Origin of the sequence: Vagococcus coleopterorum, assembly GCF_011303955.1 — a bacterium.
Lineage (GTDB): Bacteria > Bacillota > Bacilli > Lactobacillales > Vagococcaceae > Vagococcus_D > Vagococcus_D coleopterorum.
Genome location: NZ_CP049886.1, coordinates 57,672 through 115,342, shown reverse-complemented (window position 1 = coordinate 115,342; position 57,671 = coordinate 57,672). Strand labels below are relative to the sequence as shown.

General features: G+C 36.5%; 56 protein-coding genes and 1 tRNA gene (2 of these 57 cut by a window edge). 45 read left to right on the top strand and 12 right to left on the bottom strand.

Going from position 1 to position 57,671, the window contains the following annotated elements:
* The 4 genes from mprF to G7081_RS00570 form a co-directional block, all read left to right on the top strand.
* A protein-coding gene (gene mprF / locus G7081_RS00585) for a bifunctional lysylphosphatidylglycerol flippase/synthetase MprF (RefSeq protein WP_166006428.1) crosses the window boundary here: on the top strand, positions 1–1,106 show its 3' portion. Its footprint begins 1,486 nt before the window's first position; only the last 1,106 of its 2,592 coding nucleotides appear in the window; its start codon lies beyond the left edge, outside the window; it ends in the stop codon at positions 1,104–1,106.
* Between the two features lie 83 nt (positions 1,107–1,189).
* Positions 1,190–2,137, top strand: coding sequence for an ABC transporter substrate-binding protein (locus G7081_RS00580; protein ID WP_166006426.1), 948 nt, complete (start codon positions 1,190–1,192; stop codon positions 2,135–2,137).
* The gene (locus G7081_RS00575; RefSeq protein ID WP_166006424.1) at positions 2,121–2,885 is read left to right on the top strand and encodes an ABC transporter ATP-binding protein; all 765 of its coding nucleotides are present in this window, start codon (positions 2,121–2,123) and stop codon (positions 2,883–2,885) included. The genes G7081_RS00580 and G7081_RS00575 overlap by 17 nt, the downstream gene beginning before the upstream one ends.
* Position 2,886: 1 nt before the next feature.
* Complete coding sequence (locus G7081_RS00570) at positions 2,887–3,636, top strand: ABC transporter permease (RefSeq protein ID WP_166006422.1); 750 nt, start codon at positions 2,887–2,889, stop codon at positions 3,634–3,636.
* A 19-nt stretch (positions 3,637–3,655) separates the two neighbouring features.
* Here G7081_RS00570 and G7081_RS00565 read toward each other — a convergent pair whose 3' ends face one another.
* Positions 3,656–6,286 carry a YfhO family protein gene (locus G7081_RS00565; protein WP_166006420.1) on the bottom strand — a complete coding sequence of 877 codons (2,631 nt, stop codon included), beginning with the start codon at positions 6,284–6,286 and terminating at the stop codon, positions 3,656–3,658.
* A gap of 390 nt (positions 6,287–6,676) precedes the next feature.
* Here G7081_RS00565 and G7081_RS00560 point away from each other — a divergent pair, with 390 nt between their 5' ends.
* Positions 6,677–8,749, top strand: coding sequence for a KUP/HAK/KT family potassium transporter (locus G7081_RS00560; RefSeq protein WP_166006419.1), 2,073 nt, complete (start codon positions 6,677–6,679; stop codon positions 8,747–8,749).
* 37 nt (positions 8,750–8,786) lie between these two features.
* Here G7081_RS00560 and manA read toward each other — a convergent pair whose 3' ends face one another.
* Both manA and G7081_RS00550 read right to left on the bottom strand, forming a co-directional pair.
* Entirely contained in the window at positions 8,787–9,761 is a 975-nt protein-coding gene (gene manA / locus G7081_RS00555; protein ID WP_166006417.1) for a mannose-6-phosphate isomerase, class I, read from the bottom strand.
* Between the two features lie 45 nt (positions 9,762–9,806).
* A complete protein-coding gene (locus tag G7081_RS00550) occupies positions 9,807–10,829 on the bottom strand; it encodes a serine hydrolase domain-containing protein (RefSeq protein WP_166006415.1) in 1,023 nt (340 codons plus the stop codon).
* Between the two features lie 202 nt (positions 10,830–11,031).
* On the opposite strand from G7081_RS00550, the gene G7081_RS00545 reads away from it, so the two are divergent.
* On the top strand, positions 11,032–12,210 hold the full coding sequence (locus tag G7081_RS00545; protein ID WP_166006413.1) for an MFS transporter: 1,179 nt from the start codon (positions 11,032–11,034) through the stop codon (positions 12,208–12,210).
* Positions 12,211–12,237: 27 nt separating this feature from the next.
* On the opposite strand, the gene G7081_RS00540 is transcribed toward G7081_RS00545, so the two are convergent.
* Positions 12,238–12,600, bottom strand: a complete 363-nt coding sequence (locus tag G7081_RS00540) for a DUF4828 domain-containing protein (RefSeq protein WP_166006411.1) — start codon at positions 12,598–12,600, stop codon at positions 12,238–12,240.
* Between the two features lie 174 nt (positions 12,601–12,774).
* Here G7081_RS00540 and sfsA point away from each other — a divergent pair, with 174 nt between their 5' ends.
* The 13 genes from sfsA (at position 12,775) to G7081_RS00475 (ending at position 24,676) form a co-directional block, all read left to right on the top strand.
* The gene (gene sfsA / locus G7081_RS00535) at positions 12,775–13,503 is read left to right on the top strand and encodes a DNA/RNA nuclease SfsA (protein ID WP_166008352.1); all 729 of its coding nucleotides are present in this window, start codon (positions 12,775–12,777) and stop codon (positions 13,501–13,503) included.
* 12 nt (positions 13,504–13,515) lie between these two features.
* Positions 13,516–14,517, top strand: coding sequence for a Gfo/Idh/MocA family protein (locus G7081_RS00530; protein ID WP_166008351.1), 1,002 nt, complete (start codon positions 13,516–13,518; stop codon positions 14,515–14,517).
* 53 nt (positions 14,518–14,570) lie between these two features.
* A complete protein-coding gene (locus G7081_RS00525; RefSeq protein ID WP_166006409.1) occupies positions 14,571–15,860 on the top strand; it encodes a DEAD/DEAH box helicase in 1,290 nt (429 codons plus the stop codon).
* A 55-nt stretch (positions 15,861–15,915) separates the two neighbouring features.
* Positions 15,916–15,989 (top strand) — tRNA-Arg (locus G7081_RS00520).
* Between the two features lie 198 nt (positions 15,990–16,187).
* A complete protein-coding gene (locus G7081_RS00515; RefSeq protein WP_166006407.1) occupies positions 16,188–16,760 on the top strand; it encodes a TetR/AcrR family transcriptional regulator in 573 nt (190 codons plus the stop codon).
* A 151-nt stretch (positions 16,761–16,911) separates the two neighbouring features.
* Positions 16,912–17,814, top strand: coding sequence for an N-acetylglucosamine kinase (locus G7081_RS00510; protein ID WP_166006405.1), 903 nt, complete (start codon positions 16,912–16,914; stop codon positions 17,812–17,814).
* Positions 17,815–17,919: 105 nt separating this feature from the next.
* Entirely contained in the window at positions 17,920–18,504 is a 585-nt protein-coding gene (locus G7081_RS00505) for an MptD family putative ECF transporter S component (protein WP_166006403.1), read from the top strand.
* Positions 18,501–19,181, top strand: a complete 681-nt coding sequence (locus G7081_RS00500) for an energy-coupling factor transporter transmembrane component T (RefSeq protein ID WP_166006401.1) — start codon at positions 18,501–18,503, stop codon at positions 19,179–19,181. The genes G7081_RS00505 and G7081_RS00500 overlap by 4 nt, the downstream gene beginning before the upstream one ends.
* 9 nt (positions 19,182–19,190) lie before the next feature.
* Positions 19,191–20,585 carry an ABC transporter ATP-binding protein gene (locus G7081_RS00495; protein ID WP_166006399.1) on the top strand — a complete coding sequence of 465 codons (1,395 nt, stop codon included), beginning with the start codon at positions 19,191–19,193 and terminating at the stop codon, positions 20,583–20,585.
* Positions 20,586–20,845: 260 nt separating this feature from the next.
* Positions 20,846–21,229 carry a PASTA domain-containing protein gene (locus G7081_RS00490; protein ID WP_166006397.1) on the top strand — a complete coding sequence of 128 codons (384 nt, stop codon included), beginning with the start codon at positions 20,846–20,848 and terminating at the stop codon, positions 21,227–21,229.
* Positions 21,230–21,374: 145 nt separating this feature from the next.
* Complete coding sequence (locus G7081_RS00485; RefSeq protein ID WP_166006395.1) at positions 21,375–22,427, top strand: linear amide C-N hydrolase; 1,053 nt, start codon at positions 21,375–21,377, stop codon at positions 22,425–22,427.
* Positions 22,428–22,509: 82 nt separating this feature from the next.
* Positions 22,510–22,698, top strand: a complete 189-nt coding sequence (locus tag G7081_RS00480; protein ID WP_166006393.1) for a hypothetical protein — start codon at positions 22,510–22,512, stop codon at positions 22,696–22,698.
* A gap of 172 nt (positions 22,699–22,870) precedes the next feature.
* Positions 22,871–24,676, top strand: a complete 1,806-nt coding sequence (locus G7081_RS00475; RefSeq protein WP_166006391.1) for an ATP-binding protein — start codon at positions 22,871–22,873, stop codon at positions 24,674–24,676.
* A gap of 47 nt (positions 24,677–24,723) precedes the next feature.
* Here G7081_RS00475 and dcm read toward each other — a convergent pair whose 3' ends face one another.
* Positions 24,724–25,935: a DNA (cytosine-5-)-methyltransferase gene (gene dcm, locus G7081_RS00470; RefSeq protein WP_166006389.1), complete on the bottom strand. Its 1,212-nt coding sequence runs from the start codon at positions 25,933–25,935 to the stop codon at positions 24,724–24,726.
* A gap of 137 nt (positions 25,936–26,072) precedes the next feature.
* Here dcm and G7081_RS00465 point away from each other — a divergent pair, with 137 nt between their 5' ends.
* Positions 26,073–27,539, top strand: a complete 1,467-nt coding sequence (locus G7081_RS00465; protein WP_166006387.1) for a MutH/Sau3AI family endonuclease — start codon at positions 26,073–26,075, stop codon at positions 27,537–27,539.
* Between the two features lie 16 nt (positions 27,540–27,555).
* Here G7081_RS00465 and G7081_RS00460 read toward each other — a convergent pair whose 3' ends face one another.
* Positions 27,556–28,638 carry a DNA adenine methylase gene (locus G7081_RS00460; RefSeq protein ID WP_166006386.1) on the bottom strand — a complete coding sequence of 361 codons (1,083 nt, stop codon included), beginning with the start codon at positions 28,636–28,638 and terminating at the stop codon, positions 27,556–27,558.
* Positions 28,639–28,765: 127 nt separating this feature from the next.
* Between G7081_RS00460 and G7081_RS00455 the strand changes: the two genes are divergently transcribed.
* The 8 genes from G7081_RS00455 to G7081_RS00415 all read left to right on the top strand — a co-directional run bounded on the left by G7081_RS00455 (position 28,766) and on the right by G7081_RS00415 (position 37,516).
* Positions 28,766–30,529: an AlwI family type II restriction endonuclease gene (locus tag G7081_RS00455; RefSeq protein ID WP_166006384.1), complete on the top strand. Its 1,764-nt coding sequence runs from the start codon at positions 28,766–28,768 to the stop codon at positions 30,527–30,529.
* Positions 30,530–31,016: 487 nt separating this feature from the next.
* Complete coding sequence (locus G7081_RS00450; RefSeq protein ID WP_166006382.1) at positions 31,017–32,048, top strand: extracellular solute-binding protein; 1,032 nt, start codon at positions 31,017–31,019, stop codon at positions 32,046–32,048.
* Between the two features lie 12 nt (positions 32,049–32,060).
* Complete coding sequence (locus G7081_RS00445) at positions 32,061–33,140, top strand: ABC transporter ATP-binding protein (RefSeq protein WP_166006380.1); 1,080 nt, start codon at positions 32,061–32,063, stop codon at positions 33,138–33,140.
* A complete protein-coding gene (locus tag G7081_RS00440; protein WP_166006378.1) occupies positions 33,141–34,802 on the top strand; it encodes an ABC transporter permease in 1,662 nt (553 codons plus the stop codon). It begins immediately after the preceding gene.
* A 394-nt stretch (positions 34,803–35,196) separates the two neighbouring features.
* Entirely contained in the window at positions 35,197–35,553 is a 357-nt protein-coding gene (locus G7081_RS00430) for a DUF2200 domain-containing protein (RefSeq protein ID WP_166006374.1), read from the top strand.
* Positions 35,554–35,569: 16 nt separating this feature from the next.
* Positions 35,570–36,268: a DNA alkylation repair protein gene (locus G7081_RS00425; RefSeq protein WP_166006372.1), complete on the top strand. Its 699-nt coding sequence runs from the start codon at positions 35,570–35,572 to the stop codon at positions 36,266–36,268.
* Between the two features lie 2 nt (positions 36,269–36,270).
* Entirely contained in the window at positions 36,271–36,945 is a 675-nt protein-coding gene (locus tag G7081_RS00420; protein WP_166006371.1) for a YdeI/OmpD-associated family protein, read from the top strand.
* A gap of 115 nt (positions 36,946–37,060) precedes the next feature.
* Positions 37,061–37,516 carry a DUF3955 domain-containing protein gene (locus G7081_RS00415; RefSeq protein ID WP_166006369.1) on the top strand — a complete coding sequence of 152 codons (456 nt, stop codon included), beginning with the start codon at positions 37,061–37,063 and terminating at the stop codon, positions 37,514–37,516.
* A gap of 17 nt (positions 37,517–37,533) precedes the next feature.
* Here G7081_RS00415 and G7081_RS00410 read toward each other — a convergent pair whose 3' ends face one another.
* Positions 37,534–37,806 (bottom strand): hypothetical protein, encoded by a 273-nt coding sequence (locus G7081_RS00410; protein WP_166006367.1) that lies wholly within the window; start codon positions 37,804–37,806, stop codon positions 37,534–37,536.
* Between the two features lie 229 nt (positions 37,807–38,035).
* Between G7081_RS00410 and G7081_RS00405 the strand changes: the two genes are divergently transcribed.
* Both G7081_RS00405 and G7081_RS00400 read left to right on the top strand, forming a co-directional pair.
* Positions 38,036–38,650, top strand: coding sequence for a DUF4352 domain-containing protein (locus G7081_RS00405; RefSeq protein WP_166006365.1), 615 nt, complete (start codon positions 38,036–38,038; stop codon positions 38,648–38,650).
* Positions 38,651–38,710: 60 nt separating this feature from the next.
* Entirely contained in the window at positions 38,711–39,148 is a 438-nt protein-coding gene (locus G7081_RS00400; RefSeq protein ID WP_166006363.1) for a hypothetical protein, read from the top strand.
* A 55-nt stretch (positions 39,149–39,203) separates the two neighbouring features.
* Here the strand turns inward: G7081_RS00400 and G7081_RS00395 are convergent, their stop codons facing one another.
* The gene (locus G7081_RS00395) at positions 39,204–39,647 is read right to left on the bottom strand and encodes a flavodoxin (protein WP_166006361.1); all 444 of its coding nucleotides are present in this window, start codon (positions 39,645–39,647) and stop codon (positions 39,204–39,206) included.
* A 163-nt stretch (positions 39,648–39,810) separates the two neighbouring features.
* Here G7081_RS00395 and map point away from each other — a divergent pair, with 163 nt between their 5' ends.
* Complete coding sequence (map, locus tag G7081_RS00390) at positions 39,811–40,566, top strand: type I methionyl aminopeptidase (protein WP_166006359.1); 756 nt, start codon at positions 39,811–39,813, stop codon at positions 40,564–40,566.
* A gap of 27 nt (positions 40,567–40,593) precedes the next feature.
* Complete coding sequence (locus G7081_RS00385) at positions 40,594–41,520, top strand: YihY/virulence factor BrkB family protein (RefSeq protein ID WP_166006357.1); 927 nt, start codon at positions 40,594–40,596, stop codon at positions 41,518–41,520.
* A gap of 9 nt (positions 41,521–41,529) precedes the next feature.
* Here the strand turns inward: G7081_RS00385 and G7081_RS00380 are convergent, their stop codons facing one another.
* A complete protein-coding gene (locus G7081_RS00380) occupies positions 41,530–42,684 on the bottom strand; it encodes a glycosyltransferase family 4 protein (RefSeq protein WP_166006355.1) in 1,155 nt (384 codons plus the stop codon).
* Between the two features lie 176 nt (positions 42,685–42,860).
* Between G7081_RS00380 and G7081_RS00375 the strand changes: the two genes are divergently transcribed.
* The 8 genes from G7081_RS00375 to G7081_RS00340 all read left to right on the top strand — a co-directional run bounded on the left by G7081_RS00375 (position 42,861) and on the right by G7081_RS00340 (position 50,949).
* Complete coding sequence (locus G7081_RS00375; RefSeq protein ID WP_166006353.1) at positions 42,861–44,384, top strand: LCP family protein; 1,524 nt, start codon at positions 42,861–42,863, stop codon at positions 44,382–44,384.
* Between the two features lie 102 nt (positions 44,385–44,486).
* Positions 44,487–45,518, top strand: a complete 1,032-nt coding sequence (locus G7081_RS00370) for an ABC transporter ATP-binding protein (RefSeq protein WP_420824504.1) — start codon at positions 44,487–44,489, stop codon at positions 45,516–45,518.
* Between the two features lie 25 nt (positions 45,519–45,543).
* Positions 45,544–46,680 carry a CDP-glycerol glycerophosphotransferase family protein gene (locus G7081_RS00365; RefSeq protein WP_166006351.1) on the top strand — a complete coding sequence of 379 codons (1,137 nt, stop codon included), beginning with the start codon at positions 45,544–45,546 and terminating at the stop codon, positions 46,678–46,680.
* Positions 46,681–46,702: 22 nt separating this feature from the next.
* Positions 46,703–47,437 carry a WecB/TagA/CpsF family glycosyltransferase gene (locus G7081_RS00360; protein WP_166008349.1) on the top strand — a complete coding sequence of 245 codons (735 nt, stop codon included), beginning with the start codon at positions 46,703–46,705 and terminating at the stop codon, positions 47,435–47,437.
* 26 nt (positions 47,438–47,463) lie between these two features.
* Positions 47,464–48,282: an ABC transporter permease gene (locus G7081_RS00355; RefSeq protein WP_166006349.1), complete on the top strand. Its 819-nt coding sequence runs from the start codon at positions 47,464–47,466 to the stop codon at positions 48,280–48,282.
* 33 nt (positions 48,283–48,315) lie between these two features.
* Positions 48,316–48,711 (top strand): glycerol-3-phosphate cytidylyltransferase, encoded by a 396-nt coding sequence (gene tagD / locus G7081_RS00350; protein ID WP_166006347.1) that lies wholly within the window; start codon positions 48,316–48,318, stop codon positions 48,709–48,711.
* A 105-nt stretch (positions 48,712–48,816) separates the two neighbouring features.
* Positions 48,817–49,935: a non-hydrolyzing UDP-N-acetylglucosamine 2-epimerase gene (gene wecB / locus G7081_RS00345; protein WP_166006345.1), complete on the top strand. Its 1,119-nt coding sequence runs from the start codon at positions 48,817–48,819 to the stop codon at positions 49,933–49,935.
* A gap of 111 nt (positions 49,936–50,046) precedes the next feature.
* The gene (locus G7081_RS00340) at positions 50,047–50,949 is read left to right on the top strand and encodes an LCP family glycopolymer transferase (RefSeq protein ID WP_166008348.1); all 903 of its coding nucleotides are present in this window, start codon (positions 50,047–50,049) and stop codon (positions 50,947–50,949) included.
* A 32-nt stretch (positions 50,950–50,981) separates the two neighbouring features.
* Here the strand turns inward: G7081_RS00340 and G7081_RS00335 are convergent, their stop codons facing one another.
* Both G7081_RS00335 and G7081_RS00330 read right to left on the bottom strand, forming a co-directional pair.
* Positions 50,982–51,197: a DUF2922 domain-containing protein gene (locus tag G7081_RS00335; protein ID WP_166006343.1), complete on the bottom strand. Its 216-nt coding sequence runs from the start codon at positions 51,195–51,197 to the stop codon at positions 50,982–50,984.
* The gene (locus G7081_RS00330; protein WP_166006341.1) at positions 51,190–51,423 is read right to left on the bottom strand and encodes a hypothetical protein; all 234 of its coding nucleotides are present in this window, start codon (positions 51,421–51,423) and stop codon (positions 51,190–51,192) included. The genes G7081_RS00335 and G7081_RS00330 overlap by 8 nt, the downstream gene beginning before the upstream one ends.
* A 163-nt stretch (positions 51,424–51,586) precedes the next feature.
* On the opposite strand from G7081_RS00330, the gene G7081_RS00325 reads away from it, so the two are divergent.
* Positions 51,587–52,321, top strand: a complete 735-nt coding sequence (locus G7081_RS00325; RefSeq protein WP_166006339.1) for a hypothetical protein — start codon at positions 51,587–51,589, stop codon at positions 52,319–52,321.
* A gap of 18 nt (positions 52,322–52,339) precedes the next feature.
* On the opposite strand, the gene rlmD is transcribed toward G7081_RS00325, so the two are convergent.
* Positions 52,340–53,728, bottom strand: coding sequence for a 23S rRNA (uracil(1939)-C(5))-methyltransferase RlmD (rlmD, locus tag G7081_RS00320; RefSeq protein WP_166006337.1), 1,389 nt, complete (start codon positions 53,726–53,728; stop codon positions 52,340–52,342).
* 148 nt (positions 53,729–53,876) lie between these two features.
* On the opposite strand from rlmD, the gene recX reads away from it, so the two are divergent.
* The 4 genes from recX to G7081_RS00300 all read left to right on the top strand — a co-directional run.
* Positions 53,877–54,674 carry a recombination regulator RecX gene (recX, locus tag G7081_RS00315; RefSeq protein WP_420824503.1) on the top strand — a complete coding sequence of 266 codons (798 nt, stop codon included), beginning with the start codon at positions 53,877–53,879 and terminating at the stop codon, positions 54,672–54,674.
* Entirely contained in the window at positions 54,667–55,839 is a 1,173-nt protein-coding gene (mutY, locus tag G7081_RS00310; RefSeq protein WP_166006333.1) for an A/G-specific adenine glycosylase, read from the top strand. Before recX ends, mutY begins: the two co-directional genes overlap by 8 nt.
* Positions 55,840–55,983: 144 nt before the next feature.
* Positions 55,984–56,520 (top strand): nucleoside tri-diphosphate phosphatase, encoded by a 537-nt coding sequence (ntdP, locus tag G7081_RS00305; protein ID WP_166006330.1) that lies wholly within the window; start codon positions 55,984–55,986, stop codon positions 56,518–56,520.
* A 145-nt stretch (positions 56,521–56,665) separates the two neighbouring features.
* Positions 56,666–57,671 carry the 5' portion of an AI-2E family transporter gene (locus G7081_RS00300; RefSeq protein WP_166006328.1) on the top strand. It continues 116 nt past the right edge of the window, so only the first 1,006 of its 1,122 coding nucleotides appear in the window; it begins with the start codon at positions 56,666–56,668; the stop codon falls past the right edge of the window.

The window sequence follows — 57,671 nt, the reverse complement described above, 5'->3', positions numbered from 1 at the left end:
TCCAAGGGTTTGCCGGTCTGTTATTAGCAGCCGCGACAATTGCCATTTTATATGATTATTTAGGTGGTGACGAAGAGCTTGGTGAAGCATATCAAGCTGATAAAGTGTCTCAATTTATTACGCAATATGGCAGCAATGATTACAGTCATTTGTTTAGCTTAGGTGATAAACAACAATTTTACTATCAACCAATTGCAGAAGCAGGTGTGATGTTCAACTTTGAGCGAAAAGGTAGTTATTATTTTGTTTTAGGTGATCCGATTGGAGCGGAAGCATTGATTGTTGAAGCCAGTCAAAAGATGATGGAAAAAGCTGATTACTTAGGTTTCCGTTTGGTCTTCTACGGCATTACCGATCGTTATGCCTTAATTCTTCACGACTTGGGCTATGACTTTATGAAAGTGGGAGAAAAAGGTTTCGTTAAGTTATCGGATCTACCGGAAACAACGATCAATGATTGGCAAGAAGCCGATCAAATGGTGGGTATGCTAGAGTCGGGTTATCGCTTTGAAACAGTTAAAAAACCATTATCTGATGATTTGATGGGACAACTAGAAGAAATCTCAGCTGAATGGTTAGCAGGTCATGAAGAGCGCTATTTTTCTTTCGGACGTTTTAATCGGGAGATGGTTTCTCAAAGCAATGTCGGTCTAGTCTTCGATGGTGAAAATAAATTAGTTGGTTTTATTAGTGAAACCTTACCTCAAAACAAGACAGAGGTTGGTTATAGTTTGATGCGTTATCGTGATGATGTGCCAGATGGCATTGATCACTTCTTAATGACACACTTAATCCAACAAGCAAAGTCTGATCAATTATCAGGAGTATCGCTGGGGCTATCGCCACTGGTAAAAGTGGGCGAAGCAAAATCGTCGTTCTTTAAAGAACGGTTAATCAACATGTTGTATACCTACAGTAATCCTCAAGCAAGCTTCAAAGATACCCATCAATTTAAAGAAAACTATGCATCGGAATGGCAACCACGTTACTTGTCGTTCCAGAAATCAACAAACAGCTTGTTTTTAATTGCACAAACGTATCGTTTAGTTGTTAGAAATAGTGGGCGAAAAAACAGTCCTATCAAGGAGTTTTATACAAATGAATAAGTGAGCAAATAAATTGTTTTCTCAGTTCGTTGGTGTAAAATGAAAAATGTAAAAATATGTGGATCATGAAAGAGGGATAAGTAATGAAAAAAACATTATTAAGCTTACTAACAGTTGGCTTAGCTGCAACAGTTTTAGTCGCTTGTGCACCTGGAGAAAAGAAAGAAGACGTTGCTAAAGAAATTAAAACAGTTCGTTTAGGCGTGATGCCATCAACTGATAACATTCCATTTTTAATGGCTCATAAAGCTGAGATGGATAAAAAAGCAGGAATCAATATTGAACTTGAAGTATTTAAAAGTGGACCAGATCGTGATGCTGCTTTCCAAGCTGGCGAAGTCGATGGCGTGATTTCTGATTTAGTTGGGTTAGCTTTATACAAACAAGGGGATATGGACGTTAAAACAGTAGCTGCACCGTATGATGAATTTGATTTAGTTAGTGCTGATGAATCTGTAAAAACAGTTTCTGATTTAAAAGGTAAAAGCGTTGATTTCGCAGAATTAACAGGAACAGCTTACGCTATGGATATGATGTTAAAAGATGTTAATATGACAATGGCTGACATCAAAGTTGAAAATATTCCACCAGTACCAGCTCGTTTAGAACGTTTAGGGGCAGGTCAAACAGCTGGAGCGATTTTACCTGAACCATTCGTTACAATTGGTAAAGCTAAAGGCATGCACGTTGTGCAAACAACAAAAGACTTAGGTTTTAATCCTTTCGCGATTATCTTTGATACTAAATTTATCGAAAAAAATGATGATGCGATTAAAGGTATGATGACAGCTTACAATGAAGCTTCAGCATATATTAAAGAAAATGATCGTTCAGAATTTATGGATCTTTTCATTAAAGATGTTGGTTTCCCAGAAGATATGAAAGATTTAATCGAAGTACCTGACTTTGGTGAAATCGAAGCAGTTAAAGAAGCAGATGTGACGTCTGCCCTTGAGTGGACAATCGAAAAGGGATTGTTAACAAAAGAAATCACTGCTAAAGATGTTATGAACAATGACTTTGTTAAATAAAAATTTAGACTTACAAAAAATCTCAGTTGAAATTGGCGGCAAACCAATTTTGGCTGAGATTAATGCGTCTTTTGAGGAAGGGACAATCTATACGATTGTCGGGCAGTCAGGTACCGGAAAAACAACTCTTCTAAAATTGATTAGCGGCTTGCTACCGTTATCAGCAGGCACAATGATGATTGGTGACATTACTTTTCAACCAGAGCAACACATGATAGGGATTGTTCCTCAAAACTATGGTTTATTGCCGTGGCAAACAGCTGGTCAAGCGGTGCGAGCTGCTAGAAAGATTAGCCAAAAGAAAAAAGCTTGGTCAGAAACTGATGATACAATTGTTAGTCAGCTGTTTGAAGATATGGCGATTACTGCCATTCAAGATAAGTTCCCTAATCAAATGAGTGGTGGGCAACAACAGCGTGTGTCGATTGCTCGTGGTTTGGCAACAGATAGTGACTTCTTATTATTAGATGAGCCATTCTCAGCATTAGATGCTTTCAGTCGCGAACAAGCGCAACAGTTATTTTTAAGAACATGGCAGAAAAAAGTTAGAACGACATTATTTATCACTCACGATGTGGATGAAGCCATTCTGATGGGTCAAAAAATTATTGTGATGGCAGGACAACCGGGAACAATTACCAAAGTCATTGACAATCCCTTGTTTGATGCCAATCAAGATTTAACTACTTTACGTGAGAAACCAGATTTCTATCAAATGGTTCACTCTTTGAGAAAGGAGTTAAACTAAGATGGCAGAAAAGAAAATGAAAGAACGCTTAGTTGGCGTATTACTAGGTATTATTATTTTACATCTACTTTGGTGGTTAATTAGTTTAGCGTTAAATATGCCAAGTTTACCAAGTCCTGTAGTAGTCTATCAAAACTTACCTAACTTGTTCAAAGATCAATTAGGTTGGCACATCTTAGTGAGCTTGCGTCGCATCTTTATTGGATTAGCAGTTGCTCTAATTTTGGGTGGGGGACTAGGAATTTTAATGGGACGCTCGAAAAAAGCCAATCAAATTTTAGATCCCATTATTTATTTAACTTATCCTATCCCTAAACTAGCGCTGTTACCAATGATCATGTTGCTATTTGGTTTAGGTGAAACTTCGAAAATCATTTTAGTCATTTTGATTTTATTCCCACAAATTGTCTTATCCGTTCGTGATGCTATCTTGGAAATTCCGGAACATCTATATGATGTTTATGAAGGGTTACAAATTACACCGTGGAAAAAGTTTACGATGATTACCTTCCCAGCTAGTTTAAGTGCGATGTTAAGTACAAGCCGAATTTCTTTAGGGACAGCGATTAGTGTCTTATTCTTCGCTGAAAACTATGGAACGAAATTTGGGATGGGACATTTGATTATGGATTATTGGTTAAGAATGGATTATCCAGCAATGTACGGAGCGATTTTGGTCTTGAGTACAATTGGTTTTATTTTATTCTTATTGATTGATTTAATTGCTTACCGATTCTTGAAATGGAAATAAGCCACATGAGCAACTGCTCCTATGGCTTATTTTTTTGTTTTCTTAAAATGTAGAGATACAGACTGAACAAAATAAAACAGATAATGAATAAACTAAACCCAATTAAGAAACCTTGGGGTAAAAAGACAAGTTTGATTTGATGGCTACCAGCTTTCAGCGGTAATGTTAGTAAAGCATCATCTAAATCAGTTGTTTTAGTTTTTTTACCATCGACATAGGCTGTCCAACCTTTATCATAGGGAATCGTTGTCATTAAAAGTTGATCTTTTTCCAGGTTGACCTCAGCAGTCGCTTTCCGACCAGTCACTGTAAAGTCAACACGTTTTTCAGCAAGTTGCTTCATGGCTGAGTGGTAATTGTCTAAGTTTAAGAAAATTACCGTTGGTTCAAATAGACTAACAGCAGGTGTTCCGTACAATTCTAATGTAAAGGTGATTTCCGTAGCGACTAAGTAATTTCCTAGGTTGTAAAATTCACCATTATTTTTTAACTGGGTCTTATGTCGTAAGCCGTTAATACTAACTTCAGCTGTTGAGGACTTAATTTGATTAAAGTCAGTTGGCTGCAGCCTTAAGTAAGCTTGACGACCAGCAGGAACAGTAACAGAGAAAGTAATTTTCTTGCCAATATTACCTTCTTTTTCTTGGTAAGTAATAATATTCCCTTTGTCATTTTTTTGCTGTTCCACATTATTCGACTCAACCACTTTTGGTGTAGATTGCGTATAGAATAAATCTGTTTTACCAGTTAAGCTGTTGATAAAGTCTGTTTGATTACCAAGAACATTGTTATCTTTTAGTGTTAAATCGGCTAATGAGTTTGGAGCTAAAACGCCTAGACCAAGGGCGTGTTCATTTTTGTTAACTTTGTAAGTGTCATTGCGATAACTTTCAGTAAAGCCATCTTTTTGAGGGGGATTTTTTGATAAGTTATATTTAATACCAAAGAGAGAATCCATCATCAAGGTGTTATTTTCATAGCGAGTATTAGCATTGGCACCGCGAGAACGGAAACCAAGTTTATTTAACAATTGGGCACTATTTGTATTGCGGATAGATGAAAACTGACTTAGACCATGATAGCCATAGTTAATGCTGTCGTTGGCTGAAACAGAGTCTAGCGATTCCATGCGGTAGAAGAAGTCGTTATCTTCTTTTTTAGAATGATCCACTGCCTCTTTATAGTCTTTGTAAGGTCCGCTATATAAACTACGTGATGGATAGTTCCAATCTTTTTTCACGCCATTTAAAATAAAGTGCGTATTGACACTAGCTTCTAAAGACATTAATAGTAACAAGACAAAGGCAAACCGTCTCATATAGACAGGTGCCACTTTTCCAAAGACGTTACGAATACGTAAGTAATAAAGTAGTCCAGCTAGGTAAAGGACTAAAAAGATTAAGGTGAAAGCTAAGTTTTGCCATTTTAAATACTCGTATTGGCCAGTATGATTAAAGGCGAAGACAATCGCGAAAATCCCCATCAAGCTAAGGCTCAGCGCAATTAATTTTGGGGCTTCTTTTTTAGTGAATGCTTCCATGCCATAGCCGGCTAAAACAATCACTAAGAATGAAAAAGCAAAACTATATCTGAATAAAAACATATTAGGGAAGTGGAAACCATGCCAGAATAAGTTTAGCGGCTCAAAGTAGAAACTAGCGGTAATAAAAGCAAAGATACCGCCGTATAAAAGTTTTTGTTTCAGTGGGAAACGATTCGATAAGAAATAGAAAAGACAGAAAACAAGTGGGATTAAACCAATATAAATAAATGGAATTGAGCCATATTTAGTTGTGTCGTAGACCCCAATCATATTTTTAATAAAGAAATCGAAGAGACCAGTTGCTTCGGTTTTTTTCATTAGGAGAGGGTTTAACCCTTCTCCATTAGCTTGTAAATCAAAAACTGTTGGTAAAATCATGACCATTGAAGCCCCACCTGCTAATAATGAGGTAATCAAATAATGAGGAATCGTTTTTTTGTAACGCTCCCATTGTCCAATTGTTTTAGCGAAGTAATAAAGGAAGGACAGAACGCCGATCATGAATCCAAAATAGAAGTTAGATACAAATAGCAAAAAGTAACTAATAAATAGAAGTAAAGGTTTTTTTTCTTCCATTAAACGCTGTAAGCCTAAAAAGACAAGTGGTAAGTATATAAAGGCGTCCAACCACATGATTAATTCAGCATGAACCGTCACATAAGACATTAAAGCATAGCTAACGGCTAAGGCTACATGAGTAAATGATTGCAGTTTGTAGGTACGCTTCGAAAAGACCCAAAAGCTTAAGCCGGCTAAACCAATTTTTAATAAGGTTAATAAGTAAATCACATCTGGAATTTGATTGTTTTTAAAGAAGAAAACCAACGGCGTGAAAATCCCCCCTAAATAGTAGGCAATCAAAGCCCAATAGTTGAGACCGAGGGAAGAGTTCCAAGTGTAAAAAATACTTTGGTCCCCTTTTAAGACGTTATTAAAACTAGCGTGGAAATTTGAAAATTGTGAAAAAGCATCGCTGGCTAATAAGGTCCGATCACTGCCCCAATAAATACCAAGGGTGGCATATTTGATTGCCATGATAATAACGGGAATAAAAAATGCTAAGTATGGATAAGGTGTTTTTAAAACACGCTTTAATTTTTCTTTCATAAAAGGTAGCTCCTAATCATCGTGTATGTAGGCTTTATTTTAACACAGACTAGGGTGAAAAGATAAAAAATAGAGGTTAAAAATGACCGCTTTTAAATAAGTTTTTATGATGACAAATTTAGTAAAAAAAGACCAGAAGTTTTTTTCAGAAAAAAGTTGAAAATCTTGATTGACTTTTAGTTTTAAAGGCATATAATATGCTTCATCGGTTCAAAAATGACATAAAATAGAAAAGTGTCAATCCCTTTAGTGCCAAAAGATACAGCGATTATTTTAAAGGGAGATATCAAAAAAAGTTGAGCGTGATAAAAAGTTTTTCAAATTATGGAAGAGGGACGCCTCATTCGTTACACATACAGGAGATTTTGGAGAGTGTTAGGAGGAAAGAAGATGAGTTTAGAAAAGAAAGATCGTCGTTTAGATAAGTTTAAACTAGGTGGCGCTTTAGTAGCCATGGGAGTTGTTTATGGAGATATTGGTACAAGTCCATTATATGTAATGAAAGCTATTATTGAAGGTAATGGCGGACTAGCCCAAGTGTCAGAAAACTTTATTGTCGGAGCGGTCTCATTGATTGTTTGGACATTGACACTGTTAACAACGGTTAAGTATGTCTTGATTGCCTTGCGTGCGGACAACCATGGTGAGGGTGGGATTTTCTCACTTTATACCTTAGTTAGAAAATATAGTCGTTATTTAATCATCCCAGCGATGATTGGTGGTGCGGCTTTGCTAGCTGATGGGATTTTAACACCAGCCGTGACAATCACCACAGCTATTGAAGGGTTGCGTGGGATTCCAGCCTTCTACGATGTTTTTGGCAATAATCAAAACATTATTATTGGCATTACAATAACCATTATTATCGTTTTATTTATGATCCAACGTTTCGGAACAGAAAAAGTTGGGAAAGCCTTTGGTCCAGCAATGTTAGGTTGGTTTACTTTCTTAGGTGCCATTGGTTTCTATAACTTTATGGATAACCCAGGCGTGTTAAGAGCCTTAAACCCTTATTATGCGATTCAATTATTATTCAGTCCTGAAAACAAAGCCGGCTTATTTATTTTAGGAAGTGTTTTCCTTGCGACGACAGGTGCAGAAGCATTGTATTCTGACATGGGACATGTTGGTCGTAAAAATATTTTAGGTAGTTGGCCATATATTAAAATTTGTTTGATTTTAAATTACTTCGGTCAAGCAGCCTGGATTCTATCAGTAAAAGATGATGCGTATTACCAAAGTGTGGAAATGTTAAACCCATTCTTCCGCATGATGCCACCGAGTTTATCAGTCTTTGGGGTAGTATTTGCGACAATTGCCGCAGTGATTGCCTCACAAGCATTAATTTCAGGCTCATACACATTAGTATCAGAAGCAGTTAAGTTAAGATTATTACCTAGATTTAGAATTATTTACCCAACGGATCACAAAGGACAACTTTATATTCCTGCGGTGAACTCAATGTTACTAGTCACTTGTATCATGGTTGTTTTAGGTTTTAGAACATCAGCGAAGATGGAAGCAGCTTATGGTTTAGCGATTACTGTGACAATGTTGATGACAACAGTTTTATTATTGTTCTACTTATTGCAACGTCGTGTTCCGCGAATTATTGCTTATAGCATTTTCTTATTCTTTGGAACGATTGAAACCATCTTCTTTATTTCTAGTGCGACTAAATTCTTCCACGGTGGTTTTGTGGCAGTCTTAATTGCTTTAGCGATCCTAGCGATTATGTTCATTTGGGAAAAAGGCTCAATTATCCAAGAGCGTTTATCAGAACGCGTGTCTTTATATGATTACACAGATCAATTAAGCGCCTTAAGTCATGATGAAAGCATTCCGTTATATCAAACAAATGCTGTCTTCTTAACAGATAATTTGAAAGGTCATAAAATTGGTCGCGAGATTATGTACTCAATTTTAGATAAAAAACCCAAACGTGCCAAAGTTTATTGGTTCGTTAACGTTGTAGTGACGGATGAACCTTACACGAAAGAGTATCATGTTGATATGATGGATACTGACCACATTGTCAATGTGCAATTACGTTTAGGTTTCCGTGTCAACCAAGATGTTAACTTATACTTACGCCGGATTGTCTACGATTTAATGGAAGAAGGTAAATTAGCGAAACAACCTCAGAAATATACCATTTATCCAGGCCGTGAAGTCGGCGATTTCTGCTTCGTCTTAATTCGCAGTGAACTATCACGCAAATCAGACTTATCAGGCTTCGACCGGATGATCATGCAAGCGAAGTTAGCCATTAAATCAGTGGCAACATCGCCAGCTCGTTGGTTTGGTTTACAATTTAGTGATGTGGTAACTGAAAAAGTACCGATGAGCATTGCTGGTCACAAAATGCATTTGAAATGTGATCAATTAAATCAAATTCAAGTTCATGACTTCTTATCTGATTCAGATGATGATGAGGATCAAGGAGAACTAACTGAAGTTTAAAATAAAAAAAGCAGCTGACAAAAGTCAGTTGCTTTTTTTATAGTTCAGAGCCTGGTTCAGAAGCGAGAATTTGTAATTCGCCTTCTAAGTGCCATGCTTTAATTTGATTCGGTAGGATAAAGTGTGTGCCTTTTGCAATTTCGAAAGTGTTAGTTTCGCCAGTTTCTTCATCAGTAATAACTAAATTCCCAGCACCATCAATCACGCTAACCAATGTATAAGGAGCAGCTTGTTTGAAATCTATCATGCCATTTACTTGCCATTCATAAACGTTGAAGAAAGGTGTCCGAACATACTCAATGATTTTTGATTTACCAATTAATGTTTCTTTAATCGCAGAAGTTGGATCAACGTGTGGCACCATTGAAACATCAACAGATTGTTGAATGTGCAACTCACGCGGTTGACCATCATCACCTAAACGATCGTAATCATAAACACGGTAAGTCGTGTCACTACTTTGTTGGGTTTCTAAAATCATGATACCAGCACCGATTGCGTGAATTGTACCACTTGGCACGAAGTAGAATTCGCCTTTTTTAACTTTAATGCGGCGTAACAAGTCATCCCAGTTACCATCTTTAATCATGCTTTCTAACTCTTCACGAGTTTTAGCGTGGTGACCATAAATGATTTCAGCGCCTTCATCTGCATCGATAATGTACCAACATTCAGTTTTTCCTAATTCGCCCTCATGCTCCATACCGTAAGCGTCATCAGGGTGAACTTGGACTGATAAGTCATCATCTGCATCTAAAATTTTTGTTAGTAAAGGGAAAACAGGTCCTTCGGGATTGCCGAATAATTCAGGTTGGTTCGTCCATAATTGGTCTAACGTTTGGCCTTTGAAGGGACCATTTTCAATGGTACATGTGCCGTTTGGATGAGCACTGATGGCCCAACATTCGCCAGTTTTGTCACTTGGTAATTGGTAGTCAAAGTTTGTTGCTAATTTTTTACCGCCCCAGATTTTTTCTTGGAAGACGGGAGTTAAGAATAGTGGTTGTGTCATAGTTATTACCTCCAATGGATTAATCTTGTTTATTATAGCAGAAACTTAGGAATTCTTCTTTTCTGACAAGTAGATTTCTAGTAATTTATTTCGTTCGTCAATGTAGGCTTGACGATGGTCCACGGGGTGGACGCGATTGGATAAAAAGACAAAGGCTTCTTGCTGAGACACATCGATGATCATAAAGGTGCCAGTATAGCCAGTATGGAACAATAACGGTGAATTAGCAGTGCGGCCGGGTAATAAATCCCATCCTAAAGAACGTGGGTGAGAGGTGTTAGTTGTCCAATCGCTGATTAAACGCTCGACGGTGTCAGGTTTTAATAGTTGATGGCCATCAGGAGCTGTCCCATTGTTTAAAAGCGTTTCAGCAAATAGTAAACAGTCATCTATCGTGCTAAATAAACCAGCACTACCACAGTTTTCTTTTAACTTGAAAGCTTTCGGGTCGTGGACTTGTCCTTTAATCACGCCACGAGTCGGGTGGTTTTCTGTCGGCGCGATAGCATGTTCAGAGTTAGGCTTAAAGGTACTGTGACTCATTGCCAGTGGTTTTAAAACTCTTTCAGTTATCAATGTTTGAATCGGTTTTTGATAAACTTCTTCCAAATAGAAACCTAAAAGTAGCGAGCCTGTATCAGTGTAGGCGACTTTATGTCCTTGTTCTGAACCTGGTTTTAAACGCAATAAAGCCGCCTTTAATTCTTCAGCCGACAATTGGTCACGATTTTCAATATAAGCTTGAACATCTGAGGTGTGAGTCAGTAATTCTAATATCGTGATATCTTGATTTTCAAAAGCTGGATAATAATCATGTAGGGGTTTTGAAATATCCAGTTTGCCATCTTCCCATAATTGTAAGATTAGGGTGGTGGTGCCAATCACTTTTGTTAGAGAAGCCACATCATAGAGATGGGATGGTGTCAGTGGTTCGCAAGTAGGGATGATTTGAGCGTGACCAAGGGTCGTGATGACACGTTCGCCATCTTTGATAAAACCAACATTAGCCCCTGGCATGACTTGTTCTGCCATCATTTTTACGATATGTTTTTGCGTTTGCGGATACATAAAAACTCCTTTCTAGATTGTTTTCTTTAGTATAGCAGAATATAATGCGATTAATATAAGAAACAAACTTTCAGTTTGTTTAAAAAAAGATAGATTTTTTGCTAGTCAAAAAAAGCACAATAAGCTAAGATAAAGAGAAGTGGAAATAACTAGTTTTTTGTTAGTAGAGATCAGTTATTTGAATTCGTAAAGGAGTGATAAGATGCAAGATAAAGAAACTAAACGCATGTTACTAATTGTAGTAGCCAATTTATTTATAGTATTTCTAGGGATTGGGTTAGTCGTCCCTGTTACGCCAGCCATCCAACAAGAGATGGGGCTGACAATGACAACGATGGGTTATTTAACTGCGGCCTATGCTGCGGCGCAGTTAGTCTGTTCGCCAATCGCTGGTCGTTTTTCAGATTTATACGGTCGTAAACGCATGATTGTTGTAGGGATGTTTGTTTTTGCTGTGTCAGAACTTTTATTTGGTTTGGGACAAACGGTGAGTCTATTATATATTTCACGTTTGCTAGGTGGACTAGGTGCCGCCTTGATTTTCCCATCAGTGATGGCCTTTGTGGCGGACATGACTTCTTTAGAGGAACGTCCCAAAGCAATGGGTTGGGTGTCAGGAGCTATTAGTGGTGGTTTCATCATTGGCCCTGGTATCGGTGGTTTCTTCGGACACTACTCATCACGTTTGCCATTCTTTGCGGCTTTCGTTTTAGGATTAGTCGGCTGTTTATTTGCCTTCTTCTTATTGAAAGAACCAGAAAGAACAGCAGAACAAGCAGAACAAGCAAAAGAGAAAGTCAGCATTCGCTCAATTATTTTCTCAAAGAACTTAATGTTTCCGTTCTTAATCATTTTAATTAATGCTTTTGGTTTAGCTGCCTTTGAAAGTTTATACAGTGTCTATGTCGTTCGTGTGTATGGTTTTAATGAATTAGACATCGCTGTTATTATGGTTGGTAGTGGGGTCTTAGCCTTGATTGCTCAGCTAGTTTTCTTCGATGGTATGGTCAAGAAACTAGGCGAAATCGGTGTCATTCGTATTTGTCTATTCTTCAGTGCAGCTTTCGTCTTCATTATGTTAGCGGCTAAAGGTTTCTGGAGTGTAGCGGTTTGTACCTTTGTTATTTTCTTAGCCTTTGACTTGTTGCGTCCAGCGGTTACAACCTTCTTAACGAAACAAGCAGGTAACAACCAAGGGACAGTCAACGGTGTTAACTCAGCCCTAACAAGTGTTGGTAACATTGCTGGTCCAATCTTAGCCGGTACCTTGATGGATATTAAAACAAGTTACCCATCAATCGTGGTAACGATTATCTTATTAATCAGTTTTTCATTAACATTAATCTGGAAAGCACCGAAACCAGAAAATATTTCAGTCTAAAAAAAGCCTTCCCATTTGGGAGGCTTTTTATTTTTCTAAATCATAGGTTTTATTCTCAGCCTCATCAAATAGTGAAACGGGCTGCTGGTCTTTACAAGTAATCGTAATAAAGTAGCCAAGGCGATCACGCAAGACTAATTTTTCTTCAGTTAAGGTAATGAGAGTAAACTGATAGTGGCCGTTATCTAAGAGCATTGAAAAGTCTGGTTTAATTTCTAATGAATGCTGAATTGATTTGGTACGGTCAAAGACGTACCAACGTCCTACGTATTGTTTTTTAATTATTTTTTCAGAAGGCCCTTGCTTTGTTTGTTTCTTTTTAAGAAAAGGTAATTTGGTTAAAACTAAATCAGTCAAGGACATATTTTTAGAATCTTGTTTTCTTACCATTACTAAGCCAACCTTTCTCTCATTTTATGTACCTTAAGTGTAAAACTCTCGCGTCTTTTTTGCAACTTTAAGCCTTCTTTTTCGGAGTTTTTTAGACAAGTTCAAATAAAAGCTTCGGTCTTGGAAATAGTGTATAATAAAGTGGACTAGAGAAGAAGGGTTTGATTGCCAATGGTGGAGTATCCAAAAGTTGAAACAGTACCACTTTTACAACGAGATAATCGTTTTATTGCCCAAGTCACATTACCGAATCAAGAGGAACCAGAACGGGTCCATGTCAAGAATACTGGTCGTTGTAAAGAGTTGCTTTTCCCTGGTGCAGAGGTAGCTATTTCTTATCAAGGATCTGCCACTCGTAAAACAGACTATGATTTAATTGCTGCTAATAAAAATGGCACATGGGTCAATATTGACAGCCAAGTTCCTAATCAATTAGCAGCTGAAGGTATCGCTAGTGGCGCAATTAGCTTACCTGGATTAGTTGGCCCAATTACAGAGGTTAAACGAGAAGTTACCTTTGGTTCGTCGCGCTTTGATGTTGTGGTGGAAACTGCAACAGGTCAAACGGCGATTGTTGAAGTTAAAGGAATGACGTTGGAAGCGAATGGCATCGGTGCTTTTCCGGATGCCCCAAGTTTACGTGCTTTGAAACATGTTAAAGAATTGGCGGCTTTACAAAAGGAAGGCTATCAAACCTATGTCTTGTTCATTGCTCAGTTAGAGTCTGTCAGTAAGGGTACCGTTCATACCGAACGCCAACCAGAACTCAGTGCGGCACTTCAAGCAGCGATGACAGCAGGGACACAAGTCTTGGTTTACAACTGTCAGGTAACAGCTGACACAATTGAGTTAAAAGAAGAAATAGCATTCGATTTAGCGATCGAATTTAAAGAAACTAAATAGGGGGAATTGATGATGTTGAAATTAGGGATTATTGGAACAAACTGGATTACGAAACAATTTGTGGAAGCGGCTGAGGAAACAAAACGCTACCAATTAACACGTGTTTATTCACGTCGTGAAGAAACAGCTAAAGAATTTGGGGCTGACTTTGGTGTCACAACAGTTAGCACAGACTTAAATGAATTTATGACAAGTGGAGATGTTGATGTTATCTACATTGCCTCACCAAATAGCTTGCACTTTGAACAAAGTAAAGCAGCCTTATTAGCAGGTAAACATGTCATCGTTGAAAAACCAGCGGTGACTAAATTAACAGAGTGGCAAGAACTGGTTGCTCTTGCCAAAGAGCAAAAGTTATTTATCTTTGAAGCAGCGCGTAATATCCATGAAGACAGCTTCCGTAAAGTGACAGAGTTATTGCCAGATGCTAGTGAACTGCTAGGAGCTAACTTAAACTTTATGAAATACTCATCACGTTATGATTTAGTCTTAGCAGGCGAAGAACCAAATATCTTCTCGCCAAAATTTGCCGGTGGTGCCTTAATGGACTTAGGTGTTTATGTGATGTACGCAGCGATTGCCTGGTTCGGTCGTCCAACTAGCTATCATTACTTTGCCCAAAAGATTACCACAGGTGTCGACGGTAAAGGCACAATCATCTTACGTTATCCTAACTTCGATGTGACAATGCAAACGGGTAAAATCGCCAACAGTGATTTACCATCAGAAATTTACACACAAAAAGAAACTATCCATTTAGATGCTGTAAATAGTATTGAAACAATTAATGTTTTAGATTTAAAAACACAAGAATTGCGTAATGTACCAGCGACACGCCTTGAAAATCCAATGGTAGAAGAAGCTACTGATTTTGCTGATGTGATTGAAAATCCAACATCAGAAGCCTTACAAACTTCATACAACGATTGGTTAGAAATTGGGGCCATCGTTCATGAGTTAATGGAACAAATGCGTCAAGAAGCTGGAATCAAGTTCCCAACGGACTCGTTTTAAGGTAAAGTAAGACTATTGAGCCGAAAGGCAACTAAGAGAATTGAGGAAACAAGATGACGTTTAAAGAACAATTGCCAACTGAATGGCAAGCAAATTGGGATAAGATGGGCTACGATGAGGCTTCCCTTATTCAAAAAGAATTATTTGCCCCCTTACAAGCAGGCGAAAGCATGGTCGGTGTCTCACCAACGGGGTCAGGTAAAACCTTAGCTTACTTATGGCCGTTACTAACAAAAATCAAATCAGGGGAAGGCAATCAATTATTGATTTTATTACCCTCACAAGAACTAGCCGTTCAAGTGGCTAACGTAACAAAAGAATGGGCCGGCCTAATCGGTTTGAAAAGTGAATCCTTAATTGGTGGCGCGAACGTGAAGCGCCAAGTGGAGAAACTAAAAAACAAACCGGAAATCCTAGTGGGAACTCCGGGACGTATTTGGGAATTAATCAAGATTAAAAAAGTGAAAGCACATCTGCTAAACACCTTAGTTTTAGATGAAGTCGATCAATTAGTAGAAGTCAGTGAACTAAACGCGACAAACCACATTATGAAAGCTGTCGATAAGCAGATTCAGCTTGTGGCAGTCTCAGCGACGGCTGTTGATATTGATCAAAAGTTATCGCAACTAGGGAAGTCTGATTTAAAAATCTTAGACGTGACCAATGAAGATCAATCAGCTGGTGAAGTAACTCACGGATTCTTCCGCGTGCAACCTCGTAAACGAGTGGAGTTGTTAAGAAAACTTTCAAATGTCGATGGCTTTAAAGGGATTATCTTCTTTAACGAAGTACAAGAGATGGGCTTTGTGGCGGATAAGCTAGCGTTTAATGGCGTGCCCAATGTCACATTAGCATCTGACCAAAATAAAATGGAGCGTAAGATGGCCTTATCAGCCTTTGCTGAAAATAAAGTTAACTTACTATTAACCACTGATTTAGGTGCTCGAGGTTTAGATTTTGATGCCTTGCCATATGTCATTCACTATGACGTGCCTTACCGTTTAGAAAACTATGTTCACCGTTCAGGACGAACAGGTCGGATGGGACAAGATGGTATGGTCTTATCCATGGTTAGTGATTTTGAATTAGTTGAACTAAAAAAATTAGTTCGTCAAAAAGACTGGGATGTGACTGAAATGATTGCCCACTCACAAAAAATCTTGCCACTTGTTGAAGCCGGTCATTTAGAAAAAGAAACGACTGATAAACCAGTGACTAAAAAAACTGGTAAACCACAAACGACTGATCCGTTGTTTAAATCAGAACACATTGTGGTGAAAAAGAAAAAAGCTAAAATTAAAGATAAAAAGAAAAAATCAAAAAAAGTTAAGAAGAAAAAATAACCATCGCCTAAGCGGTGGTTTTTCTGTTGTCTTAGATGTGCTAAAATCAAGTTAGGTTTCTGTAGCTCAGTCGGATAGAGCAATCGCCTCCTAAGCGATAGGTCGCTGGTTCAATTCCAGTCAGGAACATATTTTTGACCATTAAGTGGGAGTTTACTGAGTAAATATTAGTATATTTTAATATACACCCTATTTTGAACGGAAAAGTCATGCTACAATAACGGTATATTGATAAGAAGCTTATGCAACTAACCGCACTCAGTCAAATGTTCGCCCAAAGTCAATCGTCAGTCGATAACGCTAAACCTGATGAAAGAGGGATGTATAATGGCAAGAAGAAAAACAATAACGAGAGATCAGATTCTCAGTGCTACGTATGAAATTGTTAGAACAGAAGGTTTTTCCGGTTTTACCGCACGTAATATTGCTTTTAGGATGAACTGTTCAACCCAACCCATTTATCTTGAGTTTAAAAATATGGATGAGTTGAAAGGTGAAGTTTGCAAACAAATCAAAAGTTATTTGGACAAGAAGATTTTTATGCCAAAATTAACAAATCACCCTTTCTTAGATGCCCAGTTAAATTACATTCATTTAGCGGTAGAAGAGCCTGTTTTGTTTAGAACTTTATTTTTAGAAAACCACCAAGGAAAAGAATGGATTAGAGCGTATAGCAGTAAATATTTTATGGAGTTAATTAACCAAGATCCAAATTATTCAGACCAAACAGATGAGATGAAAGAGATTATTTGTACCCAAGTTTGGATTGCCTCAACAGGCATCGGCTCCTTGCGAGCAGGCCAAATGATTCACCCTGATGATGAAGCCATCCGTGAGTTCCTGCAACGTATTACTGAAAATGCTAAGTCACACAAATTAGATGCGCTTTTTGTTTCCTAGGATAATGATAGCTATGAAGCCTATTTGGGAAATAGTATAACACCTCGAGTTAAGTTCAAATAATTGAATTTAATTCGGGGTGTTTGTTTGTATTTCCAGCCTATCAAAGGTAAACTAATGGTATAGACAGACGACTGAAAGGGGCAGTAAGATGAGTTATGTTATTGGGGTAGATGCAGGTGGTACAAAAACAGAAGTCACATCATACAATGTTGAAACTGAGGAAGAACAAGCGACAATTACAGTCGGTGCGGGGAACTTTATTGAAGATATGGACGGAGCCTTAGTTCGAATTATTGAGGGCATTAAAACAGTAAAATCACAGCACGATCCCTCAGAAAAATGTGAGCTGATTTTAATTGGAGCAGCGGGTTTAAATGCTAGTAATGAAGAAGCGATTATTTTAGAAAAACTCCAAGCTGAGTTCGCTGATAAAATTGTACTAACTGGTGACGGTGAGTTAGCTCACTACGCGATTCTAAAAGGGCGAGATGGTGAGTTGATTATCGCCGGCACAGGTTCAGTGATCATTAGTAAACAAGGAAATAAGTGGGCCAGTTATGGTGGTTGGGGACCACTTTTAGGTGATGAAGGAAGTGGTTATCGACTAGGTTTAGCCTTAGCGAAAAACTGCTTAACTGAATACGACCTAAACTTAGAACCTTCAGAATTATCACAAGCGGTCTTAGCACATCTGAAATGTGAGGATATTAAAACCTTACCAGGAATTGTCCGTGACTTAACCAAACCTGAGATTGCCTCAATCACCCAAGTTTTGATTGATCATCCAGATGATGAACCAATCGCCCAAGATATTGTTAGCCGTGAGGCCCAAATCTTTGCGGAAGAGTATATGACCTTTTATGAAATGACTTATACCTATGAAGAAATCTTCCTAGGGTTAAACGGCGGTATTATCGTCAATAACGAAACCTTCTTACAAGCTTTCATTGAAAAAATCCAAGAACTAGGTGTCGCCATTGGTTTAGCTTTCCCTGATAGTAAAATTTCTAAAGGGGCGTACTACTGGTATGTTGAAAGTTTAAATAAATAAAACACTCTCAAAAGAGAGTGTTTTTTTTGGACTCTTTTGAGCGACCGGACTATGCCTTTGTGATAGAATAGACAGGTAGTAAAAAAGATGATGGAGGTTTTTCAGATGTCTAAAAAATTAAATGTAAAGGACTTAATTACAATTGGTTCTTTTTCAGCTTTATATTTTATAGTAGTAGGGTTAGTTACGTTTGCCACAATGGTTTTATTCCCGAGTGGTGGTCACTTCTTTTTACCAGCAGCAGTAGCGGTAGTTGTTAGCCCAATTTATTTCTTATTACATCAGCGTGTGCCTAAATTAGGAGCTATCACGATTATGAGTTCAGTGATGGGTGTTTTCTTTATGGTAGGTGGCTATTTCCCCTTAGCATTTGTGCCAGCTTTCTTATTTGGGTTCTTAGCGGATTTATTAGTGACAAAAACAAGCCCAGTAACCTTAGTCAAAGAGCTAATAGCTTATGTGATTTTCAGTTTTGGGGTCTTTGGTCCAATCTTACCTTTAGTCTTTATGCAAAACCAATATGTGGCGCAGTTGTTAGAAAAAGGCAAAGACCAAGCGTATGTGGATCAAGTCTTTAAATATGCCACACCGACTTTCATGGTTTACGGGATCATTGCCACTTTAGTCTGTGCTTTAATCAGTGGTTATCTGGGACAAAAATACGTGGCTAAACATTTTAACGCTAAATGAGATCAGCCGTTATTAAACTAGATGTGCGCTGTAAGTTAGGATTAGTCTTACTAGCGAGTCTCTTATTATTCTTCGGTCAGCATTTGGCACACCGCCAAGTTAAAGAGTTAGTTTTTGTGGTGGGTCTACTGGGACTGTTAGCGGCCAATCGTCGTTATCACTCAGTTAAAATTTACGGGACGCTGTATGTCGTGCTGGCGCTGATTAGCTTCTTGCCAACGTTATTGTCAGGTCATCTATTAGTAGAACGTTTTGCTGCCTTTGCTTATGGTGGGATGCGGATGTATCCAGGGTTATTAGCCGGTGGGGTGTTAGTCCACAGTAGTACTACCTCTGAGCTGTTCCAAGCCTTTGATCAGCTGCATATCTCACGACGAGTGGCGATTCCCTTCGTGACGATGTTGCGCTTTATCCCACACTTTGCTGAAGAATATAAAAAAGTTATCAAAATGTTTCGTTTGCGCTGGCGCTCATTGCCAGTAGCCAAACGGTTTAATCCAGGTTTGTACGCTTTGCCGATTTTAAATACCGCCTTAAAGAGTGCTGATGATTTAGCCAAGTCAGCCTATACCCGTGGTTTGAAAATTGAAGGGGAGCGTCATTATTATCAACCGAATCAGTGGCGCATGATAGATACAGTTGTCATGGTTGTGGCTTGTTTGGTGTTAGTCTTTTAGGAGGGTGTCATGATTCAGTTGAATCTTAAAAACTTGTCGACAGAGACAGGTCAATCATTATTAGAACCACTTGTCATGCCGATTCCTAAAGGGGAGTTTGTCTTACTGACTGGTCAAAGTGGTTCAGGTAAAACCAGCTTGTTAAATTGTTTAAATGGCTTAGTCCATTACGATGACAGTCTGATTTTTGAGGGCGAGTTGAAAATCAATCAACAAGTCATGGATGAGACAACGCAAGATGCGTGGGTAAGTGAAGTCGGGTCAGTCTTTCAAAATCCTCGGACTCAGTTTTTCACATCAGTGGTCAGAGATGAGTTAGTCTTTGTATGTGAGAACTTACAGTTACCAAAAGAAGAAATCACAGCCTCACTAGGCGAAGTCAGTCAGTTATTTGGGATTGAGTCGTTATTAGATAAAGAGATGGCAACCTTATCTAGTGGGCAACAACAGTTAGTGGCTTTAGCGGCGGCTTATATGCAACGACCACAGGTGTTGCTGTTAGATGAACCAACAAGTAACTTAGATGAAAAAGCGACAAAACGGATTAGCCAAGTTCTTGGGGAGTTAAAAGAACAAGGGATGACGATTGTCGTGGCGGATCACCGCTTTATGTATTTGTCAGAGTTGGTCGACCGTGTGATTGTTTTAGATGATGGTCAAGTTAAGATGGATGAAAGTTATCAAGTCTTTTCAGCCCGTTCGTTAGCTGAACGTCGTGAGCTAGGTATGCGTGTTTTACACGCTGATGAATTAGCTAAAGAGCATGTTCAAGTAAGTGGAAGTGCTGAAGATTATTTAGTAGGGAAAGAACTGCAAGTCACCTATCCAGGTCCTGTGACGGCGTTAAGTTTAGCTGAGTTTCATTTATCTGCAGGCCAAATCACCTGTTTAGTGGGAGACAATGGTGCCGGTAAGAGCACGCTTTTAAAAACAGTAGCTGGTTTAGAACGTGGAGCTAAGGGAACTTTTTATCAAAAAGATAAAGTTGCTAGTCGACGTCAACGACGTGGTGAAACATATTTGGTTTTACAAGAAGCTCACTTACAACTATTAGGTGAGACAACAGAAAAAGAATTAGCGTTGTCACCAGCTTCTAAGGAAGAACGAGTACAGGTGGCAATCGACTTTTCTTTAGACCATGTGCTAACCCAACACCCTTTAACTTTATCTGGTGGACAACAACAGCGGTTAGCGATTGCTAGTAGTTATTTAGCTGATAAGGAGTTAGTGATCTTAGATGAGCCAACCAGTGGCTTAGACTACCGCCACATGATGAGTGTGGTTAAGAGTCTACAGACGCTAGCTCAACAAGGGAAAACATTACTCGTTGTCAGTCACGACTGGGAATTTATCCAAGCTCTAGGTGCGGCGGTAGTAAGGTTGGAGAACGGGAAGATAGTTTAAATAAAAATTCAGGGAGGTCATGAAATGACAGATTCTAAAAAAGAAGAGTTAACAATTGAAGAGCTATTTAAAGATTATGATGGTACGGTGTTCCAAGCAGACGTTCAAGAGTTTGAACCTGTTGGGAATGAAAAGTGGTAAGGAATTAGTTATGGCTATTTTTGGAATATTGTAGTTTATCTATGGTAAAATATGGTAAATAAAAGTGTTTTTTTATAAAACTCGCAAGTTTAACATAGCTTATATAGAGGAGTGATTTGATGTCAATAATAAAAAAAGCAAGCAAGTTAGCAAGGAAAACAATAGTCAGTGATGAAGCGCTAAACACTACCGTTGCACCAGTGATAGATATGATTGGTAAAACTTTAAGTGATAATGTAAAAGTTCCTGATTTATTAGGTGTAGAAGTACAAGAAGCCAAAAGAATATTAGAAGAATTAGGATTTATTGTAAGTGTATTAGAAAAAAGAAAACCAAATAGTAAGTACAGCCTATATAAAGTTAATGAAGTAGTTGATATGGAATATCCTAAGCCCAATCCATTATTAAAAGGGGTAGCCAAGGGCAGTGTAGTTAAGATTTATTTTGCGGATGAAGATGTTTTGAAAAGAAGTGCAAGTTGGACAAGTAAATTATTAAATTAGTATGTACAAATAATTTTTAACTAATGTAAAAAAGAAGCTTATCTTGAAAGAGGTAATCTTCTTTTTTATTGTTCAAGGGTTATCGTTTTTTGTGAGTTCTTCCAAGTGTTATACTTATCTTGTATAAATAAAGGAGGAATATTGTATGTGCACAAGTATTCGTTTAATTTCTGAAGATAAATCTGTTATTTGGGGTCGTACTCAAGAGTTTATGGTACCTTTCGGTCCTAAGTCTTTTGTTGAAGGACAACCAGCTTTTAATGCTTATGTGGGAATTGATGTCCCAGTGGGACATGTTTTAGAAGAGGCTGAAAGTCCAATTACTTTTAAACACCAAGTTATTGGTATGGCCATTGATGGTAAACCTTTTGGTAATGATGGGTTTGTTTTTGTTGATGGGGTCAATGATGCTGGTATCTCTTGTGGGATGTTATACTTCTCAAACTATGCTAACTACGGTAAAGCAGAAGAGATTAAAGCAGCAGGAAAAGCACCTTTAAGAAGTTCAGAGTATATGACGTGGGCTTTAGGTAACTGTGGTTCGCTACAAGAAGTGATTGAAAAATCACAAACTGAAGTTGGTGTGTCTGATACGAAGAATGACTTGGGTCAATCAGATCCCTTCCACTTTATGTTTACTGACTCAGAAGGTAATAGTATTGTAATGGAACCAATCAATGGTGATGGTACTTTCAAAGTTCATGAAAACCCACTAGGTGTGATGACAAATAGTCCAACCTTTGACTGGCACATGACGAACTTACAAAACTACACAGGCTTAACAAATAAAATGCGTGAGAATAAAATTATGAATGGTGATGTAGAAGTCCTAGCAGCAGGTAAAGGCTCAGGTTTAATCGGCATGCCTGGTGACTACACAGCTCAATCACGTTTTGTGAGAGCAGCTACTTTATTAACTCACAGTCGTCCAACAAAAGATAAAGATCAAGCAAGAGATGCCTTATTCCACATCTTAAATAGCTTTGATATTGCTAACGGAGTTCAAGATATTAGTGATGATACAATGAACTACAATACGCAATACACAGTTGGTTATGATTTGAAAAACAAAGAGATGTTTGTTTCAATGCATGAAAACAGACGTCTTCAAAAAGTAACAATGGCTAAAAGCCTAAAAGAAGTTCAACGCTATCACATTAACTACAATCAAGATGTTGTGGAAATGGAAAAAGCTTAAGATAACAAAAAAGTCACTAGTTTAGCTAGTGGCTTTTTGTTATAGTTAATAAGAGACTACGAGATTAAAAGGAGAGTTTATTATGAAACGTGCACTACAAATTATTTTTGCGATTATCGTCTTAGGACTGATTGTTTTCATCCCAGTTTATACATTAGTTAACGCCTTTAAAGCAGGTATGTGGCAAGGAATTGGCGTATTCTTATTCTTCCTATTCATCGCAGGATTTGTTAACTGGAAGTACCAAGAGAAAATGAAGTTGAAGAAGTAAGAGAAAACACCCTCAATTGAGGGTGTTTTTATGTATTTTGATGAAATTTTAATCAAAAAAATATTTTATGAACTGTTTATAATCGTTATATTAATGAACTATCATTGTAGTTTGTCTTAATAAAAAGGGTTTGATAATGTTTTATTAGAGTTATTAAAAGGAGGAGTAATAAATGAAGTTGATTAAATTAAAGATTGAAAATTTTAGAAGTTATAAAGAAGAGGTAAGTATTGATTTTGATGATCTTACAGCATTTATTGGTAAAAATGATGCAGGTAAGTCAACAGTATTAGAAGCATTAGAGATATTTTTTAATAATAATTTAGTGACTTGTGAAAAAGAAGATTTAAATGTTAATTCAAAAGATGATGAAATAAAAATAACTTGTTTATTTGATGAGTTGCCACAAGATATAACAATTGATAAAACTTCAATAACTACGTTAAAGGATGAGTGCTTATTAAATAAAGATGGTTTGCTTGAGATAAAGAAAGTGTTTAAAGCGACAGCTGCTAAACCAAAAGAAAAAGTATATATAGTGTGTAACCACCCAACAAATAAATATGTCAATGAGTTATTAATGTTAAAGCAAACTGATTTAAAGAAAAGAGCGAAAGAATTAGAAATAGATAAGGACTCGTACTCTGCAAATAATAATGTCAGTATTAGAAAAGCGATAAGACAAGCCTGTGCACCGTTACAATTTGAAGAAGTGGAAGTACTTGCTGACAGCGAAGATGCAAAAAAAATATTTGATACATTAAAATCTTATTTACCAACATATGCCCTTTTTCAGTCAGATCGAGCTAGTACCGAGGATGATAAAGAAGTAGCTGATCCGATGAAATTTGCTGTAAGGCAAGCATTAGAAGAATTAACTACTGAAATTGAAGAGATTAAAAAAGAAGTTATGCAGAAGGCTATGGAAACTGCTAATAGAACTTTAGAAAAATTAAATGAAATGGATAAAGAGTTAGCGAGTTCTTTAAAACCAGAATTTAAGAGTGAACCAAAATTTGATTCTCAATTTAAATTAAGTATACATTCTGATGATGGGATTTCTATAAATAAACGAGGAAGCGGTGCTAGAAGGTTAATTTTATTAAACTTCTTTCGTGCTGAAGTTGAAAGGAAAATGAAAGATAAAGACAGTAAAAATGTGATTTATGCGTTCGAAGAGCCTGAAACTTCACAACACCCCAAGCATCAAAAAATGATTATTGAGTCATTTTTAGAATTAGCATACAATACTAATTCACAGGTTATTTTAACAACTCATACTCCTGCCTTGGCTGGTTTATTACCGTTAGAAAGTTTAAGGTTTGTCACAATTCAAGATGATAAAAAGGTAATTAAAAGTGGAAGTTCTACAGTTTATAAAGAAATTGCGGATACATTAGGATTGGTTTCGGAAAATATATCTTTAATGACAAAAGCCTTGTTATTAGTTGAGGGACAGGGTGATGTAGTTTTTGTACGTCATCTTTGTACTATGCTAAAGGCTGGAGGTTATATTGATAGGACTTTAGAAGAAGCGGGATTCATGTTGATTCCTACTGGTGGTTGCGGGAATTTAAATGCATGGGTCACATACAATCTTGCAGAACAATTTAATGTTCCGTGGTGTGTCTTGCAAGATTCGGATTTAGGGACACAAGAAGGCGAAAAAAATATAAAAAGAATGGCTCCGTTGAAGAGTAAAGGAATTAAGGCATATCTTACCAAAAAAAGAGAACCAGAAAATTATTTACATCAAGATTGCTTTGAATTTCCTGTTGAAATTACCGATGATAATGATGTGAAATTAGCAGTTAATTTGGCCAATCCTAAAATTAGGCGTTCAAGTGTGTTAGAAATTTTTTGGCCAAAAATGACTTGTGATAATATTCGTGAAACAGAATATTATAGTGATGAGGATGGGAATGACTGTTATGAATTTACGGACATGATTTCAGATTTTTTAACGTTAGTTGACTAAAATAAACAATAAGAAAAAGACCAAGCTAATTAGCTTGGTCTTTTTATTTACATCATTTTTTCTAGTCTTGATCCGATTCGTGTGATGATGGTTGTTACTAATGCATTACCCATTGCGAAGTAGCGCATGCGGTCTGACATGGTATCTGTCCAATTATCTGGGAATCCGTTAAGACGTTCGCATTCGATTGGTGTTAGGATGCGATGTCTACCATTGACTTCGATTAAGTGAGTACTTCTATTTTTAGAACCTTCACTGGTTAACATTGTTCTACCTGGTTTGTTTAAATCATCAGTTGGTGACATACCACCTTCAGAGAAAATATATTTGTGACCTTCAGCAGACGTTCGTTCGATTTTCTTAGGACCACGCAGGTACTCGAACTTTTTAACTGCTTCATCATCTAAATAGTATTTCTTGTCTATCTCAGATTCAGGTTGAATAATTTCTTTTAACGTAACAGCTTTTTCTTCAACAGGAATTGTTTCGATAGTTGTGTATTCACCATTTCTCATAATACCTGTACTGTATATATTACCTGTAAAGTTGTCAGAAATTTCTACGATATCTTCAACTAATTTCCCTGTTGAACGACGACCTTTATTAGGATCGCTTGTTACTGGGAATTCTTGCGCGAATAATCCGTCATGATAAATGACTTTGTCATCATCAATGTTGGAAAGTTTTTGAGCTAAAGGTGTATCGTTTTTAGAAATGAAGATAAAGACACGTCGGCGACGCTGCGCTCCACCATATTCAGCTGCGTTAATCACACGCCATTCAACTGTATAACCTAAGTCGTTAAAGGCTGATAACATAATCGCAAAATCACGTCCGCGTTGTTTGGCAGGCGATTTTAATAAGCGGTCAACATTTTCAAGTAGTAAGTATTTAGGTTGGATAATCTTAGTTAAACGAATGATTTCCCAAAATAAGACGCCTTTTTTACCTTGAATACCTTTGCCACCAGATAGACTTCTGGCTACTGAGTAATCTTGGCAAGGAAATCCGCCGACAATCATATCCGCGTTGATTTCTTTTAATTTTTCTTCTGATAATGAAGCAATATCTTCATTCATATTTAAGCTATCTTTAAAGTGGCTATCGTAACAATCAAAAGCATCTTGTGCTTTCTTAGAAGGCTCCCATTGGTTAGCCCATTTTGTTTGGTATAAAGAGAAGTTGGCGCGTTCCAATCCTACTCTGAATCCGCCGACACCAGCGAATAATTCTAATATTTTTAATGGTTCATTCGACATAATATAACTCTCCTTTGTTATCTAGTATAGTATACAACATTTTTGACAAAAGATGAAGATCAAATTCTATAGATTAATGTAAAGTAAGAATGCTATACTATGTTATATAACCTACAATTTATAAAGGGAGCCTTATTATGCCGAAGCATACATTCACAAAGGATGAATTAATTGAAATTTTTGATGGAGTTAAAAATAAGACCTTAGGTAGCGTAGATAAAAATAATGTCTTTGATAAGACAAAAGATAAACCGAAAATAACTGGCATTGCAGGTGATGTTGTTGAGCAATCTATATTAGGCTATCCAGCAGACAATAAACAAGAGGCTGATTTAGTAGTAAATGGCTGGCCGGTCGAATTAAAAACTACTGGAATTAGAAGACCCAAAAGAGGGAATGGTCTTTTTGAAGCAAAAGAGCCAATGTCTATAACTGCTGTGTCTATTAATAAGATTGTCAAAGAAGAGTTTTTTACATCAAATTTCTGGCATAAATTAGAAAAAATGTTATTAGTGTTTTATCACTATGACTCAGAAATGACAGTTCCTGCAGCTGAATACGCTAATTTTTTAATTAAAGGATACACGTTTCACGAGTTTAATGAACTTGATGAAATACGATTAAAAAACGACTGGGAACTAGTTCGTGATTTTTTAATTAATATTCAAGAAACAACAAATAATCCCGAAGAACACTATCATAGATTATCATCTGAACTGAGAAGTGAATTAACATTAATTGATACAGCCCCTAAATATCCAAATCCTCCAAGGTTTAGATTAAAACGCTCAACAGTATCGTCAATTGTCGGTGATTATTTCGGTGAAGCATCAAAGAGATTGTCAAAAGATATAACATCTATGAAAGAGTTAGATTCAGAATTGAGAAGAATTGCAGATATTTATAGAAATAAAACGGTCCAGGAAATTATGAATCAGTTAGGTATAGACATTAAATTAAATAAAAAAGGTGATGTCTCTAAAAATATTTCTGAACAGATTGTTTGTAAAATGTTTGGAGTGGATGTAAAGAAACTTAGCAAGATTGAGTTGTTTGATAAATTAGATATGAGTGTTAAAACAATTACTCAAACAAGCAAGGGTAAAAGAACAGAAGATACTAAGTTTATTAACATAGATTTTGAGAATATGTTGAATCAAGAAAACGAAGAAGAATCACAATTGTTAAACTACTTTTTAGGAAAACAATTTTTATATGTTGTCTTTGAAGAAACGCAATCTAAGAGCAAGCTCTTGGATAATAAATTTATTGGATTTAAAAGATTTGTTTTCCCTGATGAGTTTATAAAGAGTGAATTGCAAAAACTTGAGAATGAAATAAAAGATTTAATTTTAAATGATAAATTAGTGGATGTTCCTGATATAGATTCTAAGACTGGAAAACAAGTAATAAATAAAACGGGCGTTCCGAAATCAGCGCCAAACTTTCCAAAATCAAGAACCAGTAATTTATTTCTAAGAGGAACAAGTAGTGATTCTACGAAAAAACCATTAACAATTAATGGGGTTGACATGTATTATCAGCAAGTGTGGATTAAAGGCAAGTTGATGGTTGAGATGTTAAACTATTTTGAAATCAAATAAAAAAGCCTAAATAAAACTAGGCTTTTTTATTTGTGATGATTAGATGGGATACAGCACGATTGTTTCGGTCTCTTATATTATATGTGTATGTTTTATCAAAGTTTTCTATCGTAAATTCGTCTCTGTTATACAGTGAATAAATAAAATTTGTATTTTTTATAACCAGAAGAAACTTAGCGGGTGTTGTTAATAAAAAGTCACGAAGTCGCTCTTGGTCAGAACCTTTAAAAGATCGCCCTTCATAATCGCTAAATTCAGTATCATACGGTGGGTCGAGGAAGATGAAATCGCTTGATGATAGAGTAAGTTGATCTAATAAAGTTTCAAAATCGTCGTTAAATATATTTGTATTCTCAAATAAAACTTTGGTTTTTTCATTGAAAATTTGATTAATTTTACGTGAAAAATCCTTGTTATTATAAGAAATCCCTCCGTAAGGTATGTTGAACGCTCCTTCAGAATTATACCTAAACATTGAACCGTAGCAATATTCTCTTATCCAAAAGAAATTTGCAATTGTATACTCTTTTGAGTAGGTATGTTTTAAAGGGGCTAATTGGATATCGTTATATACTTTTCTAAAATAAAGATAAAATCCAGATGTTATTCCAGTTATTAAGTTGTTTTCTAAATCAGTTTGGCACATTTGTTTTTTTAGTTCATTTTTTTTGGTTCTCTTGAATTTATCATTGATGGATTGAGCAAGAAAATCATAGAATATTTCATAATTGGTAATTATTTCATGAAACTCTTTGTTAATAAAGAGTTTCATGATTTCTTGTTTGGAAAATGATGCGTTAGTTGAATATTTTTCAAAAAATATATCAATATTTTTTGAAGTGTGATTTTTATAGTAAGAAAAAGCATCGTTGTATTGTAATAAGTAGAATTTGAAATGTTCATTTTGTGTTTTTACAAGTGAATAAAAATCAGTTAGGTTTGTTGAAATATCATTGATTACAGATTGTTTAGGATTTTCGTGAAAAAACACAGCTCCTCCACCAAAAAACGGCTCAATATATCTATCATATGTGGGAATAAGATGCTGAAATTCTTTTATTTCACGTGATTTTCCGCCGGGCCATTTAATTAATGTCATGGTGCACCTCCAGTAGTTTAATGTAGCAAAAATAAATATGTAAGTCAATGGAATTACATTTAGTTTGTCTTATGTTATTTTTTAATGGTATTCTAATATAAAATGAATAGTTAAGGAGGAGTTAAAAATGAAGAAAACTGTTTCGTGGCGTACGGCTCCAAGAAGTGTTTCAGTGTTAATTGAATGGTTGCCATATTTTAGTTTGTTCGAGGGTGAGGGATGGAACGAGAAAAAAGGTGGGGTCTTTGAATTAAGAAGAAAGTTAAGGTGGTTATATGAAAGTGATCGTGAGGAACCTGACTTAGATGTTGTTGGTATTCCTTTTGAAGATTTTGTAAAGGGAAGAATGAAAAATTCTATTGATAAAGAATCTCTTGTTCGTCAACAATTTACAACTGCAGAACAATATGGTTTTATGGGTTTAATAGATGAGGGTACAATTTTTATAACAGAAGCAGGACGAAAAATATTAAATAAAACATTCACACCTGAAGATTTCCTAGTTCAATTAATTAAAATGTACGTAGTTCCTAACAAAGAAGAAGAGGGGGTTTTCCCTTTTGCCTCTTTTCTAACACTGTTAAATGAATTTGATGAACTATCAAGATTTGAAGTATCGTATTTATTTGGTGTGACTTCTTCTGAAAATATTGGGAATGGTATAGCTGCTATTTCAGAGTTTAGATCGAGTTATTTAGATCCGAAAAAAATAAAAAATAAAAATAATACTGAATTAGTTTGGGAGCTGCATAAAAAGGTTTGGGAAAAACATTTCCCTGAACATCAATATTTGAAATCAGCGGGTGATTATTCCGATGCGTTCTTTAGAGCATTACTGTATACGGACATGTTCTATACATCTGGTCGCGGATTTTATACAAAAATTAGAGTGAAAGCTCATTATGAAAAAAAGTTCCATTTATTGTGTTCGGAAGATTATGTATTTTCTAAACCTAGTAAACAGAAAATTGTTATTAATGGACAAAATAAATATAAAGATGTCCCGTCTAGGGAGGACCTTAAGTGGTTCGGTGCTATTGGAAATATACGCTTACCTTGGGATAATAAAAAAGAACGAAAAGAAATTATTAGTAATACTCTTTTAAATGTAAATGCTGGATTTTCTGGAGAAGTTTTTTCTGCTGATGAAATAAAGAACCTTACATATGAAGTGGAGAATACAACCTCAATTAACAAACTAAAAGATTTGGAAGGTCAAATTTCTAAACAGATACAAATCCATAATATGACTCATTATATTGAGAAAGTTTCAAAAACTATTGAAGCTAAAGAAGATGTCTTGAACAGATTTGAGCTTATTGCCAATAACCAGTGCGAAATGAGAGCACTTTGGTTAGAGGTTAACACGTGGAAATCCTTAGTATGTTTAGAGGGAGATAAAGAAGTTATTCCTAATTTTAATATGGAAGAGGATTTAACCCCGAGATCATTTGCCCCAGGGGTAGGGAATACACCTGACATGGAACTATATACAAGTGAATATGTATTGGTCCCAGAAGTTTCTCTTATGACTGGTAAAGTACAGTGGGAGCACGAAGGTTCATCAGTAATTGATCATGTGTTGTCCAAAGTTAAAGAGAATCCAGGGAAAGAAGTGTTAGGGATGTTTATTTCAATGAGCATCAATGAAAGAACGCTATGGCAATTTTTCATTTTAAATAAAGTGAGTTGGATAGGTTCTGCTGTGCCAGTTGTGCCATTAACGATAAGTCAATATATTAAAATAATCGATAAATTGTATCAAAAGAATGGTCATATTGATGAACTGTATGAATTCTTAAGTGACTGTACAAACTTGGCTAAGCAAACTGATGATTTTAGAACTTGGCAAAAAGAGATAGAGGATAAGATATCTGATTTGATAAGATAAAAATTAGTTTGATAAGAGCATAGAGAAACAGCTTCCGAAAAAGCAGTTGTTTCTCTATAGTTGACACTATAATAGTTTTGTTATTTAACCAAAAATATATTTCAGTTCCCCTTGACGACTTTAGGAATATATTCCTATAATAGCGCAAGGCATCATGAAACTACATAAAAAAGCCAGTCTCTAACTGCGACAACAGGTAGAGATTAAGACTAGCTTCAGCATAGCTAATCACTGACTTGTAATTAATGTAACACCAACATTTTTATTTGTAAATGGATTTTGCTATCTAATTTCTGTTAAAGAATAAAATGTATTTGGTTTATTTTGCGAACCATAAAAGGTGTTAATATAATTAATTATCAAGAGGGGTTAGACGAGTTTAGTCTAACCTCTTTTTTATTTGTCATGTAGTTTTATGATTGCCGTATTATGTTATGTCACTTTTATTCAATTGTTGTAACGGGGAGACCTGAAAGGAGCTTTTCTAATGAAAAAATTAAGTGTCATTGGTTTACTTTTTTTAACAAGTGTTTTAGTGTTTGTTGGTTGCACAAGTAATAAAGAAGACAAAGAAGGGGCAACAGAAAATAAACTCGTCGTATATTCACCGAATTCAGAAGGGTTAATTGCAGCCACTATTCCTGGTTTTGAAGAAAAAACAGGCATTAAAGTTGAGTTAGTCCAAGCGGGGACGGGTGAATTATTTAAAAAAATTGAAACAGAAAAAGATGCTCCAGTTGCAGATGTTATTTTTGGTGGAGCGTATTCTCAGTATGCCGTTAGTAAGGATTTATTTGAAAAGTATACGTCATCGGAAAATGGTAAGATGGTTGAATCGTATCGAAATACAACCGGATACTACACGCCTTATACAATTGATGGGAGTGTCATCTTAGCGAATAAAAAATTAACAAGTGGTAAAAAAATAAAAGGTTACAGTGACTTGCTTGATTCAGATTTCAAAGGGAAAATTTCTAGTGCCGACCCTGCCAATTCTTCTAGTGCCTTTGCTCAACTAACAAATATGTTGCAAGCGATGGGTGGCTATGAGAAACCAGAATCTTGGAAGTATGTTGAAGATGTCTTTACATTGATTGATGGGAAAATTTCATCTAGTTCAAGTAATGTTTATAAAGCAGTTGCTGATGGCGAAATGTCAGTTGCTTTGACATATGAAGATCCTAGCGTGAAATTATTGAATGATGGAGCAGATGTTGAAATTATTTATCCAGAAGAAGGAGTTGTCTTCTTGCCTGCAAGCGCAGCAGTTATTAAAAATGCTAATCATGAAAAAAATGCCCAAGCCTTTATTGATTATTTAATTTCTAAAGATACACAAGATAGATTAGGGAAAGAAACTACAAATAGACCAGTAAGAAGTGATGCGGAAACGAGCGATAATATGCTTGATTTAAGTAAAATCCATGCTATTGATGAGGATATGGACTATGTTATTAACCATAAAGACGAGTTAGTTAAAAAATATAATGATATCTTTGTTGATATCCAATCTAAATAGGGGGGCTGAACCATGAGTGAAATAGTTATTTCAAAAGCCTTAAAAACCTATGGTGATCAAGATGTTATCAAAAATATTTCGTTGAAAATTAAAGATGGAACATTATTCACCTTGCTTGGTCCATCTGGTTGTGGGAAAACAACTTTGTTAAGAATGATTGCTGGTTTTAATTCAATTGAAGGCGGGGATTTTTTCTTTAATGAAAATCGTATAAATGATATTGAACCAAGTAAAAGAAATATTGGAATGGTTTTTCAAAACTATGCTATTTTTCCAAATTTAACCGTTCGAGCTAATGTTGAGTTTGGTTTGAAACAAAGAAAGCTAGCAAAAGATGTCATCGCGACACAAGCTAATAAATATTTAGATCTAATGCAGATAATGGACTATGCGGATAGACGCCCTGATAAATTAAGTGGCGGTCAGCAACAACGTGTGGCGCTTGCACGTGCCTTAGTTATCAATCCAGATGTGTTGTTAATGGATGAGCCGTTAAGTAATTTGGATGCTAAATTACGTGTAGATATGCGAAAAGTAATTCGAGAAACTCAGAAGAAAATTGGTATCACAACAGTTTATGTTACTCATGACCAAGAAGAAGCAATGGCTATTTCTGATCAAATAGCAGTGTTGAAAGGTGGCTTAATTCAGCAAGTGGGGACGCCGAAAGAATTGTATCATCGCCCAGTTAATATTTTTGTCGCATCCTTTATCGGACGGACAAATATTATTGATGGTCGTTTAATGAAGAAAAATAAAAAGACATATCTAAAATTTAATTCGGGACATGAAATAGAGTATCCTAGTTTGTCAGCTGTTGAAGAGCAAGATGTGAAAATTAGTGTTAGGCCGGAAGAATTTATTAAAAGTGATAAAGGGGATATTGCTGCGACTGTTTTAGACAGAGTCTATTTGGGATTAAATACAGAGTATTATTTATCATTATCGGAAGAAGAAACGATTCAAGTTAGTATTGAGTCAACATTTGAAGAAGATTATCAAGAAGGGGACACGCTAAAACTTGGAATAAATAGTGAAAAGATCAATGTTTTTAATTTTGATGGCTCCATGAATTTGTTGGGTGGTGCTTAAATGAAAAATAAAGAAGGCTCATTTATATGGGGTGGGAGTGCCGCATTTATTTTATTTACGTATTTATTATTTTTAGTTTATCCAGTTAGCAGTCTTTTAAAACAATCGATTATGGTTGCAAATAAGGTTAGCTTTGAAAATTTTATTACATTCTTTTCGAAATCATACTTTAATGAAACGTTGATAAATAGTTTTAAAGTCTCATTTATGGCAACTGTTTTTTCGTTAATAATCGGAACCGTACTAGCTTATTTATTTACGATGTATCAATTTAAAGGTAAGTCCGTTTTGCAAATACTTATTATTATTGCTTCGATGTCGGCGCCATTTGTGGGTGCTTATTCTTGGATTTTATTATTAGGGCGTAGCGGTGTTGTTTCGCAGCTTGCTACTAACTTATTTGGTATTAAGATGTTTGATATATATGGATTTACAGGTATTGTCATGGTTTTTACGCTACAATTATTTCCGCTAATATTTTTATATGTACTGGGTGCGTTTAAAAATATAGATAACTCAATCTTAGAAGCAGCAGAAGGTTTGGGGACAACTGGTTTAAAACGGATGTATCAAGTGATTTTACCATTGTTATTGCCAACTATTTCGGCGGGCGCTTTGCTTGTTTTCATGCGTGCGTTTTCAGATTTTGGGACACCCATGTTAATTGGGGAAGGATACAGAACATTCCCTGTTTTAATTTATACGGAGTTTATGAGTGAGGTAGGGGGAAATGAAGCGTTTGCCTCTTCCTTAGCCGTTATAGCCATTATTATTGCCCTAATTATTTTCTTAGGACAAAAATATGTCACCAATAAAAATACCTTTAAAATGAGTGCTTTACACAAAGTGAAAGATAGAGAAGTGGCTGGACTCAAACGTGTTGTTGTGTATCTTATTTCGTACGGTGTAGTCTTTCTTGCTATATTGCCTCAAATATATTTAATTTATACTTCTTTTTTGAATACGAAAGGAATGGTGTTTAAACCAGGCTATTCCCTTGATAGTTATCGACAAGCGTTTGATAGAACGGGATCAGCCATTTTGAACTCAATTAGAATACCGTTGATTGCCATTATTTTAGTTGTTATTTTTTCAATTTTTATTGCTTATTTAACAGTTAAAAAGAAAAGTTGGCTGACAGAATTAATAGATATTCTCAGTATGATTCCTTACGTAGTACCTGGAACTGTACTAGGTGTTGCTTTCTTAGCCGCATTCAATACGGGTGTTGGTGGAACGGGTGTGCTGGCAATTACTGGAACATTAGTAATTATTATTATATCGTTAACGGTTAGGCGTTTACCGTACACAGTTCGGTCGTCAGTTGCGTCAATTTCTCAAATTCCAGATTCGATTGAAGAAGCAGCTTCGAGTTTAGGGAGTAGTTCGTTTAATACCTTTGTCAAAATTATTGTGCCAATGATGCTTTCAGGTGTGATATCAGGTGCTATCCTAAGTTGGATTACAATGTTATCAGAACTTTCGACATCAGTTTTACTTTATAACGTCAATACTAAAACAATGCCAGTAGCAATTTATACCGAGGTTATTCGTGGTAACTATGGTATTGCCGCAGCGTTATCGACGATTTTAACAGCAATGACAGTTATCTCATTATTGCTATTTATGAAACTAACACATAGTAAAGAATTAACCATGTAGTCTCCGAACCACCCATCTCCGGGTGGTTTTTCTTTTGTTTCGAATCTCCTTGCAACACCCTAGATCTTATGACATCATACAAGTATAAATAGTAGAAGAGTGGTAAATTGTATGTTTAATAAATTCAAACAACATCCTTATATAGCGATTATCTTGATGGCTTTAGTAGCGAGTCTGATTGGTATTGGCATTCAATATGCCATAGACCAAACGATTTACAGGAGTGGGTTATATTCAACTATCTTTCTAACAGGTTTCTTTTTACTGTTGACCTATCAAAAGAATAAAAAGAAATAAGTTACTATAAAGGTCTCTTGTCATCAGGAGGCTTTTTAATTTCCCATCTTTTCTTATTCCATGTAAACTAGCAATAACAACAGAAAGGGTGAGGAGTATGTCAGAACCAAAGATTTATACCATGTCAGTCAGCAGTGTCTATCCGCTTTATTTAAAAAAAGTTGAGAAAAAAGGACGAACACAAACTGAGTTAGATCAAGTGATCACCTGGTTAACAGGGTATTCTGAAGCTCAGTTAGCTGAGCAACTTTCAAAAGAAGTAGACTTTAAAACATTCTTTCAAGAAGCCCCGGAGTTAAATCCCAATGTGTCATTAATCACGGGTGTCATTTGTGGCTACCGTGTAGAAGAGATTGAAGAACCATTAATGCAAAAGATTCGCTATTTGGATAAACTAGTCGATGAATTAGCAAAAGGCAAAGCCATGGAAAAAATCTTACGTACATCAAAATAAGAGAGGAGGTAGTGAGATGTTAGAAACGGCAATGAAAGAACTAGAAGCCTTGGGCACAGCCCAAACCAAAAAGACTTTAATGAATCATGGTGCTAGGGAACCTTTATTTGGTGTCCGCATTGGTGATATGAAAAAGGAATTAGTAAAGAAATATCGTGGTAATAATGACTTAGCCATTCAGTTGATTAAAACGGGTAATTCAGATGCTCAGTATTTAGCAGGTTTAATCATGAACCCTCAAGACTTAACCATTGAAACCATTCGTGAGCTAGTGCCATTCTTTACTTGGCAAGCCCAAAGTGAAGCTGTCCTAGCTTGTGTGGCTGCCGACAGTCCTCATGGTCAAACCTTGGCTGAAGAGTGGTTAGCAAGCTCGGATGAACGTCTTCTTCAAACAGGGTTAGTAACCTTATCTAAGTGTGCCTCTGTTTTAGAGGATGATCAGTTAAATCAAGAGTTGTTTAAAGAGGTGACCCAAGAGATGATGACACGTTTCCCTTCTGCTAGTGATAGCTTACAGTATGCTATTAATAATTACTTAATCTCATTAGGCAGCTTTACTCATGTCTTTCATGAAGGGGCGAAAGACTTATTAACTCAGATTGCCGATGTGAAAATAACAGCTCAATGTTCTGTTCCTGATGGTTTAGCAAAGCTTGCTAAGGTGGAAGAACGTGGCTCGGTTGGTAAAAAACGCAAGAAAGCGATGTGCTAAACATGATGGAAACTGTCTTAGGAAAGTTGAAAATTAAAGAGACACATGACTTAGTCATGGTCGGAACACCTGAAAACTATGGGAATAGCCCCTACAATGAAGTGGCTAATTTGGCTGAATTAAAGAAATCTGCCCGTTATTTATTTATCTTTGTTAAAGATAAAAATGAGTTTAAAGAGGTCGTTTTAAACTGTGACCGTCACCAACTTAAAGAGTCTGGTTACTTGTTTGTAGTCTATCCCAAACTTGCTAATAAGCTTGGCTTAGAAGGGGTTCACCGTGATGAGATTTTCCCGATGCTTTCTGTGGATGAAGACACCGGCTTGGTGGCTGGCAAAGACTTAAAGTTTAATCGCATGGTGAGCTTTGATGACAACTATACAGTCGTAGGGTTGAAACAAGTAGACCCGGAAAAAGAGAAGAAAGTGAAGAAAGCTTGTAACGAGGATTATGCTAGTCACATTCCTGAGTTAGCTGAGTTACTAGGTCAAACGGACCGAGGGGCATTTGATTTCTTTGTTGGCTTAACAAAAGGCTATCAAAAAAGCTGGGCCCAACATGTCTTTTCAGCGAAACAACAAGCCACTCAAATGAAACGACTAGAACAAACAGTCATGATTTTGAAAGCTGGACACAAATCTTTAAACTTATATCAACAAGCACAAAAACAGGCCTAAACGGCAGTGCTATCAGGATGCTTGTTAGTCCGTCATCGCAAAACAGGGTTAGCTCGTGAGGCGAGCTAGGCTTTCTGGTACAATCTAGGTATAAAGGAATCAAGGAGGAAGTCAAATGGATTTTGGGGCACAAGTGAAACACTTAAGAACAAGTCAGGCCTTAACTCAAGAAGAGTTAGCCCAAAAATTAAATGTCTCACGACAAACAATTTCAAGTTGGGAAAACAATCGCAACTTACCTGATTTAGAAATGGTAGTGACCATCGCCAAAACCTTTGATCTTTCTCTGGATAAATTGATTCTAGGAGATGATGATATGGAACAAAAATTAATCAAAGATGGTAGTGACGTTCGCAAATCAAGAAACTATAAAGTAGCAGCTGTCCTATTTCTTATTGGAGCCCTGTGTTTCGTGGCGAAAACGCTAGCACCAGAAACAATTGATGCCGACGGGATCCTACACGAACCGTTCTTCTTAATTCCAATTGGCTACTTGTTTGTCTTTATCGGAATTGGCTATGGCATTATCACCTTTATACGCAGTATTATTAGGAAACAAAAAAAGAACTAGCCATTGGCTAGTTCTTTTTAATTGTTATGACAGTATCCTCGGTGATTCGCATTCATCATGTTTCCGCGTTGGTTCATATGACCACGGTTGTACATTCTATCAGAACGATTGTTGCGTTCGTTCATGTGGCGGTCATAGTTGTCGTTATCCCAGTTATCTTGTTGACGTGAGTCACTTTGTCTTTCAACCAGTGAATCAAAGTTAATGCCACTTGCCATAGCAAGTTTTGCGCCAGTTCCTGCAACAGTTAACACTGCTACTAACGCGATGATAAATTTCATGGATTTCATAATCAACTTCCCCTTTGATTGAAACATTTTTAGATAGTCGTTATCTATAAGCTTAGTATAGTTTATAAAAGGAGAGAATAACATAAAGATATCATGATAAAGTTATGATTTTTTTGTGAAAGTTGGTCATTATGTAAAAATGTTTAGTTTTTTGGAATTCAGTTTGTCTGCTTTCTTTTAAAAAGGTATACTAGAACCATCAGAAAAGACAGACAGGATGGTGCAAGTCATGAGTTCGGGATATTTAGTTGTGTCGCTATTATGTTTTTGGGGATTTTGGGTTGTCGGCTTATTCCTTTTAATGCGTTTTAAAGACATGAAGTTAACCTCTCGCCTAAGCTACTTAGCAGCGACGATTTTATTATTAGTTGGCACAGGTTTCTTCTTTATGAAATCAGGTTTTGTCCAAAAAGATATTGTCATGAGTAAAGAAGAGTTTCGTCATGAGTTAGAAAAGAGTTTTGAAGATGGCATTAAAGAAGGTGCTAAGATGAAGTCTGATTACACAACCATTGAAAAAGAAGCTAAGATTGGTGAAAGTATTGAACTAGATAGTGGCTTAGCAGTCGATGTTAAAGAAGTGGTGGATCACTATGCTGAGTCAGGTCAAGTCGTGGTTGATTTTACAATTGCTAATAACACGGTTCATCACCAACGTTTCACAGGTTATGATTTCTCTTTATATGATGGTGAAGGTCATAAAGGGCGTGTCACAGAAGAGTTGTTTTATTCTGAAACCGTGGCACCAGGTAAAAAATCAAGTGGTCAAGTCGTTTTCCAAACAGAAAATGCCGGCCCTTACGAAGTACACTTTGAAAAGAACACCTGGAGTAGTGAAAAATAACTAACGTATCGAAGTGAGCCTGTGCTACACTTGGGTGAGTAAATTGATGGAGGAAGTCAAATGAGAAAGATTTTAGGACTGGTATTAGGGTTAGTTGTCATGATGACATTAGTCGCATGTGGCGCTCAAAAATTATCACAAGAGACATTAATGAAAAACAATTGGGTAACCGTTCAATCAGATGATGGTATTTCAATGGAGATGACTTTATCTTTTGATAAAGATGAAGTGAAAGTCACACCGAAAGTTAAGGAGTTAAACACGAAAGAAATTGATGAAGATGCCTTAGCCTTAGGTGAAGATTTCTTGAAAGGTGCTGTTGATGAGTTAGCTAAATCATTAGAAACAACTTCTAAATACACGATCAAAGATAATGAAGTGGTTGTGGAATCAACAGACTTCAGTGAAGGAACAGGCGATTACAAAATCAAAATGAAAGATGGCAACTTGGTCATCCAAGGTGAGGATGAAGTAACCTTTAAACCAGTTAAAAAATAGAGAAAATAAAAAAGCCCGCTTATCGATTTGATAAGCGGGCTTTTTTTAAGTTGTTTTATTCGAAATGAGCAGCGATTTCTTTAGCGAAACGCTCAACATTTTGGATGTCTTCTTCTTCAACTGCTAGGTCAACTTTGACACATGTGGCACCTTTTTTAGCGCCAGTTTTTTCGAAGGCTGCTTCGAAATCATCAACTGATTTACAGTACATTTCGTAGAAAGTATCCCCTGAACCAACAACGCCGTAGATTTTACCATCTAGGTCAACGTCTTGTAAGTCTTCAAAGAAGTCTACGATTTCATCAGGTAAGTCACCTTCACCGTAAGTGTAAGTGGCAACGATACAAATATCTGCATCGGCAAAGTCCTCTGCATCGACTTGGGTACATTCCTCTTGTTCTACTTCTATATCAAAGTTCTCTAACGCTTCAGCCACAGTGTCGGCTAATTCTTCTGTGTTCCCTGTTAAGCTAGCGTATACGATTTTTGCTAATGTCATGATTGTCATTCCTTTCAAACATAGTTGTCTAAAGAAATTATAACAGATATCTGCTTTTTTGAAACTAAAAAAGTTTAAGTCAAGCTGATTTGGCGAGGGCAGTAGAATGTGCTAAAATGTAAAGGCAAACCCGATGAGGGTGACTAGATAGAGGAGTGTTGACATGATTACATTAAAATCAGAACGTGAAATAGAAATGATGGATCAATCAGGAGCTTTGCTGGCTGATGTCCACCGTGAATTAAGAACATTTATTAAACCAGGAGTAACATCTTGGGATATTGAAGAATTTGTCCACAAATACATCGTAGACCACGGCGGAATTCCTGCCCAAATTGGTTTCGAAGGTTATAAATATGCGACGTGTTGTAGTATTAATGACGAAATTTGTCATGGTTTCCCACGTAAAGAGAAGTTAAAAGATGGTGACTTAATCAAAGTCGATATGTGTATTGATTTAAACGGTGCCATGTCTGACTCATGTTGGTCATACGTTGTAGGTGAATCAACTGAAGATATCGACCACTTAATGGAAGTCACTAAAAAAGCTTTATACCTAGGTATCGAACAAGCGACAATCGGTAACCGTATCGGTGACATCGGTCACGCAATCCAAACTTATGTTGAAGGCGAAGGTTACGGTGTGGTCAAAGACTTCATCGGACACGGCATTGGCCCAACCATTCACGAAGCGCCAATGGTACCTCACTATGGTGAACCAGGTAAAGGACTACGCCTAAAAGAAGGTATGGTTATTACGATTGAACCAATGGTGAACACTGGTACATGGAAAATGAAAATGGACGACAACGGTTGGACAGCCCGCACGCAAGATGGCGGACTAAGCTGCCAATACGAACACACTATTGCGATTACTCCTGACGGTCCAAGAATTTTAACGTCACAAGGGGATCAATAATCACAAGCAATAAGATCTGAGGAATACATGAAATTGTTGAAAAAAATAGCCAGCAACAAATGGCTAGTCAAATTAACTCAATCCATTCAATTGCGAACGACAAATGCAGAAGTTGGTACATCAGCGGCGACAATCGCTTATTATCTATTGCTGTCGCTTTTTCCTTTGACGATTGCCATTGGCAATATCCTGCCTTTCTTTAAGATTGATGCGGCAACGGTCTTACCTTATATCGAGACGATGGTACCAGCTTCAATCTTTAGAATGTTATCAGGGACCATTGAAGATTTGTTAAGCACCTCTAACGGAGGCTTGCTTTCTATCTCGGCGATTGCCACTGTTTGGGCCAGTAGTCGGAGTATTAATGCCTTGCAAATCTCATTGAATAAAATCTATGACGTGCAAGGTCGTCACAATATGCTAATCAAACGACTTTTTTCATTTGGGATGATTTTCTTATTCTTGATTACGATCATGCTAGTAGCTGTCCTGTTCAGTATGGGGCAACGTATCTTGGATATTGTTTTACCAATGTTTAACTTGTCGCCAGATATTTCAACGTGGTTTACCACGTTGAAGTGGCCTGTGACCATGGGTTCTTTATTCTTAACTATGAGTTTAATTTATGCAGTTTTACCAAATGCAAAAGTCCGCATTCGCTCAGTGGTGCCAGGCGCCTTATTTTCTACAATGGGTTGGATGTTGTTAACACAGTTCTTTGGATTATATACAGATTATATTGCTAAAGGATTATCAAGTTACGGCGTGATCGCCGGTTTCATTATCTTTATGCTATGGCTAGACTTTTCAGCTGTGGTCATCATCATCGGCGGTATTATTAATGCCGTGATTGAAGACATGACAGGGGATGGTCTGATCCAACGGAAAGATCCAATTGAACTGTCTGTCGGTAAATGGCAGTCATATAAAGAAAACAATAAAAAAGAAAGCTAAGATAAATTCTTAGCTTTCTTTTTTTACTTTATTTTTAATTTTCTCGATTTTCTTTTCAGCCACGCGTTTATCACGGTAAGCTTTGTTACCCACATATTTTAAAGCGTTGATTAGCGGTTGACGGTTACTACCTGACAAACCAATTAACTCAACGAATAATTCTACTGCAAATAGTAAGGCGATGATTAAGAAAATATTGGCTAGGGTACTAGCGAAACTGTACATAATTGCGATACATGAGAATAAAATTGCTAATCCGTAAATCATTAAGACCGCACCACGGTGGGTAAAGCCAAGTGATAATAAACGGTGATGCAAGTGCATCTGGTCGGCAGTTGAAATAGGTTGCTTATTCAATAAGCGACGAATAATTGCGAAGACCGTATCGGTAATCGGGACACCGAGAATGATTAGTGGTGTAATCAGCGAAACGAGTGTGGCATTTTTTAAGCCTTGTAAAGATAAAACAGCAATCATGAAGCCTAAGAATAAAGCTCCCGTATCCCCAAGGTAAATCTTGGCGGGATTAAAGTTATAAGGTAAGAAACCAGCAGAACAGAAGATTAAAACAAAAATAGTAATTGGTAATTGTGAGGCTACTGCCCCAGAAGCGGCTGCGATATACCCAACAATTCCGATAGCTGCTAGCGCAATCATAGAAACTCCTGTAGCAAGGCCATCTAAACCATCAATTAAATTAATCGCATTTGTTAAAGCGATAATCCATAGTAGTGTTAGTGGTAAGCTTAGGAAACCAAAGTCGATTTCAGTTGAAGAAAAAAGATTAATGATGTCAATCCGAGCCCCTAAAACGAAGAAGGCCAGTAAAGCACCAATCGTAATCCCAACTAGTTTTTGACGAGGGCTTAACTCAAAGATGTCATCTAGTAGACCGGTCGCAACGACGGCTAAAGATGAAACGATTAAACGCCAAGCAAAGTCAAAAGGAATGACATCTGGAAAGATAAATAATGTTGCAATCACGAATGTTAAAAAAATGGCTAAGCCACCAGCTGATGGCATCGGCAACTTGTTGATGCGGCGTTCATTAGGCTGGTCGACAGCATTTATTTTAAAGGCTAATTTTTTAATTAAAGGTGTCAATGCAAAGGCTAATAGTCCTGTTAGAACTAAACGAATACTGACACTAAGAAACTCATTCATACGTAAACCTACTTTCATTAGTCTTGTCTATTATACCTAAGTTCTTTCGAGCTGCCAACCACTTTTAACGTAGGGAATAAATTAAGTTTTCTTAATACTTAAAGGCTTATTTTATTTACATCCTGAATTATGATATAATAAATCGATTATTTAAAATGCGAAGGATGGCCTAATACATGAATAAAGATGAAATAAATAAATTGTTACGTGGTGACGATTATGATTTTAGTACAATCTCAGATGATGTAAAAAACGAATTCCTAGAAAAAAGTAAAGCCGAAGCTAATATAGAAGATACACACTATAATGAAGAAACAACAAAAGAAGTATCGTATAGTGAAGAGTCAGCAGAAGATGTAATGTCAGATAGAGAAGCCGTTTTTGCTTCGTTTGATAATGATTATTCTGCAGATGATATGATTGATGAAACATTGATGGCTGAACCAGATAAAAAAACAGCAAAGAAAAATAAAAAAGATGAAAAGAAAGCGTTGAAACAACGCGAAAAAGAATTAAAAACAGAATTAAAAGAAGTTAAGAAAGCTCGTAAAAGAAAGAGCGGCAACAAGCGATTTGTTAAATGGATTATTCTCTTGCTGCTATTAAGTCTAGTTGGTGGTCTGGGTGTTGCAGCTTACAATTTATATGCTAAAACGGATAAAGTCATTGCAAATGCCTTTAGACCGAGAGAAAATGCTTCTAAGTTAAATGAAAATATTGACCCACTTAAAGATCCAATTTCTATTTTAGTATTAGGAGTGGATAATGATGAAGAACGTGATTTAGGCTCAACACGTACGGATACAATGATGTTAATGACGGTTAATCCGTCACGTGAAAAAATCACAATGACGACTATCCCTAGAGATACCTATACACAAATCAACTCGCAAAACTTTGTCGGTAAAGCAAAAATCAACTCGGCATTTGCCTATGGCGGGATTGATTCGGCGGTTGATTCAGTTGAATACCTTTTTGCGGATAAAGATATTGATCCAAGTACAGGAGCGGCTGTGCCAGTCAATGTAACACCGATCAATTATTACATGACGGTCGATTTTAAAGCCTTTGAAGAAATCATTGATGCCTTAGGTGGCATTGAGCTTGATGTTCCTTATGACATTAGTGAAAACTATGAACATGACGATTACCTGCAAAATCCAGGTGCCATGATTATTCCTAAAGGGAAACAAGTTCTAAAAGGGAAAGACGCCCTAGTCTTCGCCCGTATCAGAAAAGTTGATGACGATATTAAACGTGGTGAGCGCCAACAACAAGTAGTTGCTGCAGCAGTTAAAAAAGCAACAAGCATTGGTTCTATTCCTAAATTACAAAAAATGGTTGAAGCAGTGGATGGTCATTTCACAACTGATATGGATATGACTGTCATGAAAAAAATTGCTGAATCAGGTTTAACGAAGAACTATAAAATTGAACCATACACGTTTGATTTCACGAATTTAGATTTAGAGGATGGCCAAGAAGCGATTGAATTAACGCCTGAAAGTTTGGCAGTTATTAAACATCGTATCCGTCTGAACTTAGGTTTAGACGAAGAAGATGCTGTGATGGATGCGGCAGACTTTAAAGTTAAGAGCTATGAAAATTCAGATGATGACACAACAGAAGTTTCTGACAAACAAAACTCAGAGACCGAATCATTTAACGGCAATACTACAACGAATGATTTAGTTCAATAGTGACGTTTTCGCAGATAGGTAATTGTCTATTGTGCAATTACCTATTTTGGTTTAAAAAGAAAGTATGAATGTTGTTTTTAACAGAAAAAGGTGGCGAAAAAATTGGTAGAAAATAACCAAGAAGTTAAAGTTCGTTTAGAAATGATTACAAAAGAATATGATCTATACAAAAAAAAATCAGATAAGGTTAAGGCTTTATTTAAGTTTTCAAATAAAGACATTCCCAATTTCTGGGCATTAAAAGGTGTCGACTTAACAGTTTATGCGGGTGAAAGTGTTGGGCTAATCGGTATCAATGGTTCGGGAAAATCAACATTGTCTAATATTTTGGCAGGAATTATTCCTCAAACATCAGGTGTTCTAGAAATTAATGGTGAAACCTCAATCATTGCTATTGGGGCAGGCTTAAAAGGACAACTGACAGGATTAGAAAACATTCGTTTGAAATGTTTAATGACCGGATTAACCAATGATGAAGTAGATGAAATCTTAGATGATATTATTTCATTTGCAGACCTAGGCGCTTTTATTAATCAACCAGTTAAAAACTATTCAAGTGGAATGAAGTCTAGGTTGGGGTTTGCCATCGCAGTCCACAATAACCCAGACATCCTAATCATTGATGAAGCATTATCAGTTGGGGATGAAACATTCTATCAAAAATGTGTGGATCGTATAGAGCAATTTAAAGCTGAAGGAAAGACAATCTTTTTTGTCAGTCATTCTTTAAAACAAATTGAAAACATTTGTGAAAAAGTTTTATGGATGCACTATGGTGATGTCAAAATGTATGGTGATACAGCTGAAGTTGTATCTGAGTATAAAAAGTTCATTTCTTGGTTCAAGAAATTAAGTGCTAAAGAAAAGAAAGACTACCAAAATGAATATAAAGAACGTCAGACGACTTTTAATGTTCAAAAATTAGCTGAAAAATCAGAAAAATTAGGTAAAGAGCCGGAAGTGTTAAGTGGGCCGCCAATTGGTAAAATGTCAGGACTAACCAAATTTATTCTATTATTTTCCATCTTAGCATTGTTATTTATGGGAGCGGTTAATATAAAAGGCCGATCTCTAACGTCGGTAATGAAAAATCCAACAATTTTATTGGAGAAATCAGTTCATTCTAAAAAATAAGTTAGTAGGAAAAGTAGGTGTATGAATGTCAGCAAAAACAACGATCAGTTCTTTACTAAAGAAAAGTTATATTTCTTTTGTGAAACTACTATCTGCTCCTAATGACTATTCTCCTACTAAAATTGTTTATTTTATGAGTTTTCAAAATAATGATGGCGGTTTGATTCGTGCCTTGGGTGAGTCCTATGGGAAAGAAAACATCTTGATTTGTTACAAGAAAAACTGTCAGTCAGAAGCCAATCAGTTTTCTGCTGCTGGCTACGCTATTCGTTCGCTAGAACCGAGTATCAACTTTTTCAGAAAAACACTTAAAGAAATTACTAGTGCTAAATGGATTATCTGCGATAACTACTTTCCAATTTTGGGTGGTTTGAATTTATCTGATGAAACTAACGTGATTCAAATTTGGCATGCTGTGGGTGCTGTTAAAAAGTTTGGTTGGGATGATCCCGCTACACTTTTAAGAAGTAAAGGAGATCAAGAGCGATTTTCTGAAGTATATAAACGCTTTGATTATTATGTCGTTAGTTCAGACCGGATGGCAGAGGTATTTAAAGCTAGCTATCATGCAACGGAAAGTCAAATGTTGAAATTTGGATTTCCCAGAGCGGATGAACTATTAAAAAATAGAGTAAATCACACAGGTGAAGTCAACGAATCCGATCAAATTTTATATGCGCCAACCTATCGAGAGAATAATAAAGTTATTATTGACACGCTGCAAACACTTAATGAATATGCTCGTTATTCAGAAGAAAAGGTCACTTATATATTGCATCCGGTTACTAAGTCTGAATTGTCAGAGTTGAAATCGTATGACAACTTGATAGAAGTGTCAGTGAATGACTCTGCTTATCAAGACATATACAAACAAGTAAGTTATTTAATCTCAGATTATTCATCGGTAATTTTTGATTACGCTTTATTAAACCCTAAAGGTAAAATTCAATTTTACTGGCCAGACTTTGATTCATATAATCAAAAAACTGGTATTCAAGAATCGTTTAAAGAAAGATACATGGCAGGGGCAGCTAAAACAACTGCCGATTTGCTCGAAGCTTTATCAAAGAAAGATACAATTGATTTGGACCAGTTAAATAACGAGTGGAATCAATACAATGATGGCCAAGCAATCACTCGTTTGGTTGAGTTTATAAAGTAAAAACATGAAAGTGGGGATGGTAATGGTAACTGAATATATCTTGGGCTTACCCGTTGATGTCATTACCCTCGACTCAATCATGGAAGAATTACCTGAACGCTTAGCGCAGGATGAAAAAACAATATACATGAGTATTAATCCACAAATAGCACTACACGCTCATAATTATCCGAAAATTGTCCAACTTGCTGAGGAGGCGAGCCATCGTATTCCAGATGGTATCGGTATCGTTAAGGCATCACAACGCCAGGGTGGTAACATTACTGAACGCGTTACAGGTATCGATTTGATGTTATCCTTGTTGGATTATGCCAATGAACAGCAAGAAAGTATTTTCTTATATGGTGCCAAGCCCGAAGTTAGTGAAAAACTAGTAGAAGTGATTACAACTGATTATCCGAACATTCATTTAGCAGGTGTAATTGATGGCTATACTGATATGTCAGATGCTCAGATTTGTGATAAAATAAATGAAGTAAAACCGACATTTGTTTTTGTTGCTTTAGGTTTTCCAAGGCAAGAACAATGGCTAGCAGCAAATTATAAAAAATGCGATGCAAAAGTTTTTCAAGACGTGGGTGGCAGTTTTGATGTCATCAGCGGTAGCGTGAAGCGTGCACCAGACTTCTTCGTCAAGACGAATTTAGAATGGCTGTACCGCTCGTGTAGTGATCCAAAGCGTCTTTACAGGATTGCAGAAATACCGAAATTTGTGTACCAAGCGAATAAGTGGTTTAAAAGTAATAAGAATGTCTAACAGAGATTAAAAAGGAGTTATGACTCGTGAATGATGTGAAATTAGTTTTACAAGAACAACTGAATAATATTGGGATAATTCGCCGGATTTCAAAATATGAAGAAAAAGCGACGTACCAAAGTCATTATCTTGGTTTAGTTTGGCAGTTTTTAAATCCTGCTATTCAAATCGGTATTTATTATTTAGTTTTTGGTTTGGGTGTTAACCAAGGTAAATCAGTAGATGGAGTACCATTTATCATCTGGATGTTAATTGGTATTACTGCTTGGTTCTTTATTAGTAGTTCGATCTTAGGGGCATCTAACAGCATATATAAGCAAGTGGGAATGGTTTCTAAAATGAAATTTCCTGTAAGTATCTTACCTTCTGTTAATATCAGTAGTAATTTTGTAAGTTACCGATCAATGATGCTTTTATTGTTAATTGCAATGTTCTTAGGTGGTGTTACGCCAAGTTTATATTGGTTACAATATTTTTATTATTTTATTTGCATGATTGCCTTTTTGTTTTCTTTTGGCATTCTAAACTCGACGATTACAGTTTTAATTCGTGATTATCACATTATGTTACAATCGATTATTCGTTTATTATTCTATTTATCAGGTCCAATTTGGAACATTGAAGCGATGGGACAATTTGCGGGTAAAGATTTAATACTTAGAATCATTCAATTGAATCCAATATACTATGTAATTGAAGGGTTCAGAGATACCTTCTTATCTCGCCAATGGTTCTGGGAACGTGGAAGTCAGACAATTTTCTTTTGGTTAGTTATCGTAATACTTCTGATATTAGGTTCACATTTGCATATGAAATTTAGAGCACGTTTTGTTGATTTCATTTAATAAATTCATTAAAATTGATAGGAGCACTTTATCATGAAAAAAGTTATTACTTACGGAACATTTGATTTATTACATAAAGGTCATGTGAATATTTTAAAACGCGCTAAAGAGCAAGGGGATCACCTAACTGTGGTGGTTTCTTCGGATGAGTTTAACGCATTAAAAGGGAAAAAAGCTTACACATCTTATGAAGATCGCAAATATATTTTAGAAGCGATTAAATATGTTGATGAAGTTTTACCTGAGCATACTTGGGAGCAAAAAATTGATGATGTTAAAAATAATAATATTGATGTTTTTGTTATGGGACATGATTGGGAAGGGAAATTTGACTTTTTAACAGATTATTGTGAAGTCTTATATTTACCAAGAACCGAGGGTGTTTCTACAACTAAAATTAAAGAGGATTTAAAAGAACAATTAAAATAAAAACTACTAGCCTAGCTAGTAGTTTTTTTATATGGTCCACAAATTGAAATGTCTAGTTTAAAAGGCTATAATTAAAAAGAAGAGAATAAGAAAGGTGGTTGTATTTTGAGCAAAATTAAAGTGATGACGGTTTTTGGAACGCGTCCTGAAGCAATCAAAATGGCACCATTAATTAAAGAATTAGAAAAGAATCAAGCCGATTTTGAATCGACTGTTGTTGTGACGGCGCAGCATCGTGAAATGCTAGATCAGGTCTTAGAAACGTTTGCCATCAAGCCTGATTTCGATTTGAATATTATGAAGGCGAATCAAAGTTTATCGGACATCACAAGTGTGATTTTGTTAGCTTTAGAAGATATTATTAAAGAAGTAAAACCAGATATAATTTTAGTCCATGGTGATACCACAACGACCTTTGCTGCAGGATTAGCGGCCTTTTACCAAAAAGTCAAAATTGGTCATGTTGAAGCCGGTTTAAGAACAGGCGATATTATGTCACCTTATCCTGAAGAGGCTAATCGTCGTCTAATCGATGTCTTGTCTGATTTATATTTTGCACCAACGACAGGAAGTCGTGATAATTTATTAGCGGAGAATGTTGCTTCCGAAAAAGTGATTGTGACGGGAAATACGGTTATCGATGCCTTGCAGTACACAATTAAGCAAGATTATAAAAATGCTGAGTTTGAATTGAATGATCCCGATCACCGTCTGGTTTTATTGACGATGCATCGCCGTGAAAATCAGGGGCAACCAATGATTGATGTCTTTAAGACTGTTAAAAAATTAGTTGAAGAGGACGAAGGGATTGAAGTAGTCTATCCTGTTCACTTAAGTCCGGTCGTGCAAGAGTTGGCTAAGGACTATCTTGGCGGACATTCAAGAATCCATTTAATTTCGCCATTAGATGTCTTAGATTTCCATAATATGATGAATCAAAGTTATTTAATTATGACCGATTCAGGTGGTGTACAAGAAGAAGCGCCATCCTTAGGGAAGCCAGTTTTAGTTTTACGCGATAACACGGAACGACCAGAAGGTGTTGAAGCAGGAACGCTTAAACTTGTAGGAACTAACCCTGATGCTGTTTATGATGCGACGAAAGCTTTATTGAATGATGAAGGGTTGTATGAACAAATGGCTAAAGCGGATAATCCATATGGAGATGGTCAGGCAAGTCGTCGTATTTTGGCGAGTGTTAAAAACTATTTTGAAAATAAATAAGTTGTTAAGCTTTTCAAAAGATTCTTAGCTAGACACAGTTCTATCACAATTCTATGGTTTAATTAATTCAAATCTAAAAAAAGGTGTTGAATTTAATTGTTCAAAAAAATTATGTTAACGTTAGTCGGGATCGTCGCAGTTGGGGCTGTTGCAGCTGGTGGATTCGGTGGAAAAGTTTATATGGATTTAAAAGGGATGGCAGGTTCGATTCAAGAAAAAGTTGAACGTGAAACTTCTGGTAAACGAAATGGCAAGGTTGATCTTAATGGTAAACAGTCATTTACAATGTTGTTGTTAGGAATTGATACTGGTGATTTAGGTCGAGTTGAGCAGGGACGTTCTGATACTATGATCGTTGCGACAGTAAATCCTAAAGAGGATAAAACAACTCTAACAAGTATTCCCCGTGATACTTATACAGAAATTATGGGTTACAACGGCAATCAGAAAGATAAAATCAACCACGCCTATGCCTATGGTGGTGCAGGGATGTCAATGGATACGGTTGAAAACTTATTAAATGTACCAATTGATTTCTATGTATCGATTAACATGGAAGGGTTAAAAGAGTTAGTAGATGCTGTAGGTGGGGTGACATTAAACAATACCCTTGAATTCACCCAAGATGGTCATTATTTCCCAGTGGGTCAAATTACTCTTGGTGGGGAAGAAGCTTTAGCTTATTCAAGAATGCGTCACGAAGATCCCAATGGTGATTATGGTCGCCAAGAACGTCAACGTTTAGTGATTACAAGTATTGTTAAATCAGCAATGAATGTTTCAACAATCACGAACTATAAAGATATTTTAGATAGCTTATCAGCTAATATGAAAACTGATTTAAGCTGGGATCAACTTCTGAAAATTCAAAAAAATTATAGTAGTAGCTTAGGAAATACAATTCAAGATAACTTAAAAGGTGAGGGCCAGATGTTAAATGGTGTGTCTTATCAAGTCGTGTCTGATGAAGAGGTTCAACGTGTTTCAACTGCTATTAATAATCAATTAAATTAAAAAGAGCCCTGACTTCAGGGCCCTTTTTTTATTTACATTAATTCAATTGTACTTGTTTCAGTGTAGTAGGCGCCGTGAATTTCAGTATATTTGTCGTAGCCTTTATGTTTGAATAATTTTAATTCAATTAAAGCTGACATGAATGTTGTGATTTCCTTTGCAGTTAAATCTTCACGAGCGATAGTTGGAGATAAAGTAGAGATGACGCCATTTGCGTCAAGAAATTCTAAATGTAGTTTCTTAATCATGGCGCACCCCCTCGGTTATCAGCGGTTGAATGCGTCGACGTGTGACTAGGACGACTGAATCAAAGCGATAGTCAGGGTCAGCTAATAATAATAGTAAGTCACCCAATTGTTCTAGTTGTTCATTAGTAGGGTGTTCAATTATGTCACTAAAATTTTCTTTAAAAAGCTTATCGTCAAAACTGTTGGAAAAATAACTTTCAATTTTATTACTTTCGATTTTATCCATTGTCTCACTCCTTTTAATTTAGTGGGCTAGCTAGCTGAGTTCATCTTATCTAATCCTTTGGAAATTAGCCAAAATAAAAATAGCCGATCAGATGCTAATTTAGCTGTTGAAATTCAGTTCCGAAAAAGTGATGCTAAAGATATATCGGGAAGGTTGTGAAAAAATGGAAAGAATCAATAAAACTCAATTTCTTGATTTATCAGTTGCCAGTAAACAGTTCAACCATTTTTCGGAAGCCCAAGTTGTCGGTTATAATCCATTATCATTTGAAACAAATTTTATGTTAGATCAATCAATCACGCTACATCAAACGTTGATTATTAATGACACTAATATTTACGCAAGTCCACACAAAGGGAAATGTTTACTAGCGGATTTAGATGGCGGCTGCTTGCACACACATAGTCAAAAGGAGCGCTTGTTAAATCGCACCTTAGGTTTTCGCTATCGCTATCCCTTAATGACATCTCAGGGAATCTTTAGTCCATTAGAAAAACATGTTTGGCAAAGTGGTATTTGGTTAAATATTATGCAAATAACAACGCTAAAAAGTTGCCATGATTCAGCAGATTGTGCAGTGACCTTTCGAAATGGTTATCAACTCCTCTTGCCAAAAAGTCTCCGCGCTATTAAAAGAAGTATTAAAAAAGATTTAGTTTATAGCTATGTGTATTTTTCGTTCTTTGAAAGACTATTGAGTGATGATTTAGGGGCGAGGCCTAAATATTCAAGTAAGGTCTCTGAAAAAGCAGCAGAGCTATCGCTAGTTATCCCCGTAGAAATGAATTTAAAAACATATGACAAAATGAAAGACGAATTGGAATATATCGTGACCCAAGATTATTTTAAACGGATGGGGCAACCAGAACTTTTAGAAGAAATGCAGCGATATAACTAAAAAAGGAAGCTAGATTATCTAGCTTCCTTTTCTTTTTAAGACTAATTTAGCCACAACTTCTGCGCGAGCAGTCTGTGGGAACATATCAACTGATTGGAGGTATTCAACTTGATAGCGTTGGCTTAGCTTGACTAAGTCACGTGCCAAAGTTGAAGGGTTACAAGAAACATAAACAAGCGTTTCCGTTGGGTAAGTGATTAAGGCATTGATTAAGTCATGGTCTAAGCCGGTACGTGGAGGATCCACCACAATGCCATCAGGTTTGAACCCAGAGCGTAACCAACTAGGTAATAACTCTTCAGCTGTGCCTACTTCGTAACGAGTATTTTTTAAGCCAAGACGTTCAGCGTTTAATTTTGCATCATCAATGGCTGCAGGAATGGTATCCATTCCACGAACTTCTTTAACATTCTTAGCAACACTTAAACCGATTGTACCAACGCCACAATAAGCATCAATAATTTTTTGGTTAGGTTGTGGGTTTAAAGCTTTACGAGCTTCACGGTATAAAAGCGCTGTTTGTTCTGGGTTTAACTGGAAAAAGGCACGAGCAGATAAGTCGAAGACTAAATCTTCAAGGTGTTCCTCGATACTTTCTTTTCCCCATAGGTGAACAGTTTCATCACCCATCACAAGTGATGTTTTTTTATTTTGAATATTTTGCATAACAGAAACAACTTGTGGAAGCTGTTCTTGAATTGCTGCAATTAGGGCTTGTTTTTTAGGTAACTTGGGACTGTTAGTGATGAAGACGACTTGGACTTCACCAGTCGCTAATCCTTCGCGAACCATAATGGTTTTAACAATTCCGCTATTATTTTTCTCGTCATAGATTGGTACGCCATATTCTTCTAAAAGACTAACAATTGTATTCAAGACAGTCATAGTTGCAGGCTGTTGGACAAGGCAGTCATCAATAGCAATGAGGTCGTGTGAGTCCGCTTTGTATAAACCAGCTTGAACTTTATCAGCTTTATTTTTTCTAATTTGGAATTGTAATTTATTTCTGTAACGCCAAGGATTTTCCATGCCGATAGTTGGCTTGTAAGAATAACTTTCAAAGTTCTCAGGTTTATATTTCGCCATAGCTTGTTTGACTACGTCTGTTTTGAAAGCGAGTTGTGAGTCGTAAGCTAAGTGTTGTAATTGGCAGCCACCACATTCGTCATAAACATCACAAGGCGGTTCAATCCGGTCTTTGGCTAAGGTGTTGATTTTAACTAGTTCCGCTTCTACAAAACGTGGAGCAATCTCAGTTACTTTTGCAGTCACTGTTTCAGTTGGCAAAGCACCTGGGACAAAGACAATTGTCTTTTTGAAATAGCCAATTCCTTCACCGTTAATTCCTAAGCGTTTGATTGGTAGGGTAATGGTTTGGCCTTTTTTTATCTTATGTTTGATTTCCATGGGAAGCTCCTTTAATCCGTAAATTGTCTTGTTTAGTTTAGCATATAATTTCAGATAAACCTAGGTTCAGAAAGCGGATTGGCTCCAGTTCTAAGGGGAATTATGGTATAGTTAATAAATAAATGTCTAGGAAGGAATGGTGGATTTAGTGGAAACAGTTAAAGGGTTATTGAAATTAAAAAACAACCTCTATAAAGTTAGCTTAACCTCAGGTAAGTCATTCCGAGTGTCAGAAGATGTTTTGGTCAGACGCCGTTTGCTTAAAGGGACAGAGTTGTCGGAAGAAGAAATTGCTGAGATTCAAAAACAAACGCAATTAGATCACGGCTATCAACAAGCCTTAAATTACTTGAGTTATCAATTACGTTCAGAAAAAGAAATCCATGATTACTTAGTGAAAAAAGAAATTGAGTTGCCAAGCCGTTTGGAAATCATTGAACGCTTAAAATCACTTAATTTAGTGGATGATTTAGTTTTTAGTGAAAGTTATATCCGCACGCAAGCGCGCTTGTCAGATAAAGGTCCGCGTGTTTTAAAAGATAAGTTGCGTCAAAAAGGGATTAAAGCGGATATTATTGAGCAAGCGTTAGAACAGTTTCCTTCTGATGAGCAAGAAGAAGTGGCTAAGATAGCTGCTCAAAAAGCGCTGAAAAAATACCAACGTCATAGTTTTGTCGAGCAACAACAAAAGATCAAACAATTATTAATGACCAAAGGTTTTTCTCCAGATGTGATCAGTTTAGCTATTCAAGACTTAGAGATGGAAAAAGATCCGGAAAGTGAAGTTGAGAAGTTAGCGGTATTAGGCGATAAATTATGGCGTAAAAACCAACGTCATGACCTGTCAAAAAGAAAACAGAAAGTCACGCAGAGTTTATATCAAAAAGGCTTTAATTTTGATGATATTCGTGCCTTTTTAAGTGAGAAAGAGATGGAAGATGAGTAAGCAAGCCAAACAAGTAGAGGTCACACCTGATTATTTAGCGGAGTGGAATGAACCACGTATTTTACAATTTCAAGATGATCTTGTTCACTGGTACAGTCAGCGTAAACGTGACTTGCCGTGGCGTTTAAACCAGGATCCTTATCGCATTTGGGTCTCAGAAATCATGTTGCAGCAGACCCAAGTGATTACCGTTATTCCATATTTTGAACGCTTTATGGAATGGTTTCCGACAATCAAAGATTTTGCTGAAGCACCGGAAGAACGTATTTTAAAAGCCTGGGAAGGACTAGGTTATTATTCTCGTGTGAGAAACATGCAGAAAGCTGCCCAAACTATTGTCAGTGACCACCAAGGTGAGATGCCGACTAATGTAGCAGATATCAGTGAACTAAAAGGGATTGGACCTTATACCACAGGAGCGATTGCTAGTATTGCCTTCGATATTCCAGAACCAGCCATTGATGGCAATGTCATGCGAGTCTATAGTCGCTTGTTTGAAGTGTCTGATGATATTGCTAAACCAAGTTCACGTAAAACTTTTGATAAGCTTGTCCGTGCCACTATTTCTCAAACCGATCCAAGTTCTTTTAACCAAGGACTAATGGATTTAGGGGCAACCATTTGTAAACCGACCTCGCCATTATGTGAAGAATGTCCGGTCAGAGAGTATTGCGCTAGTTTAGCAAAAAATACGGTGGGTCAATACCCAGTGAAAAGCAAGAAAGTCAAAGCGCGCCCAGTTTACTATCAAGCCCAAGTGATTCGAAACCAAAAGGGAGAATTGCTGATAGAACAACGCCCGTCAGAAGGCTTACTTGCAAACTTATGGCAGTTTCCATTAGTTGAAGTATCGGCTGATGAGTATAAAAAAGATTGGTCATCAGAAGCTTTGGCTTATGATCTCGTAGCGGAACCAGAACAGGCTTATCTTTCAGATGTGATTAATCAAGTTGTTTGGTTAGAAAAGCCTGTTGGTGAAGTCACTCATATCTTTAGTCATCTAAAATGGTTTATTCAAGTGACGTTCGGTGTCGTAAAAGACGCCGAAGAGCTTTGTTTAAAAGAGAACCAACGATGGGTAAAACCAATTGAAGTAGACTCATATCCTTTACCTAAGCCGCAAACTAAAATGTTAGAGTTACTGAAAAAAGAAAATATTATATAAAACAAACTTCTTTCACAGAGGTTTGTTTTTTTAATTGCTTATTTATAATGTTTTTATGTTTTTTTATGATATAATACTTACGATGCCGGTGTAATGTACACCCTAAAACGAAGCGCGAGACGTTTCAAAGAAAGTAGGGTCCCTATGCGTGTTCCTAGAGAAGGGGAATTCATAACCATTCAAAGCTATAAACACGATGGCAATTTACACAGAACATGGCGTGATACCATGGTTTTAAAAACAAGCGAACATTCACTGATTGGGGTGAATGATCATACCTTAGTAACTGAATCAGATGGCCGTCGTTGGGTAACCCGCGAACCAGCTATCGTCTTCTTTCATACGAAGTATTGGTTCAATATTATTGCGATGATTCGCGAAAAAGGTGTGTCGTATTACTGTAACTTAGCCTCACCATTTACGTTAGATGGCGAAGCGTTAAAATACATTGATTACGATTTAGACATTAAAGTCTTTCCTGATGGAGAAAAACGTTTGCTAGATGTGGATGAGTATGAAGATCACCGCAAGCAAATGGATTATCCTCCAGAAATTGATTTCATTTTAAAAGAGAATGTTAAAATTCTTGTGGATTGGATCAATGAAGGCAAAGGTCCGTTTTCACCTGAGTACGTTGAGCTTTGGTACGAACGCTATCAACAATTGTCACGTAAACAGTAGTTGGTTAATGAATTTCTTAAAACTACCATTCCAATTTGGGTGGTAGTTTTATTTTGTCTTAAGATATGAATTGAATCGAGCAAAAAAAATTAGAATAAAGTATAATAAAAGAAATATGAATTTATTTTCAGGAGGAATCTATTAGATGTTAGAAAAATTAAAACGTTCAAAGTTGTTATTTTGGTCGACTGAGTTATTAGTGATTGCGACTTTGATTTTAGTCTCAACTAAAATTGACTTTGTTTTCAAACCAATCGGGACATTCTTTTCAACGTTGTTTGCCCCAATCTTAATTGCTGGCTTTTTGTACTATATGTTAAATCCGTTAGTCCAGTTATTGATTAGCAAAGGGAAGTTTAAAAAGAATTATGCCGTAGCGACAGTGATGTTGATTTTGCTGGGAGCACTAATCTTCTTGCTATTCACAGTCTTGCCACAATTGGCAAAACAAGTGACAGCCTTAGCAAATAACTTACCAGAATTTGTCAAAGGAATGGAAGCTTGGGCAAAAGAGTTTATGTCTAAACCGATGTTCCAAGGGATTGATGTAGAAGAGTACATGTCGAAATTTGATATTTCTATGGGATCAGTTCTAAAAAGTATTGTAGATGGCTTATCATCAGGCATTGGTTCAGTAGTCTCATCAATTGCTAGTACAACGTTATTGGTTGTAACAGTGCCGTTCATTTTATTTTATATGTTGAAAGACGGACACCGTTTTATTCCTTCAATTCAACGTTATTTACCAGAGAAACAAAAACCAGAAATCATTAACTTATTACAAAAAATGAGCAATACGATTTCTTCTTATATCAGTGGACAAGCAATCGAATGTTTATTCGTTGCTGTGGCTACTTTTATTGGTTATCAATTAATTGGTGTAGAATACGCCTTCTTATTCGGTTGTATTGCCGGAGCAACAAATATGATTCCTTACTTAGGACCGTATATTGGTTTAGCCCCAGCGGTTTTAGTCACAGTCTTTGATTCGCCAATGACGGCGATTCTTGCGTGTGTGGTAGTGCTAATTGTGCAACAGGTAGATGGCAATATTATTTATCCGTTGGTAATTGGTAAGAGCTTAGATATTCATCCATTGACGATTATCTTAATTTTATTAGTAGCAGGTAATTTAGCTGGACTACTTGGTA

Bases quoted from the DNA above. Each gene is read 5' to 3' on its own strand.
- G7081_RS00580 (WP_166006426.1), top strand. From the start codon at position 1,190: ATGAAAAAAACATTATTAAGCTTACTAACAGTTGGCTTAGCTGCAACA.
- G7081_RS00575 (WP_166006424.1), top strand. From the start codon at position 2,121: ATGACTTTGTTAAATAAAAATTTAGACTTACAAAAAATCTCAGTTGAA.
- G7081_RS00570 (WP_166006422.1), top strand. From the start codon at position 2,887: ATGGCAGAAAAGAAAATGAAAGAACGCTTAGTTGGCGTATTACTAGGT.
- G7081_RS00565 (WP_166006420.1), bottom strand. From the start codon at position 6,286: ATGAAAGAAAAATTAAAGCGTGTTTTAAAAACACCTTATCCATACTTA.
- G7081_RS00560 (WP_166006419.1), top strand. From the start codon at position 6,677: ATGAGTTTAGAAAAGAAAGATCGTCGTTTAGATAAGTTTAAACTAGGT.
- manA (WP_166006417.1), bottom strand. From the start codon at position 9,761: ATGACACAACCACTATTCTTAACTCCCGTCTTCCAAGAAAAAATCTGG.
- G7081_RS00550 (WP_166006415.1), bottom strand. From the start codon at position 10,829: ATGTATCCGCAAACGCAAAAACATATCGTAAAAATGATGGCAGAACAA.
- G7081_RS00545 (WP_166006413.1), top strand. From the start codon at position 11,032: ATGCAAGATAAAGAAACTAAACGCATGTTACTAATTGTAGTAGCCAAT.
- G7081_RS00540 (WP_166006411.1), bottom strand. From the start codon at position 12,600: ATGGTAAGAAAACAAGATTCTAAAAATATGTCCTTGACTGATTTAGTT.
- G7081_RS00530 (WP_166008351.1), top strand. From the start codon at position 13,516: ATGTTGAAATTAGGGATTATTGGAACAAACTGGATTACGAAACAATTT.
- G7081_RS00525 (WP_166006409.1), top strand. From the start codon at position 14,571: ATGACGTTTAAAGAACAATTGCCAACTGAATGGCAAGCAAATTGGGAT.
- G7081_RS00515 (WP_166006407.1), top strand. From the start codon at position 16,188: ATGGCAAGAAGAAAAACAATAACGAGAGATCAGATTCTCAGTGCTACG.
- G7081_RS00510 (WP_166006405.1), top strand. From the start codon at position 16,912: ATGAGTTATGTTATTGGGGTAGATGCAGGTGGTACAAAAACAGAAGTC.
- G7081_RS00505 (WP_166006403.1), top strand. From the start codon at position 17,920: ATGTCTAAAAAATTAAATGTAAAGGACTTAATTACAATTGGTTCTTTT.
- G7081_RS00500 (WP_166006401.1), top strand. From the start codon at position 18,501: ATGAGATCAGCCGTTATTAAACTAGATGTGCGCTGTAAGTTAGGATTA.
- G7081_RS00495 (WP_166006399.1), top strand. From the start codon at position 19,191: ATGATTCAGTTGAATCTTAAAAACTTGTCGACAGAGACAGGTCAATCA.
- G7081_RS00490 (WP_166006397.1), top strand. From the start codon at position 20,846: ATGTCAATAATAAAAAAAGCAAGCAAGTTAGCAAGGAAAACAATAGTC.
- G7081_RS00485 (WP_166006395.1), top strand. From the start codon at position 21,375: ATGTGCACAAGTATTCGTTTAATTTCTGAAGATAAATCTGTTATTTGG.
- G7081_RS00480 (WP_166006393.1), top strand. From the start codon at position 22,510: ATGAAACGTGCACTACAAATTATTTTTGCGATTATCGTCTTAGGACTG.
- G7081_RS00475 (WP_166006391.1), top strand. From the start codon at position 22,871: ATGAAGTTGATTAAATTAAAGATTGAAAATTTTAGAAGTTATAAAGAA.
- dcm (WP_166006389.1), bottom strand. From the start codon at position 25,935: ATGTCGAATGAACCATTAAAAATATTAGAATTATTCGCTGGTGTCGGC.
- G7081_RS00465 (WP_166006387.1), top strand. From the start codon at position 26,073: ATGCCGAAGCATACATTCACAAAGGATGAATTAATTGAAATTTTTGAT.
- G7081_RS00460 (WP_166006386.1), bottom strand. From the start codon at position 28,638: ATGACATTAATTAAATGGCCCGGCGGAAAATCACGTGAAATAAAAGAA.
- G7081_RS00455 (WP_166006384.1), top strand. From the start codon at position 28,766: ATGAAGAAAACTGTTTCGTGGCGTACGGCTCCAAGAAGTGTTTCAGTG.
- G7081_RS00450 (WP_166006382.1), top strand. From the start codon at position 31,017: ATGAAAAAATTAAGTGTCATTGGTTTACTTTTTTTAACAAGTGTTTTA.
- G7081_RS00445 (WP_166006380.1), top strand. From the start codon at position 32,061: ATGAGTGAAATAGTTATTTCAAAAGCCTTAAAAACCTATGGTGATCAA.
- G7081_RS00440 (WP_166006378.1), top strand. From the start codon at position 33,141: ATGAAAAATAAAGAAGGCTCATTTATATGGGGTGGGAGTGCCGCATTT.
- G7081_RS00430 (WP_166006374.1), top strand. From the start codon at position 35,197: ATGTCAGAACCAAAGATTTATACCATGTCAGTCAGCAGTGTCTATCCG.
- G7081_RS00425 (WP_166006372.1), top strand. From the start codon at position 35,570: ATGTTAGAAACGGCAATGAAAGAACTAGAAGCCTTGGGCACAGCCCAA.
- G7081_RS00420 (WP_166006371.1), top strand. From the start codon at position 36,271: ATGATGGAAACTGTCTTAGGAAAGTTGAAAATTAAAGAGACACATGAC.
- G7081_RS00415 (WP_166006369.1), top strand. From the start codon at position 37,061: ATGGATTTTGGGGCACAAGTGAAACACTTAAGAACAAGTCAGGCCTTA.
- G7081_RS00410 (WP_166006367.1), bottom strand. From the start codon at position 37,806: ATGAAATCCATGAAATTTATCATCGCGTTAGTAGCAGTGTTAACTGTT.
- G7081_RS00405 (WP_166006365.1), top strand. From the start codon at position 38,036: ATGAGTTCGGGATATTTAGTTGTGTCGCTATTATGTTTTTGGGGATTT.
- G7081_RS00400 (WP_166006363.1), top strand. From the start codon at position 38,711: ATGAGAAAGATTTTAGGACTGGTATTAGGGTTAGTTGTCATGATGACA.
- G7081_RS00395 (WP_166006361.1), bottom strand. From the start codon at position 39,647: ATGACATTAGCAAAAATCGTATACGCTAGCTTAACAGGGAACACAGAA.
- map (WP_166006359.1), top strand. From the start codon at position 39,811: ATGATTACATTAAAATCAGAACGTGAAATAGAAATGATGGATCAATCA.
- G7081_RS00385 (WP_166006357.1), top strand. From the start codon at position 40,594: ATGAAATTGTTGAAAAAAATAGCCAGCAACAAATGGCTAGTCAAATTA.
- G7081_RS00380 (WP_166006355.1), bottom strand. From the start codon at position 42,684: ATGAATGAGTTTCTTAGTGTCAGTATTCGTTTAGTTCTAACAGGACTA.
- G7081_RS00375 (WP_166006353.1), top strand. From the start codon at position 42,861: ATGAATAAAGATGAAATAAATAAATTGTTACGTGGTGACGATTATGAT.
- G7081_RS00365 (WP_166006351.1), top strand. From the start codon at position 45,544: ATGTCAGCAAAAACAACGATCAGTTCTTTACTAAAGAAAAGTTATATT.
- G7081_RS00360 (WP_166008349.1), top strand. From the start codon at position 46,703: ATGGTAACTGAATATATCTTGGGCTTACCCGTTGATGTCATTACCCTC.
- tagD (WP_166006347.1), top strand. From the start codon at position 48,316: ATGAAAAAAGTTATTACTTACGGAACATTTGATTTATTACATAAAGGT.
- G7081_RS00340 (WP_166008348.1), top strand. From the start codon at position 50,047: ATGTTAACGTTAGTCGGGATCGTCGCAGTTGGGGCTGTTGCAGCTGGT.
- G7081_RS00335 (WP_166006343.1), bottom strand. From the start codon at position 51,197: ATGATTAAGAAACTACATTTAGAATTTCTTGACGCAAATGGCGTCATC.
- G7081_RS00330 (WP_166006341.1), bottom strand. From the start codon at position 51,423: ATGGATAAAATCGAAAGTAATAAAATTGAAAGTTATTTTTCCAACAGT.
- G7081_RS00325 (WP_166006339.1), top strand. From the start codon at position 51,587: ATGGAAAGAATCAATAAAACTCAATTTCTTGATTTATCAGTTGCCAGT.
- rlmD (WP_166006337.1), bottom strand. From the start codon at position 53,728: ATGGAAATCAAACATAAGATAAAAAAAGGCCAAACCATTACCCTACCA.
- mutY (WP_166006333.1), top strand. From the start codon at position 54,667: ATGAGTAAGCAAGCCAAACAAGTAGAGGTCACACCTGATTATTTAGCG.
- ntdP (WP_166006330.1), top strand. From the start codon at position 55,984: ATGCGTGTTCCTAGAGAAGGGGAATTCATAACCATTCAAAGCTATAAA.